The sequence below is a fragment of the Streptomyces sp. NPDC048416 genome (assembly GCF_043200435.1).
Lineage (GTDB): Bacteria > Actinomycetota > Actinomycetes > Streptomycetales > Streptomycetaceae > Streptomyces.
In genome coordinates, this window is the sequence record NZ_JBICXU010000006.1 from 169,982 (window position 1) to 226,547 (window position 56,566).

General features: G+C 71.4%; 47 protein-coding genes, 3 tRNA genes and 2 pseudogenes (2 of these 52 cut by a window edge). 32 read left to right on the forward strand and 20 right to left on the reverse strand.

All coding sequences use genetic code 11. The features are described 5' to 3' along the window. The 3 genes from ACGFW5_RS10765 to ACGFW5_RS10775 form a co-directional block, all read left to right on the forward strand. A protein-coding gene (locus tag ACGFW5_RS10765) for a DUF1906 domain-containing protein (protein ID WP_393833840.1) crosses the window boundary here: on the forward strand, nt 1-413 show its final stretch. The gene continues 634 nt to the left of window position 1, outside the view; the window shows 413 of its 1,047 coding nt (coding positions 635-1,047); its start codon lies beyond the left edge, outside the window; it ends in the stop codon at nt 411-413. Nucleotides 414-603: 190 nt separating this feature from the next. After that, nucleotides 604-1,149 (forward strand): SigE family RNA polymerase sigma factor, encoded by a 546-nt coding sequence (locus ACGFW5_RS10770; protein ID WP_393833841.1) that lies wholly within the window; start codon nt 604-606, stop codon nt 1,147-1,149. Between the two features lie 333 nt (nt 1,150-1,482). Further along, the gene (locus ACGFW5_RS10775; RefSeq protein WP_393833842.1) at nt 1,483-3,147 is read left to right on the forward strand and encodes a long-chain fatty acid--CoA ligase; all 1,665 of its coding nucleotides are present in this window, start codon (nt 1,483-1,485) and stop codon (nt 3,145-3,147) included. 61 nt (nt 3,148-3,208) lie between these two features. Here ACGFW5_RS10775 and ACGFW5_RS10780 read toward each other — a convergent pair whose 3' ends face one another. Next, nucleotides 3,209-7,699 (reverse strand): PAS domain-containing protein, encoded by a 4,491-nt coding sequence (locus ACGFW5_RS10780; RefSeq protein WP_393833843.1) that lies wholly within the window; start codon nt 7,697-7,699, stop codon nt 3,209-3,211. Between the two features lie 151 nt (nt 7,700-7,850). After that, a complete protein-coding gene (locus tag ACGFW5_RS10785; RefSeq protein WP_393833844.1) occupies nt 7,851-8,288 on the reverse strand; it encodes an SSI family serine proteinase inhibitor in 438 nt (145 codons plus the stop codon). Between the two features lie 560 nt (nt 8,289-8,848). Between ACGFW5_RS10785 and ACGFW5_RS10790 the strand changes: the two genes are divergently transcribed. The 11 genes from ACGFW5_RS10790 to ACGFW5_RS10840 all read left to right on the forward strand — a co-directional run bounded on the left by ACGFW5_RS10790 (nt 8,849) and on the right by ACGFW5_RS10840 (nt 20,974). Next, a tRNA-Ser gene (locus tag ACGFW5_RS10790) sits at nt 8,849-8,942 on the forward strand. Nucleotides 8,943-9,170: 228 nt separating this feature from the next. Continuing rightward, nucleotides 9,171-9,243 (forward strand) — tRNA-Arg (locus ACGFW5_RS10795). A gap of 203 nt (nt 9,244-9,446) precedes the next feature. Continuing rightward, a complete protein-coding gene (locus ACGFW5_RS10800) occupies nt 9,447-10,439 on the forward strand; it encodes a DUF2797 domain-containing protein (protein ID WP_393833845.1) in 993 nt (330 codons plus the stop codon). A 183-nt stretch (nt 10,440-10,622) separates the two neighbouring features. Next, entirely contained in the window at nt 10,623-10,967 is a 345-nt protein-coding gene (locus ACGFW5_RS10805) for an antibiotic biosynthesis monooxygenase family protein (RefSeq protein WP_393833846.1), read from the forward strand. Further along, nucleotides 10,954-11,934 carry an amidohydrolase family protein gene (locus ACGFW5_RS10810; RefSeq protein WP_393833847.1) on the forward strand — a complete coding sequence of 327 codons (981 nt, stop codon included), beginning with the start codon at nt 10,954-10,956 and terminating at the stop codon, nt 11,932-11,934. The genes ACGFW5_RS10805 and ACGFW5_RS10810 overlap by 14 nt, the downstream gene beginning before the upstream one ends. Before the next feature lie 91 nt (nt 11,935-12,025). Then, entirely contained in the window at nt 12,026-12,766 is a 741-nt protein-coding gene (locus ACGFW5_RS10815) for a response regulator transcription factor (RefSeq protein WP_393833848.1), read from the forward strand. A gap of 7 nt (nt 12,767-12,773) precedes the next feature. Continuing rightward, nucleotides 12,774-14,378, forward strand: a complete 1,605-nt coding sequence (locus tag ACGFW5_RS10820; protein ID WP_393833849.1) for a sensor histidine kinase — start codon at nt 12,774-12,776, stop codon at nt 14,376-14,378. A 292-nt stretch (nt 14,379-14,670) separates the two neighbouring features. After that, complete coding sequence (locus ACGFW5_RS10825; protein ID WP_393833850.1) at nt 14,671-16,032, forward strand: glycosyltransferase; 1,362 nt, start codon at nt 14,671-14,673, stop codon at nt 16,030-16,032. Next, nucleotides 16,029-18,272: an ArnT family glycosyltransferase gene (locus ACGFW5_RS10830; RefSeq protein ID WP_393833851.1), complete on the forward strand. Its 2,244-nt coding sequence runs from the start codon at nt 16,029-16,031 to the stop codon at nt 18,270-18,272. Before ACGFW5_RS10825 ends, ACGFW5_RS10830 begins: the two co-directional genes overlap by 4 nt. Before the next feature lie 245 nt (nt 18,273-18,517). Next, nucleotides 18,518-20,110 carry an MFS transporter gene (locus tag ACGFW5_RS10835; protein ID WP_393833852.1) on the forward strand — a complete coding sequence of 531 codons (1,593 nt, stop codon included), beginning with the start codon at nt 18,518-18,520 and terminating at the stop codon, nt 20,108-20,110. Between the two features lie 78 nt (nt 20,111-20,188). Further along, a complete protein-coding gene (locus ACGFW5_RS10840) occupies nt 20,189-20,974 on the forward strand; it encodes a TetR/AcrR family transcriptional regulator (protein WP_393833853.1) in 786 nt (261 codons plus the stop codon). An 803-nt stretch (nt 20,975-21,777) separates the two neighbouring features. Here the strand turns inward: ACGFW5_RS10840 and ACGFW5_RS10845 are convergent. From ACGFW5_RS10845 to ACGFW5_RS10855, 3 genes are all read right to left on the reverse strand, one after another. Then, the gene (locus tag ACGFW5_RS10845) at nt 21,778-22,596 is read right to left on the reverse strand and encodes a YceI family protein (protein WP_393833854.1); all 819 of its coding nucleotides are present in this window, start codon (nt 22,594-22,596) and stop codon (nt 21,778-21,780) included. Nucleotides 22,597-22,759: 163 nt separating this feature from the next. Next, on the reverse strand, nt 22,760-25,252 hold the full coding sequence (locus tag ACGFW5_RS10850; protein ID WP_393833855.1) for an MFS transporter: 2,493 nt from the start codon (nt 25,250-25,252) through the stop codon (nt 22,760-22,762). Between the two features lie 49 nt (nt 25,253-25,301). Next, nucleotides 25,302-25,772 (reverse strand): MarR family winged helix-turn-helix transcriptional regulator, encoded by a 471-nt coding sequence (locus ACGFW5_RS10855; RefSeq protein ID WP_393833856.1) that lies wholly within the window; start codon nt 25,770-25,772, stop codon nt 25,302-25,304. 327 nt (nt 25,773-26,099) lie between these two features. Between ACGFW5_RS10855 and ACGFW5_RS10860 the strand changes: the two genes are divergently transcribed. Continuing rightward, nucleotides 26,100-26,324, forward strand: a complete 225-nt coding sequence (locus ACGFW5_RS10860) for a hypothetical protein (protein ID WP_393833857.1) — start codon at nt 26,100-26,102, stop codon at nt 26,322-26,324. A gap of 325 nt (nt 26,325-26,649) precedes the next feature. On the opposite strand, the gene ACGFW5_RS10865 is transcribed toward ACGFW5_RS10860, so the two are convergent. Further along, entirely contained in the window at nt 26,650-27,576 is a 927-nt protein-coding gene (locus tag ACGFW5_RS10865; protein WP_393833858.1) for an NAD(P)-dependent oxidoreductase, read from the reverse strand. 77 nt (nt 27,577-27,653) lie between these two features. On the opposite strand from ACGFW5_RS10865, the gene ACGFW5_RS10870 reads away from it, so the two are divergent. Next, a complete protein-coding gene (locus ACGFW5_RS10870; RefSeq protein ID WP_393833859.1) occupies nt 27,654-28,004 on the forward strand; it encodes a winged helix-turn-helix transcriptional regulator in 351 nt (116 codons plus the stop codon). 42 nt (nt 28,005-28,046) lie between these two features. After that, nucleotides 28,047-28,292: a hypothetical protein gene (locus tag ACGFW5_RS10875; RefSeq protein WP_393833860.1), complete on the forward strand. Its 246-nt coding sequence runs from the start codon at nt 28,047-28,049 to the stop codon at nt 28,290-28,292. Between the two features lie 646 nt (nt 28,293-28,938). On the opposite strand, the gene ACGFW5_RS10880 is transcribed toward ACGFW5_RS10875, so the two are convergent. Beyond that, nucleotides 28,939-29,790 carry an RNA polymerase sigma factor SigF gene (locus ACGFW5_RS10880; protein WP_393833861.1) on the reverse strand — a complete coding sequence of 284 codons (852 nt, stop codon included), beginning with the start codon at nt 29,788-29,790 and terminating at the stop codon, nt 28,939-28,941. Between the two features lie 255 nt (nt 29,791-30,045). Continuing rightward, nucleotides 30,046-30,921, reverse strand: a complete 876-nt coding sequence (locus ACGFW5_RS10885) for an RNA polymerase sigma factor SigF (RefSeq protein ID WP_393833966.1) — start codon at nt 30,919-30,921, stop codon at nt 30,046-30,048. A gap of 435 nt (nt 30,922-31,356) precedes the next feature. On the opposite strand from ACGFW5_RS10885, the pseudogene ACGFW5_RS10890 reads away from it, so the two are divergent. After that, nucleotides 31,357-31,809, forward strand: a pseudogene (locus ACGFW5_RS10890) (VOC family protein); the annotation flags it as partial. Nucleotides 31,810-32,086: 277 nt separating this feature from the next. On the opposite strand, the gene ACGFW5_RS10895 reads toward ACGFW5_RS10890, so the two are convergent. The 3 genes from ACGFW5_RS10895 to ACGFW5_RS10905 all read right to left on the reverse strand — a co-directional run bounded on the left by ACGFW5_RS10895 (nt 32,087) and on the right by ACGFW5_RS10905 (nt 34,460). Continuing rightward, nucleotides 32,087-32,380, reverse strand: a complete 294-nt coding sequence (locus ACGFW5_RS10895) for a Dabb family protein (protein ID WP_393833862.1) — start codon at nt 32,378-32,380, stop codon at nt 32,087-32,089. Between the two features lie 185 nt (nt 32,381-32,565). Next, nucleotides 32,566-32,727, reverse strand: coding sequence for a hypothetical protein (locus tag ACGFW5_RS10900; RefSeq protein WP_167158291.1), 162 nt, complete (start codon nt 32,725-32,727; stop codon nt 32,566-32,568). A gap of 419 nt (nt 32,728-33,146) precedes the next feature. Continuing rightward, nucleotides 33,147-34,460: an MFS transporter gene (locus ACGFW5_RS10905; protein ID WP_393833863.1), complete on the reverse strand. Its 1,314-nt coding sequence runs from the start codon at nt 34,458-34,460 to the stop codon at nt 33,147-33,149. Between the two features lie 287 nt (nt 34,461-34,747). Between ACGFW5_RS10905 and ACGFW5_RS10910 the strand changes: the two genes are divergently transcribed. From ACGFW5_RS10910 to ACGFW5_RS10925, 4 genes are all read left to right on the forward strand, one after another. Next, nucleotides 34,748-35,125: an ArsR/SmtB family transcription factor gene (locus tag ACGFW5_RS10910; protein WP_393833864.1), complete on the forward strand. Its 378-nt coding sequence runs from the start codon at nt 34,748-34,750 to the stop codon at nt 35,123-35,125. Nucleotides 35,126-35,693: 568 nt separating this feature from the next. Beyond that, entirely contained in the window at nt 35,694-36,467 is a 774-nt protein-coding gene (locus ACGFW5_RS10915; RefSeq protein ID WP_393833865.1) for a response regulator transcription factor, read from the forward strand. 85 nt (nt 36,468-36,552) lie between these two features. Continuing rightward, complete coding sequence (locus tag ACGFW5_RS10920; RefSeq protein ID WP_393833866.1) at nt 36,553-37,179, forward strand: ScbR family autoregulator-binding transcription factor; 627 nt, start codon at nt 36,553-36,555, stop codon at nt 37,177-37,179. A 229-nt stretch (nt 37,180-37,408) separates the two neighbouring features. Then, the gene (locus ACGFW5_RS10925) at nt 37,409-37,894 is read left to right on the forward strand and encodes a YbaK/EbsC family protein (RefSeq protein WP_393833967.1); all 486 of its coding nucleotides are present in this window, start codon (nt 37,409-37,411) and stop codon (nt 37,892-37,894) included. Nucleotides 37,895-38,096: 202 nt separating this feature from the next. Here the strand turns inward: ACGFW5_RS10925 and ACGFW5_RS10930 are convergent. From ACGFW5_RS10930 to ACGFW5_RS10945, 4 genes are all read right to left on the reverse strand, one after another. Continuing rightward, a tRNA-Ser gene (locus ACGFW5_RS10930) sits at nt 38,097-38,181 on the reverse strand. A 58-nt stretch (nt 38,182-38,239) separates the two neighbouring features. Beyond that, nucleotides 38,240-38,668 (reverse strand): tRNA adenosine(34) deaminase TadA, encoded by a 429-nt coding sequence (gene tadA, locus ACGFW5_RS10935; protein WP_393833867.1) that lies wholly within the window; start codon nt 38,666-38,668, stop codon nt 38,240-38,242. A gap of 44 nt (nt 38,669-38,712) precedes the next feature. After that, a complete protein-coding gene (locus tag ACGFW5_RS10940; RefSeq protein ID WP_393833968.1) occupies nt 38,713-39,285 on the reverse strand; it encodes a hypothetical protein in 573 nt (190 codons plus the stop codon). 229 nt (nt 39,286-39,514) lie between these two features. Further along, nucleotides 39,515-39,712, reverse strand: a complete 198-nt coding sequence (locus ACGFW5_RS10945; RefSeq protein ID WP_393833868.1) for a hypothetical protein — start codon at nt 39,710-39,712, stop codon at nt 39,515-39,517. Between the two features lie 124 nt (nt 39,713-39,836). Here ACGFW5_RS10945 and upp point away from each other — a divergent pair, with 124 nt between their 5' ends. After that, nucleotides 39,837-40,472, forward strand: coding sequence for a uracil phosphoribosyltransferase (gene upp, locus ACGFW5_RS10950; RefSeq protein ID WP_393833869.1), 636 nt, complete (start codon nt 39,837-39,839; stop codon nt 40,470-40,472). Between the two features lie 231 nt (nt 40,473-40,703). Here upp and ACGFW5_RS10955 read toward each other — a convergent pair whose 3' ends face one another. Then, nucleotides 40,704-41,336 carry a LytR C-terminal domain-containing protein gene (locus tag ACGFW5_RS10955; protein ID WP_393833870.1) on the reverse strand — a complete coding sequence of 211 codons (633 nt, stop codon included), beginning with the start codon at nt 41,334-41,336 and terminating at the stop codon, nt 40,704-40,706. 113 nt (nt 41,337-41,449) lie between these two features. Next, entirely contained in the window at nt 41,450-41,746 is a 297-nt protein-coding gene (locus tag ACGFW5_RS10960; RefSeq protein WP_053725882.1) for a type II toxin-antitoxin system VapB family antitoxin, read from the reverse strand. A gap of 96 nt (nt 41,747-41,842) precedes the next feature. Between ACGFW5_RS10960 and ACGFW5_RS10965 the strand changes: the two genes are divergently transcribed. Then, the gene (locus ACGFW5_RS10965; RefSeq protein WP_393833871.1) at nt 41,843-43,696 is read left to right on the forward strand and encodes a helicase HerA-like domain-containing protein; all 1,854 of its coding nucleotides are present in this window, start codon (nt 41,843-41,845) and stop codon (nt 43,694-43,696) included. A gap of 611 nt (nt 43,697-44,307) precedes the next feature. On the opposite strand, the gene ACGFW5_RS10970 is transcribed toward ACGFW5_RS10965, so the two are convergent. Next, the gene (locus tag ACGFW5_RS10970; RefSeq protein ID WP_393833872.1) at nt 44,308-44,877 is read right to left on the reverse strand and encodes an HhH-GPD-type base excision DNA repair protein; all 570 of its coding nucleotides are present in this window, start codon (nt 44,875-44,877) and stop codon (nt 44,308-44,310) included. Nucleotides 44,878-45,205: 328 nt separating this feature from the next. Here ACGFW5_RS10970 and ACGFW5_RS10975 point away from each other — a divergent pair. The 3 genes and pseudogenes from ACGFW5_RS10975 to ACGFW5_RS10985 all read left to right on the forward strand — a co-directional run. After that, nucleotides 45,206-47,347: pseudogene (locus tag ACGFW5_RS10975) on the forward strand (germacradienol/geosmin synthase); the annotation flags it as partial. Between the two features lie 470 nt (nt 47,348-47,817). Next, the gene (locus tag ACGFW5_RS10980) at nt 47,818-48,741 is read left to right on the forward strand and encodes a cation diffusion facilitator family transporter (RefSeq protein ID WP_393833873.1); all 924 of its coding nucleotides are present in this window, start codon (nt 47,818-47,820) and stop codon (nt 48,739-48,741) included. An 85-nt stretch (nt 48,742-48,826) separates the two neighbouring features. Further along, nucleotides 48,827-49,624 (forward strand): SDR family oxidoreductase, encoded by a 798-nt coding sequence (locus tag ACGFW5_RS10985; protein WP_393833874.1) that lies wholly within the window; start codon nt 48,827-48,829, stop codon nt 49,622-49,624. A gap of 201 nt (nt 49,625-49,825) precedes the next feature. On the opposite strand, the gene ACGFW5_RS10990 is transcribed toward ACGFW5_RS10985, so the two are convergent. Next, nucleotides 49,826-51,010 (reverse strand): hypothetical protein, encoded by a 1,185-nt coding sequence (locus tag ACGFW5_RS10990; protein ID WP_393833875.1) that lies wholly within the window; start codon nt 51,008-51,010, stop codon nt 49,826-49,828. Between the two features lie 525 nt (nt 51,011-51,535). Between ACGFW5_RS10990 and ACGFW5_RS10995 the strand changes: the two genes are divergently transcribed. The 3 genes from ACGFW5_RS10995 (at nt 51,536) to ACGFW5_RS11005 (ending at nt 53,313) form a co-directional block, all read left to right on the forward strand. Beyond that, the gene (locus tag ACGFW5_RS10995; protein ID WP_393833876.1) at nt 51,536-52,057 is read left to right on the forward strand and encodes a two-component system response regulator; all 522 of its coding nucleotides are present in this window, start codon (nt 51,536-51,538) and stop codon (nt 52,055-52,057) included. Nucleotides 52,058-52,271: 214 nt separating this feature from the next. Then, a complete protein-coding gene (locus ACGFW5_RS11000; protein ID WP_393833877.1) occupies nt 52,272-52,694 on the forward strand; it encodes an STAS domain-containing protein in 423 nt (140 codons plus the stop codon). Nucleotides 52,695-52,854: 160 nt separating this feature from the next. Continuing rightward, nucleotides 52,855-53,313 (forward strand): MarR family transcriptional regulator, encoded by a 459-nt coding sequence (locus ACGFW5_RS11005; protein ID WP_393833878.1) that lies wholly within the window; start codon nt 52,855-52,857, stop codon nt 53,311-53,313. Nucleotides 53,314-53,389: 76 nt separating this feature from the next. On the opposite strand, the gene ACGFW5_RS11010 is transcribed toward ACGFW5_RS11005, so the two are convergent. Further along, nucleotides 53,390-53,902 (reverse strand): DUF2867 domain-containing protein, encoded by a 513-nt coding sequence (locus ACGFW5_RS11010; protein WP_393833879.1) that lies wholly within the window; start codon nt 53,900-53,902, stop codon nt 53,390-53,392. A gap of 772 nt (nt 53,903-54,674) precedes the next feature. Between ACGFW5_RS11010 and ACGFW5_RS11015 the strand changes: the two genes are divergently transcribed. Both ACGFW5_RS11015 and ACGFW5_RS11020 read left to right on the forward strand, forming a co-directional pair. Continuing rightward, on the forward strand, nt 54,675-55,463 hold the full coding sequence (locus ACGFW5_RS11015) for a LuxR family transcriptional regulator (protein WP_393833880.1): 789 nt from the start codon (nt 54,675-54,677) through the stop codon (nt 55,461-55,463). Nucleotides 55,464-56,178: 715 nt separating this feature from the next. Beyond that, nucleotides 56,179-56,566, forward strand: partial view of a recombinase family protein gene (locus ACGFW5_RS11020; protein WP_393833881.1) — the start only. It continues 473 nt past the right edge of the window; the window shows 388 of its 861 coding nt (coding positions 1-388); it begins with the start codon at nt 56,179-56,181; its stop codon lies off the right edge, out of view.

A 56,566-nucleotide genomic window follows, 5' to 3' on the forward strand; every position in this document is an offset into this window, starting at 1 on the left:
TGGGGGCGGCGCAGGCCCTCGGCATGCTGTCCGGCAGCCCGCTCTTCCTCGACATGGAGGCGTACGACGTGGGCAACGCGGCGTGCGCCCGCACGACGCTGGACTTCGTGCGGGCCTGGAACCGGGAGGTGCGTGAGCGCGGTTACCTGCCCGGGTTCTACAGCAGCGCGGATTCCGGCGTGCGGCAGATGGAGCAGGCACGGCAGGCGGGGGTGGGCGACCTTCCGGCGGTGATCTGGTTCGCCCGCTGGCACACGGGCCCTGCGGTGTACGAGGAGCAGTCGCTGCGCGAGGACGCCTGGCGCCACCAGCGCATCCACCAGTACGCGGGTGACACGGCCGAGACGCACGGCGGGCAACGGCTGGTCGTGGACCGCAACCAGGTCGACGCCCCGGTCGCGCGCATCGACTGAAACGCCGGGTGCGCACCAGGGGCGAGGCAAGCCGCACAACGGGTCCGGATGGTGCTGAACCCTGACCCCCGGGGGGTGCGTCCTCCACCTTCAGGAGGTGTGGCCAGCCCTACTCCTACAACCTGAGGCGGACACGGCTTCGGGACCTGGGGCCGATCCCGGGAGGCCTCCGCGCTCATAGCGTGGAGTCATGACAACGCCCGTCTGCACCACCGCCTCCCGAGCGGCGACGCCCTACCACGCGTACTCGTCGTTCTCGTCGTACGTCCGCGCCAGGGGCCCCGTGCTGCTGCGCACCGCGCGCTCGCTGACCGCGAACGCCAGCGATGCGGAGGATCTGTTGCAGACGGCGCTGACCAAGACGTATGTCGCCTGGGACCGGATCGAGGACCACCGGGCGCTCGACGGTTATGTGCGCCGGGCACTGCTCAACACCCGTACGTCGCAGTGGCGCAAGCGCAAGGTCGACGAGTTCGCCTGCGAGGAGCTGCCGGAGCCGGAGAGCGTGCCGGGCCCGGACCCGGCAGACCAGCAGGTGCTGCACGACGCGATGTGGCGGGCGGTCATGAAGCTGCCGGACCGGCAGCGGGCCATGGTCGTCCTGCGGTACTACGAGGACCTGAGCGAGGCGCAGACCGCCGACATCCTCGGGGTCTCCGTGGGCACGGTCAAGAGCGCGGTATCCCGCGCCCTCGGCAAGCTCCGTGAGGACCCGGAGCTTGAGCCCATACGGTGAGGCCGTATGGCGAGGTTGTACGGCGACGTCGTACGCCGAGGCCATACGCCGAGCTCAGCACGCCGAGCTCGTACGTCGAACTCATACGCCGAGCTGAGACGGTGAGCCCATAGCGCGACGGGCGGTGCCGCACGGCGATGGGCGGTGACGCACGGCGACGCGCCGTGACGGCTGGCACCCGGCAGCGCGCACCCAGGGGCCGTATCCGCAGGTAACTTCACGGATCCTCAGCCGAAACTACTCCCGGGTAGTGACATACCGAGCGGTATGTGAGCAGAATTCGGCACACCCTATCGCCGCAGAGCGCGCCGTAGCGCTCACCGGGAGGACGCCGTGCTGAGCACCATGCAGGACGTACCGCTGCTGATCTCGCGGATCCTGACCCACGGATCGACCATTCACGGCAAGTCCCAGGTCACGACCTGGACCGGCGAGGCCGAGCCGCACCGCCGCAGCTTCGCCGAGATCGGCGCCCGTGCCGCTCAGCTGGCACACGCCCTGCGCGAGCTGGGGGTCGAGGACGGCCAGGCGACGGGCACCTTGATGTGGAACAACGCGGAGCATGTCGAGGCGTACTTCGCGATCCCGTCCATGGGCGCCGTGCTGCACACCCTCAACCTGCGGCTCCCGGCCGAGCAGTTGATCTGGATCGTCAACCATGCCGCCGACCGCGTGGTGATCGTCAACGGCTCGCTGCTGCCGCTGCTGGCCCCGCTGCTCCCCCATCTGCCGACCCTCGAACACCTCGTCGTCACCGGTCCCGGCGACCGTTCGGTGCTCGAAGGCGTCGACGGCATCGACGGCGCGGGCCCGCAGGTGCACGAGTACGAGGAACTGCTGGCCGGGCGGCCCACGGCGTACGACTGGCCGCAGCTGGACGAGCGCAGCGCCGCCGCCATGTGCTACACCTCCGGCACCACCGGTGACCCCAAGGGTGTCGTCTACTCCCACCGTTCGATCTACCTGCACTCCATGCAGGTGAACATGTCGGAGTCGATGGGGCTCACCGACGCGGACACGACGCTGGTCGTGGTGCCGCAGTTCCATGTGAACGCCTGGGGCCTGCCGCACGCCACGTTCATGTCCGGAGTGAGCATGCTCATGCCGGACCGGTTCCTTCAGCCGGCTCCGCTCGCCGACATGATCGAGCGCGAGAGGCCCACGTACGCGGCCGCCGTCCCCACCATCTGGCAAGGTCTGCTCGCCGAGGTCACCGCCCGCCCGCGCGACCTCACTTCGATGCGGAACGTCACGATCGGCGGTTCGGCCTGCCCGCCGTCCCTGATGGAGGCGTACGACAAGATCGGTGTCCGGCTCTGCCACGCCTGGGGCATGACGGAGACGTCGCCGCTCGGCACCATGTCCAATCCGCCCGCCGGGCTGAGCGCCGAGGAGGAGTGGCCCTACCGGGTCACGCAGGGCCGTTTCCCCGCCGGGGTCGAGGCGCGGCTGGTCGGGCCGGGCGGCGACTTCCTGCCCTGGGACGGCGAGTCGGCGGGCGAGCTGGAAGTGCGCGGCCCCTGGATCGCGGGCGCCTACTTCGGCGGTGCGGGCGGCGAGGACTTCCGGCCGGGCGACAAGTTCAGCCCGGACGGCTGGCTGCGGACCGGGGACGTCGGCGTCATCAGCGCGGACGGCTATCTCACGCTGACCGACCGGGCCAAGGACGTCATCAAGTCCGGCGGCGAATGGATCTCCAGCCAGGAACTGGAGAACGCGCTGATGGCACACCCCGACGTCGCGGAGGCGGCGGTCGTCGCCGTGCCGGACGCCAAATGGGGCGAACGCCCGCTCGCCACGGTCGTGTTGAAGCCCGGGGCCACCGCCGACTACGCCACCCTGAAGGAATTCCTCGCCGGGAAGATCGCCAAGTGGCAGCTCCCGGAACGCTGGGCGCTGATCGAGGCGGTGCCGAAGACGAGCGTCGGCAAGTTCGACAAGAAGGTCATTCGCAGGAAGTACGCGGACGGCGAGCTGGACGTGACGGAGCTGCGCTGAGCATTCCGCGACGCCGGGCCCGAGCCGATCGCCATCTTCCGGCGGGCGGCGCGGGCCGGGGTCAGTTGGTGCCGATCTTTGCCAGCAGGTCCACGATGCGGCCCTGGACCTCGGCGCTGGTGGAGCGTTCCGCCAGGAAGAGGACCGTCTCGCCGGACGAGAGCTTCGGGAGCTCGGCCTGGTTGATGCCGACCGACGTGTAGACGACCAGCGGGGTGTGGTTCAACTGGCCGTTGGCGCGCAGCCAGTCGACGATTCCCGCACGTCGGCGGCGTACCTGCATGAGGTCCATCACGACGAGGTTGGGCCGTGTCTGCGCGGCCAGGGTGACCGCCTCGGAGTCGGTCGCGGCGCGGGCGACCTGCATGCCGCGCCGCTCCAGGGTCGCGGTGAGGGCGAGCGCGATCTCCTCGTGCTCCTCGATCAGGAGGACCCGGGACGGATGCTGCTCGCTGTCGCGCGGCGCGAGGGCCTTGAGCAGCACGGCCGGGTCGGCCCCGTACGCAGCTTCCCGCGTCGCCTGCCCGAGCCCCGCCGTGACCAGGACGGGAACCTCGGCCGCGACCGCCGCCTGACGCAGCGACTGGAGCGCGGTCCGGGTGATCGGACCGGTCAGGGGGTCGACGAACAACGCCGCCGGGAACGCGGCGATCTGCGCGTCGACCTCCTCACGCGAGTGCACGACCACGGGTCGGTAGCCGCGCTCGCTCAGCGCCTGCTGGGTGGAGACGTCGGGCGCGGGCCACACCAGCAGCCGACGCGGGTTGTCCAGCGGCTCCGGAGGCAGCTCGTCGTCGACGGGCTGCGGCTGCGGGCGGTTGGCCACCTCGACCGCGCCGCCGGGTCCATCCAGCGGCTCGGGTCCCTCGGCGCCCTCGTCCGGCGCCCCGATGGCGTACGCGCGGCCCTGCCCCTCCGAGGGGGGCGAGGGGAGTACGGGGTGCGGTCGGGCCGGCGATTCGGTGGGCCGCTCCACGCCCTCGGGGGGCGTGCCGAGCTTGCGCCGCCGCCCGGAGCCGAGCGAACCTCCGGAGGTCTGCCCCGGCTGCCCCAACTGACCCGCCTGGCCTGCCTGACCCGTCTGGGCTGACTGCGGCTGCTGGGCTGTGGGGGGCTGCTGGGCCTGTGCCTGTGCTTGTGCCGGTGTCTGCGGCTGTGTCTGCGGGTGTGTCTGGGCTTGGGCGTGGGCGAAGGGTGCGCCCTGCCCGAGTGTCCGCACGCTGAAGGCCCGGCCCTGGGTGTCTCCGGTGAAGACCGGGATGCCTCCGGGCGGGGTCTCGGCGGGGAGCGGCTGTCGAGTGGGCCCGGCAGGGGCGGCCGGTGCGGCGCGCAGCGGCCTGGGCGCGGCCTGGGCGCCCTGCGGCTGCGCCGGCTGTTGCGGATGGGCCTGGCCCGGGGCCTCCCCCTGCGGGGGTACGGCGCCGGGGGTGCCCGGTCCCGAAACCGCGCGGGCCGCCCACTCGGGCCGCTCCGCAGGGTGCGGCTGGGGCGGGGTGTGATCGGCCAGAGGGTCGCCGGGGGCGCTCGGGCCGGGGTTGGTGCGGGGCTCGTTGTCTCGGCCCGGGGAGTTCCCGCTCGGGCCGACGGCGATGGGGCCGGGTCCGGCGGGGGGAGCACCCATGGGCGCTGGCCCCGTGGACGCGGCACCGCCCGTGGGGTGGGCACCCAGGGGGCCGGGGCCCGCCGGGTTGGGACCGGACGTGGTGCCGACGGGCCCAACTCCCTTGGAATTGGCGCCCGTTGACTCACTGCCCACGGAGTCGACCGTGGAGTTGACCACGGGGTTGGCAGCTACAGGGGCGCCGCTCATGGGGGCGCTGCCCACAGAGCCGGGGCCCGCAGAGCCGGGGCCCACAGGGCCGGGGTTCACGGGTGCCGCACCCATGGGCCCGGGTCCGCCGGGGCGGGCCGGACCCATGTGCTGCCCAGCCCCCACAGGACGTACGGAACCGTGGTGGTCCGGCGCGGAGGCATCGGCCGCGTGGGGAGCCGGGGGCACGGGCGCGGGGTGCGGCGCCCGGTCGGCGTCGGCGGGCGGCAGCGCGAACGCCGTCCGTGCCGAACCACCCTCCGAACCGCTCGCCGAGCCGCCTGCGAAACCACTCCCGGCAGCACTCCCGGCAGCATTCCGGGAACCGCTCGCCGTAGCACCGGTGGCGCCACCCGGAGCACCGGTCGGCGCGGAACCCAGGGCACGCCTGGCCCGCCGCCCGGTCGGCTCGACCGCACTCTCGCCGGAGACGCCGGAGACGCCGGAGACGCCGGAGACGCCGGAGACGCCGGAGGCGCCAGAGGCACCGGCGACCGATGCAGGCACGGAAGACGGAGATACGGATGCGGATGCGGATGACGTGCCCGGTGCGTCGGCGCCGCCAGGGGCGGGCAGGGCGCGGCGGGCGCGGCGTCCGGGGGTCTCGGTGGGTACGCCCTGCGGCGGCACCGTCTCGCCCAGCGCGGCCCTGCCCATACCGGAGGACTCGCGGGCGCTCTCCGCGCCGGTGACGACGGAACCCTCGGCAGCCTGTCCCCGCTCCCCCGCCTGTCCCAGAGCCCGTTCAACCGGCTGCCCCTGGACCTGTCCGGCCGCCTGCTCGGCAGGGCTGGGCCGACCACGACGCCGCCCGGACCCGGACGCAGAGCCCGACGCCGAACCGGAACCGGAACCCGACCCAGAAACGCCCTCGCCCTCGACTCCGCCTCCGACTCCGCCTCCGACGCCGCTCCCGGCACCGGTCCCGCTCCCGCCCTGCTGGGCCGGAATCTGAGCCGGAATCCGGGCCGGAACCCGGGCTCGTTCGCCGTCGGGGCCGGCGTCGGCGTCCCCGCCGCCACCCGAACCGGAGCCAGGACCGGACTCGGCACGTGCCCTGCGGCGTCCGGTCGGGGACTTCTCCTCGGTGACCGGGCTCTCCAAGAACGCGTCCATGGACGCCCGTCGACCGCGCCTGCGGCCGCCGCCGTCCTGCTGCGCGGGCAGCAACGACTCGTCGGGCCGGGAAGCCACGGGCGCCTCGACCGTCCCTGCGCCCGCCCCGAGCGGCACTTCGAGCACATACGCCGAACCGCTCATCCCCGGCACGTCCACGGTCTGCAGAACGCCGCCGTGCGCCCGTACGATGCCGCGCACGATGGGCCCGTGGACCGGGTCGCCGCCCGCGTAGGGGCCGCGTACCTCGATGCGTACGACCTCGCCGCGCACCGCGGCCGCGACGACCACGGTGGAGTCCATGTAGCCGCCGGCGGCGACCGGCGCCTTGCCGGTGGCGTCGACCCCGGCCACGTCCGCGATGAGGTGGGCGAGGGCGGTGGCCAGGCGCGGCGCGTCGACCTCCGCCTCGATGGGCGGGGTGTGCACGGCGAACTGGGCGCGCCCGGGCCCGATCAGCTCGACGGCGCCGTCGACACCGGCGCCGACGACCGAATCGACCAGCACCTTGGTCTTCTTGAGCTCTTCGCTGCCCGCGTCAAGCCGCTGGTAGCCGAGGACGTTGTCGACGAGCGTGGTGATGCGGGAGTACCCGGCGGCGAGGTGGTGCAGGACCTGGTTGGCCTCGGGCCACAGCTGGCCCGCGTCGTCGGCGGCGAGCGCGGAGAGTTCTTGGCGCAGCTCGTCGATCGGCCCGCGCAGCGAACCCGCGAGCACCGAGAGGAGTTGCTGGTGCCGGGCGGCGAGCGCGTCGTACCGCTTGGTCTCGCGTTCCAGGACCTCGGCGTGCTTGGCGGCCTGCTCCTCGAAGGGGCGGCGGTCGGTGAACGTCATCACGGCACCGACGAGCAGATCGCCGTCGCGCACCGGAGCGGTGGTCAGGTCGACGGGCACCTTGGCGCCGGACTTGGTCCAGATGACCTGCCCGCGCACGCGGTGCTTGCGCCCGGACTTGAGGGTGTCGGCGAGCGGGCTGCCCTCGTAGGGGAACGGTTCGCCGTCCTCGCGGGAGTGCAGCACCAGGGGGTGGAGTTCCTGCCCGCCGAGGTCGCTGGCCCGGTAGCCGAGGATCTGCGCGGCCGCGGGATTGACCAGGACGACCCGGCCGTCGGTGTCGGTACCGACCACGCCTTCGGCCGCCGCGCGCAGGATCATCTCGGTCTGCCGCTGCGAACGGGCCAGCTCCGCCTCGGTGTCGACGGTGCCGGAAAGGTCCCGTACGACCAGCATGAGCAGTTCGTCACCGGAGTAGGAGCCGGGTCCGCCGCCGCTTCCGTAGGAGGCGTACGCGTCCCGCCCGTCCTCCAGGTTGGCGCTGGTCACCTCGACCGGGAACTCGGTGCCGTCGGTACGGCGCGCGACCATGCGGGTCGGCTTGGTGCGGCCTTGGTCGTCCTCGCTCTCGGGCCGGCGCATGGAGCCGGGGATGAGCCGCGAGTCGAACCCGGGCAGCAGATCGAGAACGCCCCGCCCCACGAGCCCCGTACCCGGCGCCTCCAGCATTTCCAGCGCGACGGTGTTGGCGTTGACGACCGTGCCGTTGCAGTTGACGAGCAGAAGCCCGTCCGGAAGGGCGTCAAGTATGGCTGCGAGGCGAGCAGCGCCTCGGGATGGCCTGCTGCTCACGACGACGCTTCCTCCCTGAACCACTGCACCTTGCGGCCTGTCACTGGAAGGGAGTCTAAAGGCTGGGGATGTGCGAGCGACGGCGGATGAGGGGGAGCTCTCACCAAGGTTGTGTGACTACGGCGTACGCGCACCCCTGCGACGGGGCGTCCTACCTGGCGCTCGGCAGCACCGGCGCCAACTTGTCCCACCGCGAGATCTCGCACCCATTCGCACGGTTGTACGTCGCGTCGACGGGCCGTCCGGCCCAGGTTCCGGTGATGTGGGCGGTGGCGGGACCGCCGTAGATGAACGTGCACATCTGCCCCTCGGGCACCGGCGCGAAGGTGTCCCTGCCCCAGGTCGTGACCGAGTCCAGCTTGTCGCAGGCCTGCTGGGCCCGCGGATGGGTGCCGCCCGCAGGGTGGCATTCGAGGGTGTACGTCCCTTCCGCGCCCGGGTTGTCCGTGATGGTGACGGTGAGCCGGTCCTCGGTGTGCCCGCCGCCGAGCAGCGGCAGCGGAACGGGCAGGGGGCCGGCGGACGCGGCGGGGGCGGCGGCGAGTGCGGCCAGGGAGGCGGCGGCGGTGACGACGAGGCGGCGCAGCATGAGTCTCGTACTCCAGGCGGTAGGGCGGACTTTCGGCGGACTTCGGTCTCCGGGGGTCTAACGCGCGTCAACGCCACGCGTTGCGCCACAACGCGCCGGGCGTTGCGCCATACGGCGCGTGCCGGGGCGCCGGGGGCGCCGCTTGCCCGACGCCGGGCCCGCGCGTGTCCGGGGTCCGGGCCGACGCGTGTCCGGGGTCCGGGCCGACGCGTGTCCGGGGTCCGGGCCCACGCGTCTCCGGGCGCCGGGGCCACACGTCTCCGGGCGCCGGGCCCGCACGTGTCCGTGGGGCCGGTGCCTCGTCACGTGACCCGGTGCGTCGTCATGGGGACCGGGGTCGCGCCACGGGGACCGGGGTCACGCCACGGGGATCGGGGTTGCGCCACGCGGTCCGGGGTGGCGCCATGGGGTCCGGGGTGGCGCCATGGGGCCGGGGGCCGCGGCGGGCGAACGCCTTTGCCCTGGCGCCCGTCTGCCTAGTACCGTGGGCACCGATTGGTGACGGCCCGCAAGGCTGTGTCATCATCTGCACGCACCACTCGCGCACGCGACGGTGTGCTGGAGGCGTCGCCTAGTCCGGTCTATGGCGCCGCACTGCTAATGCGGTTTGGGTCTTAAAGCCCATCGAGGGTTCAAATCCCTCCGCCTCCGCCAGCAACACCCGAAGCCCCGGCCCCACGGCCGGGGCTTCGCTCGTTCGGGGACCGTTCGAGCCCCGTTCCCACCCCGGTCCCGCACCCGCCCGTGATCACCGCCAACGCTCACGCAGAGGCATTTCCGCAGGTCAGGGGCGGTGGAGGGAATGGATTTCGCGTCACGGCGCAGGTCATGTAATGTTGTTCTCGCAACGCCGACGGGGCAGAAAAAACCCCGGAAGCACAAGCACTCGTAGCTTAACGGATAGAGCATCTGACTACGGATCAGAAGGTTGCAGGTTCGAATCCTGCCGAGTGCACACAGGTCAAAGGCCCCCTGGACATCGTCCAGGGGGCCTTTGACATGAGCGGCTGACATCAACGTCCCCGTAGACGGCTCAGGAGGCGGCGTCCGGCTCGGGGTCGCGGCCTCGACATCGGCGGCCCGGCCCGGTCCGGCCCGTCGGCGTCTCCCTCTTCCGGTGGCGCCCGGGGTGTCAGTGGGGGCGGGTAGTTTCGAGGGGTGGCTGGGTTGTGGCGGTGTTCCGGGGTTCGCTGGGGGCCGGGCGGGGTTCGGCTCGGGTGGGGGGAGGGGCGGGAGAGTGCGCTCGGGTTCGGGCGGAGGATCGCGTTCCGGGTCGTGGGGGCGCGGCGGTGTGTGGGGGCGCGGGGGAACCCCTGTCCGGTGGCGGCGCCGGTGCCGGGGCGCAGTACGCAGGCGCGGTGCGGGGAGTGTGCGCGGCTCGACCGGGCGCACTCCGTCGCCGCCGATACGTACGTGGACGATCCGCGCACCTACCGGGTCTACCTCGCTTGGTTCGGGGGCGGGATGGTCAAGGTCGGGATCACCGCTGAGGAACGCGGCTCGGCCCGGTTGCTCGAACAGGGCGCGGTCGCCTTCGCGTGGCTGGGGCGGGGGCCGTTGATGGCGGCCCGGCGCTGCGAGGAGTTGCTGCGGGCCGCGCTGGGGGTGCCGGACCGGATCGCGTACGCGGAGAAGCGCGCGGTACGCGCCCGGCTTCCCGGGGTGGCCGAGCGCGCGGCCGAGGTCGCCGAGCTCCATGCGCGGGCGGTTGCCCTGCCCGGCTGGCCCGAGTCGTTGGAACGGCTCGACTGCGAAGTCGTCGATCACGCCGAGGTGTTCGGGCTCGCCGGGCTCGCCCCAGCCTCCGGCGTCGTCGTGGAACTCGTCGACGGCGGCGTCGTCGACGGTCGGCTGGTCGCGGCCGCCGGGCCCGATCTGCATCTGGACGTGGCCGACGCCGGGATCGTCGTGCTCGACACCCGGCTCATGACGGGGTGGGGGCTCACATCGGTCGACGGGGACGGCGACGTCGATGGCGATGGCGATGGCTATGGCTATGGCTATGGCTACGGCGACGGTGACGGCGACGGTGACGGGGAGGGTGTCGGCGACGGGGAGGGCGGTGGCTCGGAGCGTGCCGCCCAGCCGGCCCTCACTGTTCCTGTGCGCCAGGTGCCCCGGCCCGGCGGGGTTCAGGACCAGCTGTTCTGAATCCCGCAGCCCGCAGCCCGCGTCCCGCCATCCCGCCATCCCGCCATCCCGCGATACCGCGGGCCGGGGCACCAGGGCCCCTCCTAACCCCCTCCGCGTCCCCGGGCCCGCCGCACACACCCCCCGTATCCCTTTCGCCAAATCGTGTGGACAGCACCGGCGCCCGAGCACGAGGGTGGGGGCATGAGCGATCACGTACAGGGGCCGATCTCGGGGCTCGAACCGCCTTACTACGCCGTCGTGTTCACCTCCCTGCGCACCGCGGGCGACCACGGTTATGGGGAGACCGCCGACGCCATGGACAAGCTGGTGCAGGACATTCCGGGGTACCTCGGGCACGAGTCCGCGCGCAATCCCGGTGGGCTCGGGATCACGGTCGGGTACTTCCGGGACGTGGCGGCCATCAGCGAGTGGCGCGGCCGCGCCGACCACCAGCAGGCCCAACGGCGCGGGCGTGAGCAGTGGTACGAGAGCTACAGCGTCCATGTCGCCAAGGTCGAGCGCAGTTACGGTTTTGAGCGCGGCTGACGGCCGGTTCCCCCCGGAGCGGGCCGAGGACGTCGGCCCTGCCGGCCCCGCTCCCGCTGCCGACCCCGCCGGCCCCGCTGCCGCCCCCGACGCCGCCCGCGTCCGCGCGTTCTGGGGGCGGCTCGGGCTGCCCGGGCTCGTCGACGTGCATACGCACTTCATGCCGGAGCGGGTGCTCACGAAGGTGTGGGAGTACTTCGACGCCGCCGGGGAGCTGGTGGGCGGGGGCGCATGGCCCATCACCTACCGCGAGGAGGAGGCGGAGCGGGTGCGGCTGCTGCGGGAGGAGTTCGGGGTGCTCGCGTTCACCTCGATGCTCTACCCGCACAAGGCCGGCATGGCCCAGTGGCTCAACCAGTGGGCCGTCGGCTTCGCCGCGAGGACACCGGACTGTCTGCACACCGCCACGTTCTTCCCCGAGCCCGGTGTCGAGAGCTATGTGCGGGACGCCCTCGACGCCGGGGCCCGGGTCTTCAAGTCCCATGTCCAGGTGGGGAGTTACGATCCCGCCGATCCCCAGCTCGACGCGGTCTGGGGGCTGCTCGCCGAGGCCGGGGTGCCCGTCGTCATTCACTGCGGGTCCGGGCCGGCGCCCGGCACGCACACCGGGCCCGGGCCGGTCGGCCGGGTGCTGGCCCGCCACCCGCGCCTCAAGTTGATCATCGCGCACCTGGGGATGCCGGAGTACGCCGACTTTCTCGACCTCGCCGATGCGTACGGCTCCGTCATGCTCGACACGACGATGGTCTTCACCGACTTCGCTGAACGGCGCGCGCCGTTCCCCGCACGCGAGCGCGGCCGGCTGCTCGACCTGGGCGAGCGGATCCTGCTCGGCACGGACTTCCCCAACATTCCGTACGCCTATGTCCACCAGCTCGACGCGCTGGAACGGCTGGGGCTCGGCGACGACTGGCTGCGGGCGGTCTGCCACGACAATGGCGCCCGGCTCTTCGGGCCGGCCGGCTGAACATCGGCCGCGCCTCGCCCCGGCGGACTTTCTCAGGAAAATCACAGGATCGGGCAAGGATGTTCTCAGGGCCCGCTCACAGGGTGGGCGCATGACCGTTACCTCCTCGCCCCAGGGGCGGACCGAAATGCTCAGGCCGGACGGGAGCCCCGTCCGCGTGCTCGTCGTGGACGACGAGGCGCCGCTCAGCGAGCTCCTTTCCATGGCCCTGCGCTACGAAGGCTGGGAAGTGCGCAGCGCCGGCGACGGGGCCGGGGCGGTGCGTGACGCCCGCGAGTTCCGGCCCGACGCCGTGATCCTCGACATCATGCTGCCCGACATGGACGGGCTCGCCGTCCTCGGCCGGCTGCGTCGCGAACTCCCTGACGTACCGGTGCTCTTCCTCACGGCGAAGGACTCCGTCGAGGACCGCATCGCCGGCCTCACGGCGGGCGGCGACGACTACGTCACCAAGCCGTTCAGCCTGGAGGAGGTCGTGGCCCGGCTGCGCGGCCTCATCCGCCGCTCGGGCACGGCGGCCCTGCGCAGCGAGTCCGTGCTGGCCGTCGGCGACCTCACCCTGGACGAGGACAGCCACGACGTGGCGCGGGGCGGGGTCAACATCCACCTCACCGCGACCGAGTTCGAACTGCTCCGCTTCCTCATGCGCAACCCGCGCCGGGTGCTCAGCAAGGCGCAGATCCTCGACCGGGTCTGGTCCTACGACTTCGGCGGCCAGGCCAACGTCGTCGAGCTCTACATCTCCTACCTGCGCCGCAAGATCGACGCCGGGCGCTCCCCGATGATCCACACCCGGCGCGGCGCGGGCTATCTGATCAAGCCCGGCGAGTAGGGCCGAGGTGGGCAGGCTCCGGCGGCCCTGGTCGCTCCGCACCCGGCTCGTGGTGTCGGCGGTCGCGCTGCTCGCGGTGGTCGGCGCCGTCATCGGTACGGTGACCGTCCTCGCCATGGGCGCCAACCTCCAGGGCCAGTTGGACGCCCAGCTGCGCGGCGCCCTCGTGCCCGGGCGGATGGGCGGCGGCCACGAGTCACCCGGCCTCGGCCCCCCGAACGGCACCGGCACCGGCACCGGCACCGGCACCGGCACCGGCACCGGCTCCGGGCGCATCGACTTCGTCGTCTCCCGGCCCGGCCAGCCGCTGCACGCCGTGGCGGCCGGCATGGACGCCGAGGGCCGGATCACCGGCGCGCAGGCCGTCCGCCCGGAGCGCCAGGGCGAGGCCCGCAGCGCCACACTGTCCGCCGCGCAGACGCGGGCGCTGTCCGGCGTGCCCAAGGACGGCCGGGTGCACTCCGTTGCCGTGCCCGGGCTCGGCGACTACCGCGCGGTGTGGGACCCGGACGGCGGCTTCGTCCTCGGCTTTCCCACCGCTTCCGTCGACTCCACCGTCAGCACCCTGATCATCGTCGTGATCTGTGTGACCGCCGCCGGGCTCGTGGCCGCCGGGATCGCGGGTGCGGCCATCGTCGGTGTGGCCCTGCGTCCGCTGCGCCGGGTCGCCGCGACCGCGACCCGGGTCTCCGAACTCCCCCTGCACAGCGGGGAGGTGACCCTGTACGAACGTGTGACGGGCGCCGAGGCGGACGCCCGGACCGAGGTCGGCCAGGTGGGCGCCGCCCTCAACCGCATGCTCGACCACGTGCACGAGGCGCTGAGCGCGCGGCAGGAGAGCGAGACGCGGGTGCGGCAGTTCGTCGCCGACGCCAGCCACGAACTCAGGACCCCGCTCGCCTCCATCCGGGGTTACGCCGAACTGACCCGGCGCGGACGCGAGGACATCGGGCCCGACACCCGGCATTCCCTGGGGCGCATCGAGTCGGAGGCGTCCCGCATGACGGGTCTCGTCGAGGATCTGCTGCTGCTCGCACGCCTCGATGCCGGACGCCCGCTCTCGTATGAGAGCACCGATCTCTCCTCGCTGGTCGTGGACGTGGTCGGCGACGCTCACGCCGCAGGTCAGGGCCACACCTGGCGGCTCGAACTGCCCGCGGAACCCGTGGCCGTACGGGGCGACCGGGAGCGGCTTCAGCAGGTACTCGTCAACCTGCTCGCCAACGCCCGTACGCACACCCCGCCCGGCACGACCGTCACGGCCCGGGTCGAGCCGCGCGGGTCCTGGGTCGCCGTCGAGATCGAGGACACCGGCCCCGGAGTCCCGCCGGAGCTGCTTCCGTACGTCTTCGAACGGTTCGCGCGCGGTGATGCGTCCCGCTCCCGCAACGCGGGGTCCACCGGCCTCGGGCTCGCCATCGTGCAGGCCGTCGTCGCCGCGCACGGCGGCCGGGTGGGCGTACGCAGCGTCCCCGGGCGGACGGTGTTCGACGTACGCCTGCCGGGAGCGGGAGCGGGCAAAACCCCGGGTGCGGGCGTCGGCAGCGGGGTCGCGGTCGCGGACCGCCTCCCCGCCCGGGACGGACGGGCGACAGCCGGCCCCAGCTCATAAGGCTCCCCCGCCTCCCCCGCCCAGAGCCCCCTCTCGCGGAACCCCCTCTCGCAGAGCCCCCTCTCGCAGGGCCCCATCTCACAGGCCGGGCACAGGCTGACCACACAGGCGTGACAGCGGCCCTCGCGAGGGTCGTCGTATGCGAACCGAACCTTCTGCCACGAGCGCCACCCGTGCCGTGCGCGCCGGGGACACGGCGCACACCGCGTGCGTTACGGACCCCGCAGGCGTTTCATGCGCTACGGACCCCGCAGGGTCCACGCGCGCCACGGACCCCGCGGGCACCGCGACCGTGCCGTACGCCGTCGGCGCGGCGCATCCGACGACTCTGCCGGCCCGTCGGCACCTGCCCGTTCAGCCGGCCGGCACCCCCGTGCTCGATGTGACGATCCCCGTCTACAACGAGGAGCGGGATCTGGAACGGTGTGTGCGGCGGCTGCACGAGCACCTGGCGCGCACCTTCCCGTACGGCTTCCGGATCACGGTCGCCGACAACGCCAGCACCGACTCAACCCCCCTGATATCGGCGAGACTTGAGCACGAGATTGCCGAGGTCCGGGCGTTCCGGCTTGAGGAGAAGGGGCGTGGGCGGGCCCTGCGCGCGGTGTGGTCGGCGTCCGACGCGCCGGTGCTCGCGTACATGGACGTGGACCTGTCCACCGACCTGAACGCCCTGCTGCCCCTGGTCGCGCCGCTCATCTCCGGGCATTCGGACCTCGCCATCGGCTCCCGGCTGGCCCGCTCGTCGCGGGTGGTGCGGGGCGCCAAGCGGGAGTTCATCTCGCGTACGTACAACCTGATCCTGCGCGGCTCGCTCGCGGCGCGGTTCTCCGACGCCCAATGCGGGTTCAAGGCGATCCGGCGCGATGTGGCCCGGCGGCTGCTGCCGATGGTCGAGGACACCGGGTGGTTCTTCGACACCGAGATGCTGGTGCTCGCCGAGCGGGCGGGGCTGCGGATCCACGAGGTGCCGGTGGACTGGGTCGACGACCCGGCCAGCACCGTGCACATCGTCAGCACGGCGAAGGACGACCTCAAAGGTGTGTGGCGCATCGGGCGGGCGCTCGCGGTGGGGGCGCTGCCGCTCGACCGGCTCTCGCGGCCGTTCGGCGACGATCCCCGGGACCGGCAGCTTCCGGGGGTGCCGGGAGGGCTTGCCCGCCAGCTCGTCGGGTTCTGTGTGGTCGGCGGGCTCTCCACGCTCCTCTATCTCATCCTGTACGCGCTCGCGCGCACCGTAGCCGGTCCCCAACTTGCCAACGCCGCTGCCCTGTTGGTGTCGACGGTGGCCAACACCGCGGCCAACCGACGGCTCACGTTCGGGGTGCGCGGCCGTGACCGTGCCGTACGCCACCAGGCGCAGGGCCTCGCGGTGTTCGCCATCGGGCTCGCCCTGACCAGCGGCTCGCTCGCGGCGCTCGACGCGGCGCACGCGGACGCCGCGCACTCCACCGAGGTGGCCGTCCTGGTCGCGGCGAACCTCGCGGCGACCGTCCTGCGCTTCCTGCTGTTCCGCGCCTGGGTCTTCCCCGACCGGGCGCCGCATCCTGCCCACACGCCGACCCCCGTCACCCCGCCGGCCCCCGATCCGTACGACCCCGATCCGTATGACCCCGACCCGCACGACCCCGACCCGAAGGGCGACGCACGATGACCACGACCTCCCACCAGCCGGATCAGGCGGGCCCGCGTCAGGGGGCCGTGGCCGCCGGGTACCGGAACGTCCGGGTCCGGCTGTGGCGCGGCCGCCCCGACGACCCGGCGTGGGCGCGGCCCGCGCTCCTCGCGCTGCTCGCCGTCACCTGTGCCGCGTACCTGTGGAACCTCAGCGCCTCCGGGTACGCCAACTCCTTCTACTCGGCGGCCGTCCAGGCGGGCAGCCAGAGCTGGAAGGCGTTCTTCTTCGGCTCGCTCGACGCCGCCAACGCGATCACCGTGGACAAGCCCCCGGCCGCGCTGTGGCCGATGGCCCTGTCCGTACGCCTCTTCGGCCTCGGCTCCTGGCAGATCCTGCTGCCCGAGGTGCTGATGGGCGTGGGCACGGTCGCCGTCCTGTACGCCGCCGTGCGGCGCCGCTTCAGCCCGGCCGCGGGGCTGATCGCGGGTCTTGTGTTCGCCCTGACCCCGGTCGCGGCGCTGATGTTCCGCTTCAACAACCCGGACGCGCTGCTCGCACTCCTCATGACGGTCACCGTCCACTGCGTGCTGCGCGCCCTGGAGGACGCCCGGACCAAGTGGCTGGTGTGGGCCGGTGTCGCGATCGGCTTCGCGTTCTTGACGAAGACCCTCCAGGCCTTCCTGATCCTGCCGCCGCTCGCCCTGCTCTACGCGATCTGCGCGCCCACGTCCGTACGCCGACGCCTCGGCCAACTGGCCCTCGCCACCGGGGTGTTGCTGGTGTCGGGCGGCTGGTGGGTGGCCGCCGTCGAGCTGTGGCCCGCATCGTCGCGTCCGTACATCGGCGGCTCCCAGCACAACTCGTTCCTTGAGCTCACCTTCGGCTACAACGGGCTCGGCCGCCTCAGCGGTGACGAGACGGGCAGCGTCGGCGGCGGGGGCGCCCGGCCCGGCGGCATGGGACTGCCCGCGGGTCTGGAGCTCCCCGCGGGCGCGCGCCAGGGCGGCGGAGGCGGAGGAGGGGGCGGTGGCGGCTGGGGCGAGACCGGCATCGACCGGATGTTCAACTCGGAGATCGGCGGCCAGATCTCCTGGCTCCTGCCCGCCACCCTGCTGCTTCTGGTCGCGGGCCTCGTCGTCACCTGGAGGGCCAGGCGGACCGACACCGCGCGCGCCGCGTTCCTCGCGTGGGGCGGAGCGCTGGTGACGACCGCCGCGATCTTCAGCTTCATGGCGGGGATCTTCCACCAGTACTACACGGTGGCCCTCGCTCCCTACATCGCGGCGCTCGTCGGCATGGGCGTGACCGTGCTGTGGGAGGAGCGCTCGCGCATCCGGGCGGCGCTCGGGCTCGGGGCGACGGTCGCGGTCACGGCTCTCTGGTCGTACGCACTGCTCGGACGCACCCCGGAGCATCTGCCCTGGCTGCGCTGGGCGGTGCTGGTCGGCGGGCTCGCGGCTGCGGTGGGCCTTGCGTTCGTGGGCCGGCTGAACCGAGGGGTGGCGCTCGGCGTCGCGGGGGCCGGTCTTGTGGCCTGCCTCGCGGGCCCCGCCGCGTACACGGTGAGCACCCTGGACACCGGGCACACCGGCTCGATCGTCACTGCGGGTCCTGCGGGGGCCGGCATGGGCGGCGGGCCCGGGGGAGGTGGCCGGGGCGGCGGGATGCGGTTCGGTGGCGGTCCGGGCGGTTCCGGCGGCAGCGGCGGCCCCGGGGGCCCCGGTGGCAGCGGGCAGACCGGAGGCCGCATGGGCGTCGGCTCCGGCCGCGCGCCGGGCCAGGGGTCGGGCCAGGGCCAGGGGCAGGGGCAGGGGCAGGGCATGCCCGGCGCCGGCGAGCGTGCCGGTGCGGGTGGCGCTGCGGGGGGCGTTGCGGGGGGTCGCATGGGCGCCGGTGGCGGCATGGGCGGACTGCTCGACGGAGCCAAGGTCGGCACCGAGGCCCAGGCACTTCTGGAGAAGAACGCGGCGCACTACACCTGGGCCGCGGCCGCCATCGGTTCGCAGAACGCCGCGAGCTACCAACTCGCCACCCAGAAGCCGGTGATGGCGATCGGCGGCTTCAACGGAAGCGACCCGTCCCCGACCCTGGCCCAGTTCAAGAAGTACGTGGCCGAGGGGAAAATCCACTACTTCATCGCCAGTGGCGGCGGCATGATGGGCGGCGGCGGGGGCCAGGCCAGTGGCGGCTCCATCAGCAGCTGGGTCGCGTCGTCGTTCACGAAGGTGACCGTCGGCACCGCCACCTTCTACGACCTCACCTCACCGGCGAGCTGACCGCCCGCGCCTGCGCAGCAGCAGATCGGTGGCGACGGGGCGGTGGTCCGAGGCGCGTGTCTCGGCCGCCGCCCCGTCGTGCACCGCCCCAACGCGCCCCTGCGGACCGCGACCGTTCGGCGTGGCGAGCCCCGCCGTGTCATCTCCGCATCGCGATCACCGAAATTGACTTTACGGCGTAGAAGACTCCCTCTACGGTGTACAGCGTCCATCATGTGCGCCGTATAAGGAGTCGGAGAGCCGCCATGACGGCAACGACAGCCGAGAACGCCGAAAACCCTGAGAGCGCTGAGAACGCCGAAAACCCTGAGAAGGCTGAGAACCCTGAGAGCGCTGAGAACGCTGCGGCCTCGACGCTCTCCACCGGGCACCCGCAACGATGGCTGATCCTCGGCGTCATCTGCGTGGCCCAGCTCACCGTCCTGCTCGACAACACCGTCCTCAACGTCGCCATCCCCTCGCTCACCACGTCGCTCGGCGCGTCCACCGCCGACATCCAGTGGATGATCAACGCGTACTCACTGGTCCAGTCGGGCCTGCTGCTCACCGCGGGCAGCGCGTCCGACCGCTACGGACGCAAGAAGATGCTCGCAGCGGGGCTCGCTCTCTTCGGGATCGGCTCGCTGGCCGCCGGCCTCGCGCAGAACGCGGGGCAGCTCATCGCGGCCCGCGCGGGCATGGGCATCGGCGGGGCGCTGCTCATGACGACCACGCTCGCCGTCGTCGTGCAGATCTTCGACAACGAGTCCCGGGTCAAGGCCATCGGCATCTGGGCCACCGTCAACTCGCTCGGCTTCGCCGCGGGACCGCTCATCGGCGGGCTCATGCTCGACCACTTCTGGTGGGGCGCGATCTTCCTGGTCAACATTCCCGTGGCGGTACTGGGCCTGGTCGCCGTGCTCGCCCTCGTACCGGAGTCCAAAAACCCCCAGGGCGACCGGCCTGACCTGCTCGGGGCGCTGCTGTCCACGGTCGGCATGACCGGCGTCGTCTACGCGATCATCTCCGGGCCCGGCCATGGGTGGCTGTCCGGCCAGGTGCTCGTTTCGGCGGCCGTCGGCCTTGCCTTCCTCGCGGCGTTCGTCCGCTGGGAGCTGTCCATCGAGCATCCGATGCTGGACATGCACTTCTTCCGGAACCAGAAGTTCATCGGCGCGGTCGCCGGGTCGATCCTGGTCGCCTTCGGCATGGGCGGCTCGCTCTTCCTGCTGACGCAGCATCTGCAATTCGTGCTCGGTTACGGCCCGTTGGAGGCCGGGTTGCGGACCGCGCCGCTCGCGCTCAGCGTCGTCGTGCTCAACATGTCGGGCGTCGGCGCGAAACTGGTCACCACGGTCGGCACCCCGCGCGCCATAGCGATCGGCATGACCGCCAACGCAGCCGGGCTCGCCTCGATCGCGCTGCTCGGCGGCCACAGCTACGGCGGCACGCTGCTCGGCCTGGTCGTGATGGGCGCGGGCATCGCGCTGTCCATGCCGGCCATGGCCAACGCCATCATGAGCGCGATCCCGCCGGAGAAGGCGGGCGTGGGCGCGGGCGTGAACGGCACGCTCGGCGAGTTCGGCAACGGGCTCGGCGTGGCCGTGCTCGGCGCGGTGCTCGGCTCGCGGTTCGCGGCGCTGGTGCCGGTGGCGGCGGCCTCGCTGCCCGCGGCCCTCGCCGCCGCCCATGGCGACGCCGAGCGGGCTCGGATCGCCGACGCGTTCGCCTCGGGCCTTGAGACCAGCCAGTTGGTCGGCGCGGTCGCGGTGCTCGCGGGCGGGCTGCTCGCGGCGGTCCTGCTGCACCGCGCGGAACGAAACGGCTCCGCTCCCGCCGCGTCCGACACCTGCGCATAGCATCGTCCAGGGATGCGTACCCGGATTCCGGATACGACCCGAGGGGGTCGGAACAACCAAGGCCCGAGGAGGACGGCGATGGTGTCGGCGGCGGACCGCGCGCAGGATGCGGCGCGTACCAGCGTGTGGCTCGGGAGCAAGGCGGGCAACCGGGTGCGCCGGGCCGAGGCGCCCGAGGGCGGCCCGGCGCTCGACCGGGACCGGATCATTCTGGAAGCGGTACGGCTCCTCGACGCCGAGGGGTCGGCCAAGTTCTCCATGCGGCGCCTCGCGGGGGAGCTCGGGGTCACCGCGATGTCCCTGTACTGGTACGTCGACACCAAGGACGACCTCCTCGAACTCGCCCTGGACGCGGTGTTCGCGGAGATCGAACTCCCCGGCATGGACGACGAGTCGGCCGACTGGCGCGACCAGCTCCGCGCCATTGTCGTCGGCTACCGGGCGATCTTCGTCCGCCACTCCTGGGCGTCCGCGCTGATCGGCCGCTACCTCAACATCGGGCCGCACTCCATGGCCTTCTCGCGCACCGCCCAGCGCATCCTGGCCCGCACGGGGCTGCCGCCGCACGGGCAGATGGGCGGGCTCGCTGCGGTCTTCCAGTTCGTGTACGGGTTCGGCACGATCGAGGGGACGTTCGTGCAGCGCTGCGCGGATGCGGGGCTCACCCAGGACGAGTATTTCGCCTCGGCGATGGGGGCGTTGGCCTCTCAGCCGGAGTACCGGGAGCAGTTTGCCGATGCGGCGTCGCTCATGGCTGCGCGGGGTGGGGAGACGGTGGGGGACATGCGGCAGCGGGACTTTGATTTTGCGGTGTCCTTGCTGGTTGCGGGTATTGAGGCCTTGAGCGTGCGTGGCTCCGCTTGAGGGTGTTTTCCCACCCACCCGCCCGTGCAGCGGGGTTGAACCGGCTGACCCCTGGGGCTGCGCCCCAGACCCCATGCGGGGGCTCCGCCCCCTGCACCCCCGGTTCGCGCCTAAAGGGCGCTCGTCCTCAATCGCCGGACAGGCTGAAGATGCCCGAGCAGGCCGGCACGTCCCCTGCACCAGCGCCGCCAGGGGCGCGAGGAACTGCGCGAACACCGTCCACGACCCGCGGGCGACCATGGGTACAGGGGCGCGAGGAACTGCGCGAGCACCGTCCACGACCCGCGGGCGACCATGGGTACAGGGGCGCGGGGAACTGCGCGAGCACCGTCCACGACCCGCGGGCGACCATGGGTACAGCGGCGCGAGGAACTGCGCGAGAAGCGACCACGGTCCGCACCCGAAGGCCGGTCTCTTAAGGGGCGCGGGGAACTGCGCGACCAGCCACGCACGACCCGCGGACGAAAGGTCTCAGGGGGCGCGAGGAACGGCGCGAGAGGCGACCACGGCCCGCACCCGAAGGCCGGTCTCTTAAGGGGCGCGGGGAACTGCGCGACCAGCCACGCACGACCCGCGGACGAAAGGTCTCAGGGGGCGCGAGGAACGGCGCGAGAGGCGACCACGGCCCGCACCCGAAGGCCGGTCTCTTAAGGGGCGCGGGGAACGGCGCGAGAGGCGACCACGGCCCGCACCCGGAGACCGGCCTCTTAAGGGGCGCGGGGAACTGCGCAAGGAGCGACCACGGCCCGCACCCGGAGGCCGGTCTCCCCACGGGCGGGGCCGTGGTCGCAGGGGGTGGGGGGTCAGGCCGTGGGGAGGGTGTCGCCCTGGACGGTCTGGATGTCCAGCTCGACCCGCAGCGTCGTGCCGATCGCCGAGATCCCCGCCTGCACCACCTGGTTGTAGTGCATCGCGAAGTCCTCACGGCGAAGCTCCGCCGTCGCCCGGTACGCGGCCCGCACCCCGCCCCACGGGTCAGGACCCGTACCGAGGTACGACAGGTCGAGGTCCACCTCGCGGACCACGCCGTGCAGGGCGAGTTCGCCCCGTACCGTCCAGCGGTCGGGCCCGGCCGGGGCCAGGTCCGTGCTGCGGTAGGTGATCTGCGGGAAGCGCTCGACGTCGAGGAAGTCGGGGGACTTCAGGTGACCGTCGCGCATGGCGTTCCCCGTGTCGATGGACGCCGCCCCGATGACCGCCTCCACCCGCGACTTCTCCAGGTCCTCCGCGATCTCGATGCGCCCGCCGAACTCCCCGAACCGCCCGTGCACACTGGAGATCCCCAGGTGCTGGGCGACCGCGCCGACCGACGAATGCGCCGGGTCGATCGTCCAGGGGCCCGGCGGAGGCAGCTCGACGCCGCCCTGCCGGGCCAGTACCACCGTGCCGACCGCGGCCCGCCCGCTCGCCGTCACCAGCGCCGTGGACGCGGCCGGCGCGTACCCCACGGCCGTCACGATCACCGTGTACGGGCCGGGCGCGAGCGCCACGTCCGCCGACACCGAGCCGTCCTCCGCCGCCGAGGCGCGCAGCACCTGCGTGCCCGTCATGTCGGTCATCGTCACCACGGCGTGCGAGATCGCCCAGCCGTCGCGCGTGCGTACCTGTGCGCGCAGTCCCATCCCGTTTTCTCTCCTCTGACAAGTGCAAAAAGGCCAAAAGTGAAAGGCCGGGCCCCGGGGGCGGGGCGGCCGGCCGTCCCCTGCCCGCCGCCCCTTCCCCGGGGCCCCTTTCCACGCCGGGTGCGACCGCCTCCGCTCGAAACGGACCGCACCCGGGGGTCAACTACTCGCCCGGGTGGGCGAGTTCGATGTCGTGACCGTCGACTCCGCGGCCGGCCACGGTCAGCGAGCCGGCCACCGGCGGGTAGCCGGTCGCGATCAGCGTGTACTCGCCGGAGTTCAGGTCGGCGAAGGCGTATGCGCCGTCGTCGCCCGTCGTCGCGCCGGCGACCACGTTGCCCGCCGCGTCCAGCAGGGTGACCCGGGCGTCGCTCAGCGGACGCCGGTCGGCGCCGCCGCGTACCGTGCCCTGGACCAGCGCGCCGGACTGGAGCGCCGCCTCGATGCGGGTCACGCCGTGTCCGGAGATCTCCACCGGCAGGGCCAGGGGGCGGAAGCCGTCGGCGTTGACCGCCACGGTGACCGCTCCCGGAACGAGCTCGCCGAAGGTGAACTCGCCCGCCGCGCCCGACTTCCCGGTGGCCAGCAGGTCACCGCGCACATCGGTCACGATCACCATCGCGCCCTCGACGGGCGCCCCGGTCTCGGCCGCCTTCACCGCGCCGGCCAGGCCGCTGGTGCCGGACAGGAGGATGTCGTACGCGAGCGCGTCGGTGCCCACCACGATGGTCGAGGCCTGCGGCTGGAAGCCGTCGGCGGCCGCGATCAGGACGTAGCTGCCGGCGCCGGGCGCGGCGAGCAGGTACCCGCCGTCGGGCCCGGCGACCGCGCGGCCCAGCTGGCTGCCGCCCAGCGAGATCAGCGTGACGGCGGCGGAGGCGACGGGCGCCCCCTCGGCGCCGCGGACCGCGCCGCGGACCGCGCCGCGCACCGGGATGCCGTCGAGGACGGGAGTGGCCACGGTATCGGCCGCCGGGGCCTCAACTGCCGCCGCCTGGGCGGGAACCTGGGTGGGGACCTGGGCGGGAGCCGGCGCGGCGGCCGGCGCCTCGTCGGACTCGGCGGCGCCTACCGCACGGGTACGCAGCGGGATCTCCTTGATGAAGAGGGTGATCAGGAAGGCGAGCAGCGCGCACGGCGCCGCGTACAGGAACACATCGCCGACACCGTGTCCGTACGCGCTCTCGATGACGGTACGGATCGGCGCGGGCAGCGTGGCCAGGTCCGGGATGGCCCCGGAGCCGCCGCTGCCGCTCTTGGCCGCCGCGGCGCCCTGCGGGCCGAGCGCGGTGAGGCCGTCGGTGACGTAGTGGGTGACCCGGTTGGCCATGACCGCGCCGAGCGCCGAGACGCCGACCGCACCACCGAGGGAGCGGAAGAAGACGACGACGGAGGAGGCCGAGCCGAGGTCGGCGGGGGAGACCTGGTTCTGCGTGCACAGGACCAGGTTCTGCATCATCATGCCGATGCCGAGGCCCATCAGCGCCATGTAGATGGCGAGGTGCCAGTACGGGGTGTCGTAGCGCATCGTGCCGAGCAGACCGAGGCCCGCCGTCACCAGCACACCACCGCTGACCAGCCAGGCCTTCCACTTGCCCGTCTTGGTGATGACCTGCCCGGAGACGGTGGACGCGATGAACAGTCCGCCGATCATCGGGATCGTCATGACGCCGGACATCGTGGGCGTCCTGCCCCGCGCCAGCTGGAAGTACTGGGAGAAGAAGACCGTGCCGGCGAACATCGCGACACCCACGAAGAGCGAGGCGAGCGAGGCGAGGGTGATGGTGCGGTTGCGGAACAGGCGCAGCGGGATGATCGGCTCGCTCGCCCTCGACTCGGCGAGCACGAAGAGCCCGCCCAGTGCGATCGAGCCGCCGACCATCGCGTAGGTCTGCCACGAGATCCAGTCGTACTTGTTGCCCGCGAAGGTCACCCAGACCAGGAGCAGCGAGACCGCCGCGCTGATCAGGAAGGCGCCGGTCCAGTCGACCTTGACGTCCCGCTTCACGACGGGGAGCTTCAGGGTCTTCTGGAGCACGATGAGCGCGATGATCGCGAACGGTACGCCGACGTAGAAGCACCAGCGCCAGCCGAGCCAGTCGGTGTCGGTGATCATGCCGCCGAGCAGCGGGCCGCCGACCGTCGCGACCGCGAACGTGGCGCCCAGGTAGCCGCTGTACCGGCCCCGCTCACGCGGGGAGATCATGGCGGCCATGATGATCTGGGCGAGCGCGGAGAGACCGCCGACGCCGACGCCCTGGACGATCCGGCAGGCGATGAGCATGCCCGAGCTCTGGGACAGACCGGCCACGATCGAGCCGGACACGTAGATGACCAGGGCTATCTGGACCAGCAGCTTCTTGCTGAAGAGGTCCGAGAGCTTGCCCCACAGCGGGGTGGTCGCGGTCATCGCGAGCAGCGAGGCCGTCACGACCCAGGTGTACGCGGACTGGCCGCCGCCCAGGTCGTTGATGATGTGCGGCAGGGCGTTGGAGACGATCGTCGAGGACAGGATGGCGACGAACATGCCGAGCAGCAGCCCGGACAGCGCCTCCATGATCTGCCGGTGAGTCATCGGCGCGCCACTGTCGGAAGGCGCGTGCCCTCCGTGCTTGGCGTGGCCGGCCCGCACACCGGCTGGTGTGGTCGAAGCCATGAAATTCCTTGTCTGGTAAGCGTGGTGGGCAGGTGTACGGGTGTGATCGCTATACGGGTGTACGGGGTTCGGGGGCCCGGACGTGGGGCGCCCGGCAGTCTCCGAAGGAGTCGCGTAGGCGGGCCAGCATCGTGTTGAGCTGGCCGACCTCGTCGTCGCTCCAGTCCTTCAGCGTGTGCGCGAACATCTCCGTGGTGCGCAGGCCGAGATCGTCGATCATGGTCTGGCCCGCAGGGGTGAGGCGCAGGATCCGCGAGCGCCTGTCGGCGGGGTCGGCGGACCGCTCGATCCAGCCCCGCTGGGCGACATGCGCGACATGACGGCTCGTCACCGACATGTCCACCGCGAGGAGTTCGGCGAGCTTGCTGATCCGCATCTCGCCGTGCCGCTCCAGGAGGGTCAGCACGGCGGCCGAGCCGCCCGGGCACTCGGGCGGCAGGATCCGCGCGAGCCCTCGCTTGACGGCGCCGATGGCGCTGAGCTGCCGGGCCAGCTCCTCGTAGAGGCTCTGCGCGGCCATGGACACCTCCCGAACATCTTGTTGCTTAGGGCAACCATAAGATTGTTGGTTGCCGAAGGCAAACTAAATGTCGGGCACGGCGGCAAAGGAAACGCAAAGTCTTCGCATATGAAAACCCAAGGTGCAGGTCGGGGGCTTGCGGAGTGCTGCGCGGGCCCTCCCGGTTCCTTTCCGCGAGGCGGTCGGAGCCGCCCTTGCGCGGGTGGCCGCGCGGGTGGTTGCGCGTGCGGCTGCGACTCGCGTGGGTGGCCGCGCGGGTGGCTGCGCGTGCGGCTGCGCGGGGGCGGGGGTTGGGCGGGACCTCCAACTTCGCTAGGGTCCTGCCCCATGGCACACAACCCCCACGCACCCCAGGGTCCCGAGGGCAACCACGACCCGGCGGGCTCCACCCAGATGTTCCGCGCCTTCGTCGACGAGGGTGCGCCCCAGGGCGGCCGGCCGGCCGCCGCCCCGGCGCCCGCAGCCTCGGCCGGGCCGCGCGTCGGCCTGATCGTCGGCGTGGTCGCCGTGATCGTGATCCTCGCGGCGGTGGCCTGGCTGGCGCTGGGCTGACGTCACACGACCTAAACGTCACACGACCTGCCGTCACACGACCTGACGTCACACGACCCGTGACTGCGCGGGCGCCCGCCTGACTGCGCGGGCGCCCACCCGCGCGTTTCCCCGCACCCCTGACATCCCCGGCCCGCAGGACGTGCGGGGGTGCTTGCGCTGTTCCCCGCACCCCCGATCCGCCCGGTCCACGGGACATGCGGGGGTGCTTGCGCTGCTCCTCCGCGCTCCAACTCGCCTGGCGGGGCGCGCCGTTCTGCGCCTCGGCATGACGTAAGGGCTCCGGTCGGGAGCCGTCACGCGACGCTGCGTAACGCGTGCGCCGTCATTCGTTGCCGAGCAGGCCGACGGTGCCCGCCAGGCCCTCGTCGCCGTGGCCCTGGGCCACCCTGTGGCGCATCAGCTCCATATAGGGGGTGAGAAGCCGAGGATCGACGGACTGGTCCTGCGCCGTGGCCAGGAGGGTGTCGTTGGCCGCCGTCATCATGGCGAGGTTGGAAGTGACACCCTCGGTGTAGTGGCCGCTTTCCAGCTGAGCGGCCATGCCGTCGGCGGCTCCGGCCATGGCGCCGAGCCACTGCGCGAGCAGCGTGGCGAAACGAGCCCGGTCGAGGTCCTTCTCGGGGCCCACCAAGGCAAAAGCGTGCGTGATACCGGCGAACATGCCGGTCATCGCGCTGAGCAGGGCGATGTCGTGCAGCGCCGCGTGGCCGGGGTCCTCGCCGACGAACTTCGCGTCGGCGGGAGCGGCCAGCGCGTCGCGGTGGCGTTCGAACAGCGTGGGGTCGCCGCTGTAGAAGATGTAGCCGCCGCTCTCCGGCCGGCCGATCATCGGGGGGACGGCCATGATCCCGCCGTCCAGGAAACGGGCCCCGCGCTCCTCGGCCCAGCGGGCGCGCTGCTGGGCCTGGGCGGGGGTGCTTGTGGTCAAGTTGACCAGGTCCTTGCCGAGGAGGTCGGTGCCGTCCAACACCTCGCCTACGGAGGCGTCGTCCACCAGGCAAAGGACGATGGGACCGGTAGCCGAAGCTACCGCCTCGGCCGGGGTGTCGACCACCCGGGCACCCTCTCCAGCCAGCGGTTCGGCCCTTTTCGGGGAGCGGTTCCAGACGGTCAGAGGGTGCCCCGCAGTCAGCCAGGCGCGGGCAAGCGCGGTGCCCATGTCGCCGAGGCCAAGGAGCGTGAGGGGAGCCTTGGACGTCGTGCGGGGGGTCTTGGACGTGCTGTGGGTGGAAGTGCTGTGGGTGTCCATGCCGATCAGGCTCGTGCACGCCCGAACCCATGATCAAGTACCCACTCTTTTGTGGGTGGTTACCTTAAAGTGGGGGGATGACCAGGCGGGACGCTTACGTGTGCGGCATCGACGCGGCGATCGACGTGGTCGGTGGCAAGTGGAAGGTGCTCATCCTGTGGGCGCTGGCGGGAGGGCCCAGCCGGTTCGGTGAGCTGAGGCGTGGCATCCCCGGCGTCACCGAGAAGGTGCTCACCTCGCATCTGCGGGAGTTGGAGGGCGATCGCATCGTCGTCCGGGAAGAGGCGTTCGAGGGGGCGGTACGCCGTGTCACCTACGCCCTGACCCCGCTCGGTGTCTCCTTGAATGAGGCATTGAGCCCCCTGGGCGCCTGGGGCAGGGAGCACCTCCTCGGTGAGCAGGGCGCGCACCACGAAGCGTCGCTGTGACCGCGCGCGGGAGCCCGGGCGCTGGGCTACTGCCAGTTCGCCGTGGCCGACCGCGTCTCCACCCGCATTCCCAGCGGCACCCGCCAAGCCTCCACGCACACCTCGTACGTACGCGAGACAACCGCCCCGGCGGCGATCGGGAGCGGCAACGGCCGGCTGGACTTGATGGTTGCCCAGTCCACCCCGAGCAACCCGATGACGTGCGTCGCGAACACCACGCTGCCCGACCTCACCGCCGTACCCCCCGTGTTGCGGAACTGCACGGTGACGTTCTCGCACCACCGGTGATCCCCCGCCGCACGGCTCGGCGCTCCAACGCTGAGCACGGCGGGTCCCGCAGGCGGCGCGGGAGGTGTGGGTGGCGCGGGCGGAGTGGGCCTGGTGGGTGCGGAGGGTGTGCCGGACGAGTCTCCGGGCGGCGCCGAAGGTGGCGTGGGCGCGTTTGGTGAGGGGCCGACCGACGATGAACGGCCGTTCCCTGGCGCTGACTTGGCGCCCCCGGAGGACCCCGGTCCGGCGAGGTCCCCTGGGCCGGAAGGCGGCGCGGACGTACCCGTCGTACCCGTCGTACCGGACGATGCCGACGCGGCCGAGCCGCCCGACCCACCTGGGTCACCGGAGCCGCCGGGCCCGCCCGGGCTAGCCGAGCCGTCCAATGGGACGAGTTCCACGCTGCCGTTCGGCGGCACCGCGTGACCCGGTGCGGAAGGGCCGGTGCCCGCGGCGCCCACCGCGACGTAACCGGTCCGGCCCCCGCCGTCGGCGCACGCGGCCAGAGTGCCGCCGAGGCCGAGCACCACCGTCGCCGAGACTCCGATCAGCGCAGCACGTCGTCGTCGCATCGCGTCAGTGTGTCTGACGGTACGTCAATTAACCAGGGTGCGGCCCTCGTTGAGGGCGCGCGGTCCCGGCGCGTGGTGCTGTGAGCCCGCTCTCAGTCGGAGATCAGGCCCTCGCGGAGCTGGGCGAGCGTGCGGGTCAGCAGGCGCGAGACGTGCATCTGCGAGATGCCGACCTCCTCGCCGATCTGCGACTGCGTCATGTTCGCGAAGAAGCGGAGCATGATGATCTGCCGTTCCCTGGGCGGGAGTTTGGCGAGCAGCGGCTTGAGGGATTCGCGGTACTCGACGCCTTCGAGCGCCGTGTCCTCGTAGCCGAGCCGGTCCGCGAGCGAGCCCTCGCCGCCGTCGTCCTCGGTGGCGGGCGAGTCGAGCGAGGACGCGGTGTAGGCGTTGCCGACGGCGAGCCCGTCGACCACGTCCTCCTCGGACACGCCGAGTACGGCAGCCAGTTCGGGCACGGTCGGCGAGCGGTCCAGCTTCTGGGCGAGCTCGTCGCTGGCCTTGGTGAGGGCGAGCCGCAGCTCCTGGAGACGGCGCGGCACCCGCACCGACCAGGAGGTGTCACGGAAGAACCGCTTGATCTCGCCGACCACCGTGGGCATCGCGAACGTGGGGAATTCCACGCCCCGTTCGCAGTCGAAGCGGTCGATCGCCTTGATCAGCCCGATGGTGCCGACCTGGACGATGTCCTCCATCGGCTCGTTGCGGCTGCGGAACCTGGCAGCCGCGTACCGCACGAGCGGCAGGTTGAGCTCGATGAGCGTGTCGCGTACGTAGGTCCGCTCCGGACTGTCGGTGTTCAGCGTGGCCAGGCGCAGGAACAGGGAGCGGGACAGTGTGCGGGTGTCGATGGGTGCGGTGTTTGCGGCGTGTCGGTGCACGATGGGTGCTGGTGCGCTCTTGGTGAGCGTGAGCACCTTCGAGCTGCCCTCTTCTGCGGACATGCCAACCCCCTGGAAGTTGCGGCGGTCGCGGACGGTCGCGTTGGGCCACGACCATCGGAGGAAGCAGCCTCCACCTGAATACCGGACGCGAGGCTGCGGCAAACGCGGTTTCAGCAGAATGTCACATGTCGGCAACACGCTGTAGTGACATGTCGACAAGGCGGTCCGGAGTACGTGCAGGAAGCAGGGGGTGTGGAACTTTCCGGGCGAAAATTTTGCCTGGAGGGTGTCAGGGGGCCCGATCACTCGATCCGGTCATGCCTCGATTCGATTTGCGGATCGAAGTCGGGCGAAGCTCCTGGCCAGAAGCCTTGACACATGCATTTGCGAGACTCCCAGTTCCTGACTGATCTGGGACTGCGTGAGGTTGCTGTAGTAGCGGAGCATGAGGATCCGCTGTTCGCGTTCGGGCAGCTGCACGAGGAGGTGGCGGACGAGGTCGCGGTGTTCGACCCCGGCGAGCGCGGGGTCCTCGTAGCCGAGCCGGTCCAGCAGGCCGGGCAGCCCGTCGCCCTCCTGGGCGGCCTCCAGGGAGGTCGCGTGGTACGAGCGGCCCGCCTCGATGCAGGCCAGCACCTCGTCCTCGCCGATCCTCAGGCGCTCGGCGATCTCGCCCGTGGTGGGCGAGCGCCCGTGCAGGGTCGTCAGGTCCTCGGTGGCGCCGTTCACCTGCACCCAGAGTTCGTGCAGTCGGCGCGGGACGTGCACGGTGCGTACGTTGTCGCGGAAGTACCGCTTGATCTCGCCCACGACGGTGGGCATCGCGAAGGTGGGGAACTGCACGCCACGGTCCGGGTCGAAGCGGTCGATCGCGTTGATCAGCCCGATGGTGCCGACCTGGACGACGTCCTCCATCGGCTCGTTGCGGGAGCGGAACCGGGCGGCCGCGTACCGCACGAGCGGCAGGTTCGCCTCGATCAGCGCCCCGCGCACGCGGTCGTGCTCGGGCGTGCCCGGTTCGAGGGTCTTGAGCTGGCCGAACAGCACCTGGGTGAGCGCGCGGGTGTCCGCGCCCCGGGTGGAGGCGGTTCTGACGATGCTCCTGGGGCCTTCCGAGTCCTGGGCGGGCACGTCGGGGGCGTCCTGGGGCTCGTTCTGGGGCGGCACTTGAGGCGTAGTACTGGCCGGCACGGTCACGCCACCCCTTAGTCCTTGGTCTTGGTCCTCGGTCAACTCATCCGTCAAAAGCGGTCATAGCATCACAAGACATGTCCACTGTGTGCAAGCACCGTATAACCACGTGTTGTGGGCAAGTTGGGGCAGATGGCCCCGCACGGAGGGTGACGGTCTTGGTCTCGCAGTGCCGCGCCGGGTGCTGACGTGCGAGGTGGCTTCGGCGGAAACCCGGGTGCGGGCGGGGCGGGGCGGTCCTAGGCTGCGCTCGCGGGTCCGAGGGGCCGCGGGTCCGAGGGGCCGCGGGTCCGAGGGTCCGGGCGTCCGAGGGGCGTCCGTGCTCGCGGGTCCGAAAGGCCCAGGGGTCCGCGCGTTCGCCCGGGCGAGTTGCGGGTAGGGGCGGGCGCCGTGCGGGCGTCGTGCGGGCGTCGGCGGACCGGAGAGGGGCGGGGTATGACCAGTCGGCTGTCCGCGATCTGCTTCAACGCGACCCGGCCGCCGGAGCTGGCGCGGTTCTGGTCCGCGACGCTGGGCCGGGAGTTGGCCGAGGGCCGGGACGGCGAGGCCATGATCCTGCCGCCCGACGCCGCCGGGTTCCGCATCCGGTCCCGGCCGGGCCAGGAGCCGAAGACCGGTCGGAACCGGGCACATTTCGACCTGACCAGCACCTCCCCGGAAGACCAGCGTCAAACGGTGGCCAGGGCGTTGGAGCTCGGCGCGCACCCCGTCGACGTGGGTCAACTCCCGGAAGACGGCCACGTGGTGCTGGCCGACCCGGACGGCAACGAGTTCTGCGTCATCGAGCCGGGCAACGCGTTCCTCGCGGACACCGGTTTCATCGGAGCGCTGGCCTGCGACGGCACGCGGGAAGTCGGCCTCTTCTGGAGCCGGGCACTGCGTTGGCCTCGGGGCGACACACGCCGATGCGGCCGGGGACGGCCGGGCTCTGCTGCTGGACCCGGACGGGAACGAGTTCTCCGTACGGAGGCCGCTCCGGTAGCGATGGTGGCCGCCCTCACCGCTCGGCCATGGCGGTACTCGAACGGGCCCGGCGGCCCCGCGCAGGCCGGCCTGCACCCCGGACGTCCCGGCACCCGGGCATGCGAAAGGCCCCGTACCTCAGGTGCGGGGCCACAGCGCATGCGGCATACGGACCACGGACCGCAGACCGCGGACTACGGAATCAGAACGGGTAGTCGGCGATCACCCAGGTGGCGAACTCGCGCCACTGGCCGGCCGCCGCCTGGTGCGCCGGGTGCTCCAGGTAGCGCTTCAGGGCGTCCGCGTCCGCCACGGCGGAGTTGATGGCGAAGTCGTACGCGATCGGCCGCTCGGTGATGTTCCAGGCGCACTCCCAGAACTCGATCTCGGGAACGAGCCCGTCGAGCTCCTGGAAGGCCTTCACGCCGGCGACGACCCGCTCGTCATCGCGCTCCACGCCCTCATTGAGCTTGAAAAGGACCAGGTGGCGGATCATGGGGTCTCCTACGAGTACGGCTGCGAACTACGAGTACGACTGCGAGCTGTGACTGAGGCCCAGTGGCCTATGCGTACGGCTACAGCTATGGCTATGTATGGCTACGGCTGACTGCGAGTACAGCCGACTGCGGCCGACTGCGGGCGGCGGCGCCGGGGCCGAAGGGGGCGGGCGGCCCGGCGGGCTCAGCGGATCAGGTTCGTCATGAACTCTCCGACGCCCTTGGCCGCGCTCGAAATGCCCTCGAACCCGGTCTGGACCATCCCGGCGGCCTGCACCGGCGACGTGATGATCGTGTAGAGCACGAAGACCACGGCTATGTAGAGCAGGACCTTCTTGATGTCCACCGTGTTTAGCCCCTCCCCGGCGCCGCCCCTGTGCGGTCGGGTGAGTCTAACCGCCGCCCCGCCCGCACTCACTAGGCCTTCAAGGACCAAGGGCCCGCTGATCGAGGTCCTTCGCCCGCCGGTACGGGTGTGACGGGAGAGCAGGATGGTTCTTGCGTCCACCCCATCTGGCAGGAATGCGGCGGGCGCGGAACGGGACCTCACTGCGGGGTCCGCGCCGCAGGCTTCCCCCTGAACGCGGCGCGGGCTTGCAGGTCCTGTTCTCATCGGGGGGAACGGCTTGTCCCCCCGATGCCGTTCCCCCCGTCCCCACGTGGAAGCCCCGGTCACTTCCCCGACCGGGGCTTCTTCGTGTCCACACTCCGGGGCGCGGCGTGTACCCACCCCCGTCCGTCCGCCGGGCACGGCCTCGCATTGCCTCAGGCGGCCACCCGGTCGCGATGGGCGAGGACCACCAGCCCGCCGATGACGGCCAGCGTCATCAGAGCGGCGGCGAAGAGGGTGGCCCCTCGGGTGAGGCCCACCGCGTCGCTGAGGTATCCCGCCGACACGGGCAGCACGCCGGCCAGTACGTACCCTCCGACATTGAGCGCCGCGTTGGCCTCGGCCAGGCGCTGGGGCGGGACGGCGGAGTTGAGCAGCGACAGGCCGCCCAGCTGGCCCAGGCCCTGGCCCGCGCCCGCGAGAAGCGCGGAGGCGATGAGCAGCGGGGCGGACGAGGTGTGCACCGCCGTGGCGAGGGCGGCCATGCTGAGCGCGGTGTTCACGGCTCCGGCGGTCAAAACCGTGCGGCGGGGCAGTGCCTGGACCGCGAACTGCACCCCGGTCGCCGTGAGGAACATCGCGAAGGCCATGCCTCCGGCCACCGTACGGCTGGTGGTGCCGAGCAGGGCCGCGAGCAGCGAGGGCCCGAGGGACAGGACGAAGGACGTCGCCGTGATGCCGGGGGCGAACACGGCGATCCCCAGGGCGAGTTGAACGCCGTTGCCGCGCGGGACCGCGGGTACGCGCACCCAGCTGCCCCGCGTGGGACCGGCGGGACGGCGTACGGGCATGCGTACGACCGTGACGAGGGCGGTGAGCAGGAGCGCCGCCTCGACGACGAAGACCGTGACGGTGGGCGCGGGCAGCGCCTCGGACAGGACGCCCGCCAGGAACGGGCCGAGGCCTGCGCCGAAGACCATCGCGCACGAGGCGAGCAGGGCGGCACGGCGTTTGCGTGCCGGTCCGGCCACGTCGGTGACGGCGGCCATGCCGGCCGAGACGGCGGCGCCGACCGCGATGCCCGTGAACAGGCGGGCCGCCATCAGGGCGGCCACCGACGACGCGGTCGCGAAGATCGCGCAGGCGGCGAGGGCGAGGGTGAGCGCGGGCAGCAGCACGGGTTTGCGGCCCAGCCGGTCGGAGAGCACGCCCGAGACCAGCAGCGAGCCGATCAGGCCGACGATGTAGCAGGCGAAGATCAGGGTGAGGGTGCCCTTGGAGAAGCCGATGTCGCGCTGCCACAGGGCGTACAGCGGGGTGGCCGCGTTGGACAGGACGAACACCGCCGTCACCGGCCACGCGGCCAGCCAGATCCACCGGCCGGGCGCCTCGCGCGCCGGGGCCCGCCGCGCGACGGCCGACCCCCGGGCCGCCTCGCTCGGGCGGCTCTCGGCGGGACGGCCCCCGGTGCGGCAGGCCTCCATGCGCCGGCTCTCCGTGCGGCGGGCCTCGGCGGGGCAGCTCTCCATGGGGCGGCCTTCCGTGCGGCACACCTCCATGCGCCGACTACGCCGACTACGCCGACTACGCCGACTCTCCGCGGTGCGGGCCTCGGCGGCCGCGGTCGCGGCCCCGGTTCGGCAGACCTCGGCGGCCTGTGTCGCGGCCTTGGTTCGACTCCCAGGCATGACTGTCCCCTCCGAAAGCTCCAGTACGAGTTGAGTCGAACTTAGCAGCTAGTACGATTCAACTCGTACAAGGAATGCGGTTGAAGGTGTCGGCAACGGCGCCCTCATCGACGACGAGGAGTGGGTCCATGCCTTCGACAGAGCGGCGAGCGGTCGCGACCAAGTCCCCCGCAGAGCCGGACGGGCTGCCTCGGCCGCTTCCCGAGCCGTCCGTCGACGACCTGCGACTGGAAACCGTGCTCGGAGCGCTCAGTGACCCCCTGCGTCTGGGCATCGTGCGCAAACTGCTCCTGGAGTCACAGGACTTCGACCACTCGTGCGGCTGGTTCGGACTCGACCGCCCCAAGTCCTCCCTCACTCACCACTTCAAGGCGCTGCGCGAGGCGGGCGTGACCAGGCAGCGCCAGTACGGCCTGGAACGCCGCAGCCATGTACGCGTCGACGACCTCAACCAGCGCTTTCCCGGCCTGCTCGACCTGGTCGCCGCCTGGACGCCCGCCGCCTAGCCGGGGGCCGGGGCGGGGTCGGGGGCGATCCCTGCCGGATCGCTCGCGCCGAACCCTCCCCGGGCAACGTCCTGATGTCTGCTGCCCCTGCTGTCTGCGACAGCGACGCTCAACGCTGTCTGCGACAACGACGCTCAACAAACGCTGTCGGCGACAACGACGCTCAACAAACGCTGTCGGCGACAACGACGCTCGACAAAATACCGACAGGTCTGTCGGGTAAGGCAAAGAAAACGTCAAACGAGGCGGGTGCAGGGGCGGGTTGATCATGCCCGGCCCGCCTGAACGACGCCCATGCCACTCTGGGATGACCGGCGTGAATCGCCATCAGCCCAGGTCATGGGGCCGAGAGGCCACCTCTGGAACGCGCTCTGCCTGCTCGTGTCCGGGCTTCGGATCACCGTTGACAAACAGACAAGTCTGTTTGGTATCTTCGCGGCGCACCTGAACTTCGATACGAGCATTTGGTAGTTCGCGACGGCAGCGACACAGCGACGGCGCGACGACAGCGACGGCAGCGACACGGCGACAGCAGCGACGGCAGCGACGCAGCGCTCCAGGGGAACAGATGAACCAACACACAGCACCAGCACCGGAATCCGATGGCGCTGCGCGCCGTCACCCCGTGGGCGAGGACGCCCGCCCGGCCGTGCCAGGCCCGGAGATCCGGGCGGAGTATCCGGCCCTGCGCATCCTGGTCGTGGAGGCGGAGGAAACCTCCGCGAACGCGCTGGTCCAGGACCTGATCCGGCGGGGGTACCGCGCCGACGGCGTGACCACGGGGAGCCAGGCGCTCCAGGCTCACCGGCGGGCGGATCTGATGCTGCTCGACCTCGACCTGCCCGACCTCGACGGCCTGGAGGTCTGCCGGGGCATCCGCGCGGTGAGTGACATCCCGATCATCGCGGTCACGGCACGCGGCAGCGAACTCGACCGGGTGCTCGGATTGCAGGCCGGCTCGGACGACTACATCGTCAAGCCCTACGGATTCCACGAACTGCTGGCCCGTATCGGCGCCGTGATGCGCCGCGTCCGGCCCTCGCCGACCGCCAGGACCGTCGACCACGGCCCCCTGCGCATCGACGCGGACACCCGCAGGGTCACGATCCACGGGCGGCCCGTGGATCTCACGCGCAAGGAGTTCGACCTGCTGTACATGCTCGCGGTCCAGCCGCGCGCGGTCATCTCGCGGCGGCAGTTGATGGCGCAGGTGTGGGACGACTCCGGGTCGCACAAGGGCCGCACCATCGACACGCACGTCAGCAGCGTGCGCGGCAAACTCGGTTCGAACCACTGGATCGTGACGGTCCGCGGCGTCGGGTTCCGTCTGGGCACCCCGTAGGGCCGTGAGCGCAGAGCGGCACCGTCCGGGCCCGTATTATGCAGACTGGTCGGTATCGTAAGTCGCGAGTGGCGAGGATCCAGGCATGGCGAAACAGGAACGCGGCACGCGATCGCGCCGGGCGATTCTGGAGGCCGCCGCCGAGGTCTTCGACCTCCGGGGGTTCGACGCGGCGAGCACCAACGAGATCCTGGCGCGCAGTGGGCTGACCCGGGGTGCGCTCTATCACCACTTCCCCTCCAAGGAGTCGATCGCGGTCGCCCTGCTCGACGCGCACACCGGCGCCCTCGTCGCCCCCGAGCGGCCCATCAAGATGCAGTCGGTCATCGACCTGACCTTCGCGTATGCCCGCCGGCTCCAGCGTGACCCGGTACTGCGCGCCACCGTGCGTCTCGCCGTGGAGAGGACGTCCTTCCCGCGCCCGGTCAACACGCCGTACGACGAGTCGAGCGCGGCCATCCGCGGCCTCCTGGAGCAGGCCGGCAAGCAGGGCGAGATCCTGCCGGGCCTTGACCTGGGCGAGGCCACCGCCGTCATCGTCGGGGCGTTCGCCGGCATGCAGGTGATGTCGCAGGTCTACACCGACCGGGAGGACCTGCCCGAGCGGGTCGGCGCGATGTGGCGGCTCCTGCTGCCGGGCATGGTCGCGCCCGGCATGATCGGCAACCTCGTCGTCACCCCGCCGCCCGCACCCGCCGACGACGTCCCGTAAAGCCCCGGACTTGCGGACTTGCGGATGCGGTCCTCCGTCGGCTCGTAATGGCGCGCGATTCCCCCGTTGAGCCCGTCCCCGCGACGGTTGCCGCGACGGTTGCGTGCTGTGGTCGAGGGTCTGGTGATGGCGAGATTCTGTACGCGCGTCAGCAGGCACCTCATTCAGGTGTGCTGTAGTGGCGCCACCCACCCTGCAAGAACTGCCCAGGTGCGAGGAGAAGCCCCAGATGGCCGAGAGCGCGTACACCCGTCTGATCCAACTGCTGGAGGACCAGGGAGCCTCGTACCGGCTGATCGAGCATGAGCCGGAGGGCGCGACGGACGCGGTGAGCGCGCTGCGCGGACACGAGTTGGGCCAGGCCGCCAAGTGCCTGGTCGTCATGGTCAAGATCGGCAAGAAGGTGAAGCGCTACGCCCTCGTGGTGGTCGCCGGTGACAAGCGGGTCGACCTGCAAGCGGTCAAGAAGCTGTACGACGGCACCTATGTGGGCTTCGCCGACCAGGAGATCGCCGAGGAGCTGTCGGGTTCCGTCACGGGGACGATCCTGCCGTTCTCCTTCGACGAGCGTCTGGAGCTGATCGTGGATCACGGACTCCTCGAAGAACCGGAGTTCTTCTTCAACGCGGGCCGTCTCGACCGTTCGGTCGCCCTGTCCGGCAAGGACTACCGGCGGATCACCCAGGCGCGCGCGGAGAGTGTCGCCACCGCGTGAAGTGAAACCGAGACGGAAGCCGGGCCGTCGGGAAGCTGTCCTGCCGCCAGGGCCCCCAGCTGCGGAGGCCGCCGTCGTGCGCGTTGCGCGCGGGGTGGCGGCGCTTCCCACGTCTACCGGCACCGCACGGCCGTGCGGCGAACATGGCGCACGCAAAACACCCTCCTGAACCACGTTTCCGCAGTTCAGGAGGGTGTGAGAGCGGTAGCGGAGGGATTTGAACCCTCGGTGAGTTTCCCCACACTCGCTTTCGAGGCGAGCTCCTTCGGCCGCTCGGACACGCTACCGAGAGAGAGCTTAGCCCAAGGTGGGCCGTGGTTTGAAATCGGTTCGGCGAGAGCTCGGTCACCGCTGCCGGAAGAACGCCGTCAGCTGCGCCGAACACTCCTCTTCCAGCACGCCGGGGACGACTTCGGGGCGGTGGTTGAGCCGTTGGTCGCGTACCAGGTCCCACAGGGAGCCGGCCGCGCCCGCCTTCTCGTCGCGGGCGCCGTACACGACGCGGTCGAGCCGGGACTGCACGATGGCGCCCGCGCACATGACGCACGGCTCCAGGGTGACGACGAGCGTGCAGCCGGTCAGCCGCCACTCGCCCGTCACCCCGGCCGCGCGCCGGATCGCGAGGACTTCGGCGTGCGCGGTCGGATCACCCGTCGCCTCGCGTTCGTTGTGCCCGGACGCGAGGAACGAACCGTCCGCGGCGAGCACGACCGCGCCGACCGGCACATCGCCGGCCGACTCGGCCCGTGCTGCCCCGGCCAGGGCGGAGCGCATGGGCTCCACCCATCGTTCGCGTACGGGGTCGTGCGGGTGGGGCACTAGCGGACGGCCTCCAGGACCTCGGCCGCGCCCAGCGCGTCCGCGATCGTCACGAGGGCGTCGCCGTCGAGCGCGAGGAGGCTGCGCTCGCTCACCCCGAGGTCGGCGAGGATCGCGCTCTCGCCGAGCGGGCCGGCCGGAGCCGCGCCGCCGTCCGACGGATCGTCACCGTCGTCCGGCTCGTCCACGGGCCCACCCGCTTCGGCCCCTTCCGCCCCTTCGTCGTCGTAACCGTCCTCCGTGCCGTCGAGGTCAAGGGTGTCCAGCACATCCTCCTCGTCGTCCTGGTCGTGGCCGAGCAGTTCCTCGGTGAGCATGGCCCCGTACGAGGAGCGGGCGGCGACGGCGGCGTTGGAGACGAAGACACGGGGGTCCTCCTCGCCGTCGACGCGGACGACGCCGAACCAGGCGTCCTCCTGCTCGATGAAGACGAGCACCGTGTCGTCGGCCCCGTCGGCTGCTGCTTCCCGGGCCAGATCGGCCAGGTCCGACAGCGTCTCCACGTCGTCGAGCTCTGTGTCGCTCGCTTCCCACCCGTCTTCGGTGCGCGCGAGCAGTGCGGCGAAGTACACCGTGACTCTCCCACTGGTCATAGGCGTGCCGGTTGGAGGTCCCCCCGGCTGTGGCTTCCTTCGGAATCGTGGCAGAAAACACCGCGGTTGCGAGAGTTCTTCCGCGGTTGGGTTTTCCCGGTCGCCGCGATCACGGGTTCCGACGCCTCGCGATCACGGTCCCCGGAGCGCCCCGGTCAGGGCTTCCCGATGGCCACGACCGCGGGCTTCGGCGTGCCGGTTGCGCGGGTCACCAGCGGAAGGTTCGCATGCGCATGGCCTGGCGCATACGGGCCGCGCGGGCGCGCCGGGGCTGTACCCGGTCGCGCAGCGCCTTCGCCTCGTGCAGTTCGCGCAGGAACTGGGCGCGTCGCCGCCTGCGGTCCGCGTCGCTCTCCGGCTGTGGGGGAAGGTCACGTCGTTGTTGCGTGTCGTGCTCGTCCGGCATTGGCTCACACCGCCCGGGTTCGGTTCGTGCCTTCCCACCTTCCCCCCGTTCGGCTGATTGACGCCAGCTCGCACCACGAGCGGGTGGGACGCGGGGCCCGTGTGCCCCGGTTACTGTGGTCGTCATGCGGATCCATGTCGTCGACCACCCTCTCGTGGCGCACAAGCTCACCACGCTGCGCGACAAGCGCACCGACTCCCCGACCTTCCGGCGGCTCGCCGACGAGCTGGTCACCCTGCTCGCCTACGAGGCCACCCGGGACGTGCGCACCGAGCAGGTGGACATCGAGACCCCGGTGACGCCGACGACGGGCGTGAAGCTCTCGTACCCGCGTCCGCTGGTGGTGCCGATCCTGCGGGCCGGTCTCGGCATGCTCGACGGCATGGTGCGCCTGCTGCCGACCGCCGAGGTGGGCTTCCTGGGCATGATCCGCAACGAGGAGACCCTGGAGGTCTCCACGTACGCGTCCCGGATGCCCGAGGACCTTTCCGGCCGTCAGGTGTACGTACTCGACCCGATGCTGGCGACCGGCGGCACGCTCGTCGCCGCGATCCGCGAGCTGATCAAGCGCGGTGCCGACGACGTCACGGCCGTGGTGCTGCTCGCCGCGCCCGAGGGCGTGGAGGTCATGGAGCGCGATCTGGCGGGCACTCCGGTGACCGTGGTGACCGCCTCGGTCGACGAGCGCCTGAACGAGCACGGCTACATCGTGCCGGGCCTGGGCGACGCGGGCGACCGGATGTACGGGACCGCCGACTAGCGGACGGACGGAGACGGACCTGGTCGGCGGTCCCGTACGTTCTCGGCACCCGCGCTCAGAGTGTCCAGGGTGTGCAGCGTGTCCAGCGTGTGCAGGGCGTTCAAGCGCCTTCAAGCGCGATCAGGGTGTTTCGGGCGCGCGGGTGTCGCGGGTGCGCGGGTGTGCACGCCCGCGCTCGGGCCGCACGGTAGCGCCCGGGGGCACGGGGGCGCCCGGGGGCGTTCAGAAGGTTCAGCACTTTCCGGAGGGCGCGGGTGCGGGCTTGGCCAGGGCGGCCAGGGCCGTGTCCGCGTCCTTCGGCGTGTTCAGGTTGGCGAACGTGGTGCCGATGATCAGGTCGACGTCCTGCGTCTCGCGCGTGTCGGTCTTCTGCGTCGCGCCCTTGAGCTGCGTACCGAGCACGGAGAAGGACCCGCTGGTCGCCGTGGGCGCGCCGAGGAGCACCCCGTTGCCGGGGACCTTCTTGTCGTACTCCTCGGGCGCGTTGCCGACCTTGCCGATCGTGAAGCCGCGCTTCTTCAGCTCGTCGGCGACCGATTTGGCGAGGCCGCCGCGCGCGGTCGCGTTGTAGACGTTGACGGTGATCTGCGCGGGCTTCGGCAGGGCGAGGGGGGCCGGACGGCCCGACGCTGCGGGCGCGGGGCAGTTCTTCTTGTGGGCGGCGGCGGCCTTGGCCTTTCCGCCGCCGCCTCCGAACACGTCGATGAGCTGGACCGTCCCCCAGCCGATCAGGCCGAGGGCCACGATCGCACCGACGAGGGCGATGACCAGCCGGCCGCGCTTTCGGGGACGCCGCATCCGCGGGTACGCGCTACCCGTGATGCGGTACTTTCCGCCCATGCCGGGGGGAGTGAGCATGCTCATAGGCGCAGGGTAGTGCCGACCCGTGACGATGCCTACTAAACGATCAACGGTTGGCGCGCGTATGCGCCCGTATGCGCGTCAAAGGGTCCGAAAGGCTCACCCGGCTGTCGGGCTCAGTCCATTTCGAGTACGCGGGCGTGCAGAACCTGGCGCTGCTGGAGCGCCGCCCGTACCGCCCGGTGCAGCCCGTCCTCCAGGTACAGGTCGCCCTGCCACTTCACGACGTGCGCGAAGAGGTCGCCGTAGAACGTGGAGTCCTCGGCGAGAAGGGTTTCCAGATCGAGCTGGCCCTTGGTGGTCACGAGCTGATCGAGCCGGACCGGGCGCGGCGCGACGTCCGCCCACTGCCGGGTGCTTTCCCGGCCGTGGTCGGGGTACGGCCGCCCGCTTCCGATGCGCTTGAAGATCACACGGAAAGCCTACCGGGCGAGCGGCTCCGGGCGCAGCCATGGAGTCCGAGTGCAATCCTGGGCGAAACGCATGAAATCCGACGCAGGGGGCCCGTCATGACCGAGAGCGACCGGACGCCGCCCGCACCCGCGCCCCTCAGCGCCGCGGACCCGGACGAAACCGGAGTGCGGGATCCCGCCCCAGCGCCCGGCGGGACACCCGCGCCCCCCACCGACCCGAACGCGCCTGCCCCGGCCGTCCCGGACACGGCGCCCGTAGGCTCGGGCGGCCCTGGCACAGTCGGAGCCCCCGCCCCTGGCGCGCCCGCCCCTGGCGCGCCCGTCGCCGGTCCGGGTGCCGTCGACGCCCCGCTGCCCCCGGAGGCCGCCGAGATCGCCGCCGGGTACGCCTTCACCGGACCCGCGACGGAGCTGGGCGCCCTCCTCTGGGACGGGCAGTGCCTGCCGGGCGCGCCCGTACGCATCCCGCTGTCCATGCTCAACCGGCACGGCCTGGTCGCGGGGGCCACCGGCACCGGCAAGACCAAGACCCTTCAGCTCATCGCCGAGCAGCTGTCCACCAACGGCGTGCCGGTGTTCCTCGCGGACGTGAAGGGCGACATCTCGGGCATCTCGGCTCCCGGCGAGCCGGGCGACAAGGTGGCCGGGCGCTCCGCGCAGGTCGGCCAGGACTGGCGGGCGGCGGGTTTCCCCTGCGCGTTCTACGGGCTCGGCGGCATCGGCCCCGGCATCCCGCTGCGCGCCACGGTCACCAGCTTCGGCCCCGTACTCCTGTCGAAGGTGCTTCAGCTCAACCATACGCAGGAGCAGTCGCTCGGCCTGATCTTCCACTACGCCGACTCCAAGGGCCTTGAGCTGTACGACCTGAAGGACCTGAGGGCGGTCGTGGGGTTCCTGGTGTCGGACGTCGGCAAGGCGGAGCTCAAGGGGATCGGCGGGCTGTCCACGGCGACCGCCGGGGTGATCCTGCGGGCGCTGACCGCGTTCGAGCAGGAGGGCGCCGCGTCGTTCTTCGGGGAGCCGGAGTTCGACACGAGCGAGCTGCTGCGGCTCGCGCCGGACGGCAGTGGCAAGGGCCTCGTGTCGGTGCTGGAACTCCCGGCCGTCCAGGACAAGCCCCAGCTCTTCTCGACCTTCCTGATGTGGCTCCTTGCCGACCTCTTCCAGAAGCTCCCCGAGATCGGGGACGTGGACCGGCCCAAGCTCGTCTTCTTCTTCGACGAGGCGCACCTGCTGTTCACCGGGGCCTCGAAGGCGTTCCTGGAGTCGATCACGCAGACCGTTCGGCTGATCCGCTCCAAGGGCGTGGGCATCTTCTTCGTGACCCAGACCCCGCAGGACGTACCCGGCGACGTACTCGCCCAGCTCGGCAACCGCGTCCAGCACGCGCTCAGGGCCTTCACGCCGGACGACGCGAAGGCGCTGAAGGCGACGGTGCGGACCTTCCCCAAGTCGCCCTACGACCTTGAGGAGTTGCTGACCGGACTCGGCACGGGGGAGGCCGTGATCACCGTGCTGAGCGAGAACGGCGCGCCGACCCCGGTCGCGGCGACGCGGTTGCGGGCGCCGCAGTCCCTGATGGGGCCCATCGAGGCGGCGGCGCTCGACCGGGCGGTCAAGTCGTCAACGCTGTACGGGCGTTACGCCGAGGCGGTGGACCGCGAGTCGGCGTTCGAGAAGCTGTCGGCGGCGGAGCGGGCGAGGGAGACGGAGGCGGTGTCGGCCGCGCTGGATGCCCCGGCGGGCGCGTCGGGGCCGGGTGCGCGCGGGCAGGCGCCGGGTGCGCGTGGGCCGGGGCCGGGGCCGGCCGACCGTGCTGCGAAGAAGCCGGATGTGTCGCTCGCGGAGCAGGTCGTGGGGAGCGGGGTCTTTCGGTCGCTGGCGCGGTCTGTGGGGACGCAGTTGGGGCGGGAGATCTCGCGGTCGATCTTCGGGACGCGGCGCAGGTAGTCCGTAGTTCGTAGTTCGTAGTTCCGCGTGGCGCGGCTGTTGTGGTGTGGCGGGTTGTGGTCGGCTGCGCCGGGGGTCTGCCCCTCCCCACCCCTTCCCGAAACCCCTGCCGGGGGCGGGGACGCCGCGACCGGCGGCATGCGTCTCGCGCCGTTCCCCGCGCCTTTTGAGGGACCGGTTTTCGGGTGCGGGCCGTGTGTGGGTGCTCGCGCAGTTCCTCGCGCCCCTTAAGAGACCGGCTTTCGGGTGCGGACCGTGCGTGGTTGCTCGCGCAGTTCCCCGCGCCCCCAAAGCCCGTTCTGCCCTGGGGGCGGTAGCCGCTTTTCGCGCCGTTCCCCGCGCCCCTTGAGGGGCCGGCTTTCGGGTGCGGCCCGTGTGTGGTTGCTCGCGCAGTTCCTCGCGCCCCTTGGGGGACCGGTTTTCGGGTGCGGCCCGTGCGTGGTTGCTCGCGCCCCTGGCTGCTTGATGCCGGCCGGCATGGGCATCTTCAGCCTGTCCGGCGATTGAGGACGAGCGCCGTTCAGGCGCGGGCGGGGTCTGGGGCGGAGCCCCAGGGGGCTGGACCTTTCGGCATCCGTCACGGGCGGGTGGGTGGGAAAGCCCCCCGGGGCTCACTTGGCCGCCTTCGCCGCCTGCTTGTACGCCCGTACCTTCGTCAAGGACTCCGGCCCCGTGATGTCGGCGACCGACCGATAGCACCCCGCCTCGCCATACGCCCCCGCAGCCTCGCGCCACCCCGCAGGACGCACGCCCAGCTGTTTGCCCAGCAGGGCGAGGAAGATCTTCGCCTTCTGTTCCCCGAACCCGGGCAGCGCGCGAAGACGGGCCAGGAGCTCCGTGCCGGATCCGGCGCCCTCCCAGACCCCGGCCGCGTCACCCCCGTACTCCTCGACGAGGAACGCGCACAGCTGCTGGATCCGCTTCGCCATGGACCCCGGGTAGCGGTGTACGGCCGGCTTCTCCTTGAGGAGCTCGGCGAACGCCTCCGGGTCGTACGCGGCGATCGCCCCGGCATCGAGATCGTCCACCCGCATGCGCTGCGCGATCGTGTACGGGCCGGAGAACGCCCACTCCATGGGCACCTGCTGGTCGAGCAGCATGCCGACCAGCGCGGCCAGCGGGCTGCGGCCGAGCAGTTCGTCGGCCTCGGGCTGCTGGGCGAGCCGAAGGGTTGTGTTCATGCCTCGATGATCGGCGGCCCCCGCCCCCACCGCACGCCGGCCACGCCCCGCACCCCGGCCACGCCCCGCACCCCTCTTCCCGCACCCCTCTTCCCGCGCAGCCCGCCGCACGCCGGCCGAGCCGCTGGTGACCGGAAGCTCTGGTCGTCGTTTCCAGGACATGACCATGCGCAGGGCACCTGCCTTGCTCAGCCCGGGGCTCGACGTGACCCTTTTCGAAGGGACTCACGCTTTCGCATGACAGGTGCAAGGCGTCCGAATGGGCCCGTTTCGGTGGGGTAGTTCGGGTCGGACCGTCATCATGTGCGTACCAAGAGGGGCGACCGCAGTGAGCCAGCCTTTTGTCCTGCCGGATTTCTATCTGCCGTATCCGGCCCGGCTCAACCCCCATCTGGAGTCCGCCAGGACGCACTCGCGCGCCTGGGCCCGGCAGATGGGCATGCTGGAGGGCTCCGGCATCTGGGAGCTGAAGGACCTCGACGCGCACGATTACGCGCTGCTCTGCTCGTACACCCACCCGGACTGCGACGCGGAGCAGCTGGCCCTGGTGACCGACTGGTACGTCTGGGTGTTCTTCTTCGACGACCACTTCCTTGAGATGTTCAAGCGGACCCTGGACCGCAAGGGCGGCAAGGCCTACCTCGACCGGCTGCCCGCGTTCATGCCGATGGACCTCGCCGACGGGTTCCCCGAGGCGACCAACCCGGTCGAGGCGGGCCTCGCCGACCTGTGGGCGCGGACCGTGCCGTCGATGACGGCCGAGTGGCGCGAGCGCTTCGCCGTCAGCACCCGCAATCTGCTCAACGAGTCGCTGTGGGAGCTCGCCAACATCAATGCGGGGCGCATCGCCAACCCCGTCGAGTACATCGAGATGCGGCGCAAGGTCGGCGGGGCGCCGTGGTCCGCGGGGCTCATCGAGTACGCCGCCCACGCCGAACTCCCCGCCTCCGTGGCCGGATCACGCCCCCTGCGGGTCCTGACCGACGCCTTCTCCGACGCGGTCCATCTGCGCAACGACCTCTTCTCCTACCAGCGCGAGGTGGAGGAGGAGGGCGAACTCAGCAACGGCGTCCTGGTACTTGAGACCTTCCTCGGCTGCACGACCCAGGAAGCGGCCGAGGCCGTCAACGACCTGCTCACCTCGCGGCTCCAGCAGTTCGAGAACACCGCGCTCACCGAAGTCCCGGGCCTGTGCCTGGAGAAGGGGCTCACCCCGGACCAGAGCGCGGCGGTCGGGGCGTACGTCAAGGGGCTCCAGGACTGGCAGTCCGGCGGCCACGAGTGGCACATGCGCTCCAGCCGCTACATGAACGAGGCCGCCTCGCTCGGGCCTTCCCTCGTCGGCGGGGTGCTGGGCACTTCGGCGTTCGACATCACCACCCTGTTCGGGCGCCCGGCCGCGGCCCGGCAGCGCAGCTTCACCCACGTACCCATGCAGAAGGTCGGCCCCTCCCTGCTGCCCGACTTCGACGTGCCCTACCCGCTCACGCTGAACCCCCATGTGGCCGGCGCACGGGACGCGTCGATCGCGTGGGCGGAGCGTATGGGGCTGCTCGACGACATCTGGGACGCCGAGAAGATGGCGGGGTACGACCTCGCGCTCTGCTCGGCCGGGCTCGACCCCGACGCGACGCCGGACGAGCTGGAGCTCAGCGCCCAGTGGCTGACCTGGGGAACGTACGGCGACGACTACTACCCGATGCTGTACGGGCGCCGGCGCGACCTGGCGGGAGCCCGCGCCGCCAACGAACGGCTCTGCGCCTGCATGCCGGTCGACCGGCCGGAGGCCGGGGTGCTGTCGGCCGAGACGCCCATGGAGCGCGGCCTTGCCGACCTGTGGGCCCGCACCGCCGGCCCGATGTCCCCGCAGGCGCGCGCCGCGTTCCGCCGCGCGGTCGACGACATGCTGGACAGCTGGCTCTGGGAGCTCCACAACCAGGCGCAGCACCGCATCCCCGACCCCGTCGACTACATCGAGATGCGCCGCTTCACGTTCGGCTCGGACCTCACGATGAGCCTGGCGCGGATGCGGCACGCGGACCTGCTGCCGCCCGGGATCCACGAGAGCGGGCCCATCCGCAACCTGGAGAACGCCGCCGCCGACTACTGCTGCCTCCTCAACGACGTCTTCTCGTACCAGAAGGAGATCGAGTACGAGGGTGAGCTGCACAACGGTGTCCTCGTCGTGCAGAACTTCTTCACCTGCGACTACCCGACGGGCCTGCGCATCGTCGACGATCTGATGCGGTCGCGGCTGCGCCAGTTCCAGCACGTCATCGACAACGAACTCCCCGTCCTGTACGAGGACTTCGAGCTTGAGGAGGAGGGGCGGGCGGCGCTGGACACCTATGTGGCGGAGCTCAAGGACTGGATCGCGGGCATCCTGAACTGGCATGCCTCGGTACGCCGCTACAAGGACGCGGACCTGCCGGAATCCCTGCCGCACGGGAGCTCCCCGCACGGGAGCTCCCCGCACGGGAGCTCCCCGCACGGGAGCTCCCCGCACGGGAGCTCCCCGCATGAAGACTCCCCCCATGCGGCTGCCCTTCATGAGGAGTCCCGCAGCGGGAGCTCCCTCCAGGAGGATGCCCTCCACAGGAGCCCCATCCACAGGAGCCCCATCCACAGGAGTCCCCTCCACGAGGATCTGCCTCCTGGCGGTTTGTCCGATGGCGGCTCGCTCCATGCAGAGGCGCCGGCGGGGACGGCCCCGGAGTGGATGCGGCCCACCGGAGCGGGTACCTCCGCCGACCGGGTGCGGCTGCCCGAGGTGGCGGTGGCCGTGGCGGAGGCGGCACAGGCAGCGGCATCGGGGGCAACAGGGGCATCGCGCGGCGCGCCAAAGGGCCCGCCCGTCCTGCCCGCGCCCAGGGTGGCGGGGGGCCACACCTCGTGATCCTCTGAGGTGGGCGGGGGCCTGCCCGGCACGAGGAGGCGCGTATGGGGCACGACCACGGCGCGCCGTCCGCCGCATCCGGCACGCTCAGCGGCACCTACCGCAAGCGGCTCCTGTGGACCATCGGCATCAGCGCGTCGATCACCCTCATCCAGGTGGTCGGCGCGCTGCTCTCCGGGAGCCTCGCGCTGCTCGCCGACGCCGCGCACAGCCTCACCGACGCGATCGGCGTGTCCCTCGCACTCGGCGCGATCACGCTCGCGCAGCGGGCCCCGACCCCGCGGCGCACCTTCGGGTTCTACCGCGTGGAGATCTTCTCGGCGGTCCTGAACGCACTGCTCCTCGCCGCGATCTTCGTCTGGGTCCTGTGGTCCGCGATCGGCCGCTTCAGCGAGCCCGTCGAGGTCAGGGGCGGGCTGATGTTCGCGGTCGCGGTGGGCGGGCTCGTCGCGAACCTGGTGGGGCTGTGGCTGCTCAAGGACGCCAAGGACAAGAGCCTCAATCTGCGCGGCGCCTACCTGGAGGTCCTGGGTGACGCCCTGGGTTCGGTCGCGGTGATCGTGGGCGGCCTTGTCATCCTGTTCACCGGTTGGCAGGCCGCCGACCCGATCGCGTCCATCGTCATCGGGCTGCTGATCGTGCCGAGGACGTACGGACTGCTGCGCGACGCCCTGCATGTGCTGATGGAGGCGACCCCGCAGGACATGGACCTCGCCGAGGTACGCCGTCACCTGCTCGCCGAGCCGGGTGTGGCCGGCGTACACGATCTGCACGGGTGGACGGTGACGTCCGGGATGCCGGTGCTCACGGCCCATGTGGTGGTGAAGGAGGCAGCCCTGGACGGCGGGTACGGGGCGCTGCTCACCCGGCTCCAGAGCTGTGTCGGGGACCATTTCGACGTCGCCCACTCCACGATCCAGCTGGAACCCGAGGGCCACAGCGAGGCCGGGCAGTCCCTCCACCGCTGACGGTCCCGTACGTGTCCGGTACGGCCCGGCGCAGTCCGCATGTGCCCGGGTGTCACAGATGGCGGGCCTGTCCCGTCCCTTGACCATGAACGCAAAAAACACGGGTGCCCGCACGGGCACGCTGGACATCGCCGTCGCGGGCGGCACCGGGACGCTCGGCCGTCATGTCGTCGAGGAACTGCGGGCGCGCGGCCACCGGGTCCGGGTGCTGAGCCGCAGGTCGGCCCAGTACCCGGTCGACCTGTCCACGGGCGAGGGCCTGGTGGCCGCGCTCGCGGGCTGCGACGTGGTGGTCGACGCGGCCAACTCCACCTCCCCGCGCTCCATGCGCGCGACCATGGTGGACGGCACGCGGCGGCTCCTCGACGCGGAGCGCGCGGCCGGGGTGGGCCATCACGTATGCGTGTCCATCGTGGGCTGTGACCGGGTGCCGATGCCCTACTACAAGGTCAAGACGGAGCAGGAGGCGCTGGTGACGGCGGGCGGGGTGCCCTGGACGATCGTGCGGGCCACCCAGTTCCACGAGCTCGCCGCGAGCGCGTTCGCCGCGACCGTCCGCGCCCGCTTCCTGCTCGCATCGAAGGGCGTGACGCTCCAGCCCATCGCCGCGGTGGAAGCCGCCCGCGCCGTCGCGGACGCGGCCGGCTCCGCCCCCTGCCTCGGCCGTATCGAGGTGGTCGGGCCGGAGCGGACGGACCTGCGTGCTCTGGCCACGGCCTGGCGCGCCGCGACGGCACGCAGTGCCGTTCTCCTCCCCGTCCCGCTCCCTGGCCGCCTGGGCCGGGCGTTGCGCGCCGGCCACCTCGCGTCGGACCACCCCCACGCCCGGGGAACCATCGGTTTCGCGCAGTGGCTGGCGGCGGAGCCGGCACCGCAGAAGTGACACGCTCCCCGGCGGGTGGTGCGGGTGTGGGCTCACACCGTACGAAGGGGCGGGGGCGGGCTGTCCGGAGGAGCCGGGGGGTGCTGTCCGGAGTGGCTTGCACGCGCCGGCTGGAGTGGCGGCCGCGCCGTCCGGAGTGGCGTCCCGTCCGGTGGGGGCTCGCGCTGCCCAGTCGGGGGCAAGCGCACAGGGAGGCCCGCTCTATGGTCTCCGTCCCCGGCGGGGTGGCCGGAGCTGGGCCTCCGTGGGGTGCCGGAGTGCGCCCAACACCCGGGCGACGCAGTGCGGTTCCGTGACGATGTACACCGGCGTCGTCCCGTCCCGGCACTCCACCACCTGCGCTCCGGGGGCGGGCCGCGGGCCCGGGTCGGTCCAGTAGGGCGGTCTGACGCGTACGACGGCGAGGGTGCGCGGCACCGGGCGGCGGGCGATTCGGCCGGCCGGATCGAGGGTGGCGGCCAGCAGGCCCGGGCCCGCCACCAGATAGGCGAAGTCGGCGCGGCTGTAAGGGACTTCACCGAGCACCGTGCCCGGGAAGCACTCGTCGGCGAGCGGAACCAGGGGGGCCACCTTGATCGTGTCGGTGCCGCGCCGATGATGACGGTGCGTCAGCCACGCGGCACCCGCGAGGACCGGCAGCGCGCCGACCGCCGTCAGCAGCAGCGCGGTCGGTACGCCGCCGCCGACCCAGGGGGTACCGAAGGCGAAGCAGGAGATCAGCAGCACCGACGCCAGCGGCACGGCGAGCCGCCAGGGTTCGTGCCCGGGCGGCTCGGCGGTGCACCGCGACCAGCAGTAGGCGCTGCGCAGGCACGTCCCGCCGACGGAGAGCAGGACGAGTGCCCCGGCGAGCGGCAGCCGGTAGCCGCCCCGCGGGTCCGCGGCGGTGTACTGGCGCAGCCCCTGGAAGTCGGCGTACCTGATCTCCCCGCGCCAGTACGTGAGATGGAGCACCGCGCCCGGCCGCACCGCGGCGTACACCGGTGTGCGGCCGTCCATCTTGACGCGGGCCGGCGCCTCGGCCCCGCCCCCGGCGGGCCGGCCGGTGTTCGGCGGCGCGGGCCCCGGGCCCCCCGGCCGCGCCGCCCCGGAGGCGTCCCGGACGGGGCCCAGGTTCAGCCAGTAGTACGTCGAGCGGTGTCGGTGGTCGGCAGCCACGGAGGTCACCGCGGCCCGGACCGTATACCGGCACTCCGTCGAGACCCGGCCGGCCGGACAGCTCGCCGCCGAGGCGAACGCCCGCTCCTCGCCGAGCGCGCGAGGTACGACGGCGAACAGCAGCCAGCCGGTGACGAGCACCAGCACGACGCCGGTCACCGCGGCCCCGAGCACCCTGGGGGTGCGGGCGGCGGACGGTTCGCGGGGGCCGGCGGGGGGCGTCTTCATCGCTCGCCGCTCCGGGCCGCGTACCGGACGGGAGGGGATGACGGGATCATCATCCGGTCATTCTGGAGGCCGGAACGGATCAAGCTCCGCGCACCGAACGGTGGTTCAGACCACTGTGATCCCGGCGGTCACGACCGGCGGAGCCCGGCACGGCGGCTGCCGTGCGCAGGTTGAGGGCGTTCCGGGCCGCGGGTGGGGTACGCCCGTAGCCGCAGGCGGGGTTCACCCATAGGTGTCATCCGGATGCCGTCGGGCCGGACATGAGCCAGTGGCACGTGCGGGTCGGCACGGGGTGCCACGGCGCTGCGGACAACCGACCCCGTCGGCACCCTGATGTTCGGGGGCGCCCGGTGCGAGAATTCGGTCCACCACGCCAGCCGATGACTACGTCCGGACCATCCCGGCACATGCATGCCACATGTGCATTCCCCACATGCACACCACAGTGGTGCTCCCCGACTGCGTACGAGTGGCCGCGAACGGGCATATGCCTATCCGGCGCTCCCGACCGAAGGTGATGGGGCCATGTCCACGGACATGAAGGTGCTACTGGTCGACGACCACGAGGACAACCTGTTCGCCCTGGAGAGCATCCTCGCGCCGTTGGGCTACCCGCTCGAACTCGCCACCAGCGGGGATGCCGCTCTCAAGGCCGCGCTGCACGGGGGCATAGCGGTAGCGGTCCTCGATGTGGTGATGCCCGGGGTCAGCGGGCTCGATGTGGCCGGCTATCTCGGACGCCTGGCCCAGACCCAGCTGATCCCCGTCATCCTGGTGACCGGAATGGGCCACGACGCCGCGACGGCCGACCAGGCACTGCGTCTGGGCGTCGCCGACTACCTGATCAAGCCGCTCGACCCGTGGGCCCTGCGCATCAAGGTGCAGTACCTGTACCGCACGAGCGCCCTGCTGGCCGGCGCCCCGCCGCGTCAGCGCGGCCCGCGCAACCATCCGCCCGAGCAGCCTCAACTCCCGTCCCGGCGCCGCCCGTCACGCCCCACGGACGTGGTCCGCGTCCCGCGCAGGACCGAGGAGCCGCCGCGCTGAGACGCCCGGACCGGGGGCTGTCGTCCGCTGATCGGATCCGATCGACTCTGCTCGGCGCCGGGGCCCCTCGGGCGGCGAGCGGGCATGATGGTGCGTGCACCCCGAGCAGTGCCGCCTCGAACCCTGGGGGCGCTGCTGTGCTCCGGCGCTGGGAAGCAGTCGACCGGTCCGCGTGCTGTTGTGCCTCTTCTGAAAGGATCGTGGGGGTTTCCTCATGCGTGCCAACGCATCCGGGTTCGGCCTGTGGGACCGAGTGGTGGCAGCGTCCACCGTGCTCGAATTGTTCGGAGAGATCGACATCGAGGCCGGCCTGGCCCTCGGACCCGCCGTGGAGCAATTGATCGACCGAGACGCGCCGGATGTGGTGGTCGATCTGCGGCCGGTCACCTTCCTGGACCCGGGCGGCCTGCGGCTGCTGATCGCGGTTCAGGACGGCGTGACCGCGCGGGGCGGCACCCTGCGCGTGGTCCGTGGGGCGCCCGGCGTCATGCGGTTGTTCCGGTTCGCCGGCCTCGAATCCGCCTTCGTCCTGCTGGACCGGATCCCTTCGGCCCTGGCGGACGGCGACCACGCGCCCGGCCCGGCGCCTCCGGCCGGCCCGCTGCCGCACCCCACCCTGACCGGCCCCGAGACCTGACCGCCCGCGACGGCCCATGACGACTCATGACCGCCCACGACGACCCATCACGATCCATGACGGCCCATCACAAGACGTGACGGTCCATCACAATCCATGATGATCCAGGGCGGCCCAGGGTCGGTGGACGGAAATTCCGTACACGGAATAAGATGGGTGCATGGCTGGATCCGAACTGCGCCGCATGTCCCTGGAAGAGGCCCTGCCCCATCAGCTCCGCCGTGCCGGCCAGGCCTGGTCGGCGCTCTGGCACCAGCGCGTCCCGGAGCTGACGAGCCCGCAGTTCGCCGTGCTCGTAGTCCTTTTCCACCACGCGGAGCTGGACCAGTCGGCACTCGGCTCACTGGCTTCGGTGGACCGGTCCACGCTCACCGTCCTGGTGGACCGCCTGGAGGCGGACGGGCTGCTGACCAAGACGGCGGACCCGGCCAACCGGCGGCGAAGACTCATCGCGCTCACCTCCCGGGGACGCGACCGTCTTGAAAGAGCCGCCGAGGAAGCCCTGCTGCTCCACGGGGAGTTGGGCGACCTGTTCGGCGAACCCGACCTCCAGCGGCTGATCGCCCTCCTGCGCAGACTCGGAGACGTGTTGCCCGCCGTCGCACGGACGCCGGACTGACGTCGGGGTCGACGGGCCGGCGCACCCCAGGGCCCGCAGGGCCGTAGGGACCGCAAGGGCCGTAGGGACCGCAGGATCAGGTGCGGTACGCGCCGCCGACGAGGCGCGGGATGATCAGGTTGTGGAACGGCTGGATGGCCATGAAGTACATACGTCCGGCTCGGCGGTGGAACCGTACGACGGTGGTGCACACCCCTTCCGTGCCTGTGCCGGTCGCGCTCTTCCGCACCGCGAACGACGTCCGGAAGTCCAGGTGCTTGTCGTTGTCACCGGCCAGGACCTCCGTGTCGCTCACTTCCAGCAGACGGAAGGGGCCCAGTTTCGCTCCGGCCTCGACGCGAATTGATTCCGCCGTGACCCGCTCCTGTGCGTGGAGACCGAAAGGCTGCATCACTTTGTCACGCAGGGTGAGAAGGGAATGGACCCATTCCGGCGTGGCCTGTAGCACGGAGCGCGTGAAGTCGATCGCATTCGTGCCCGCAGGCAGGTCCACGGCCACCGCGTCCACGTGATCACATCTGCCTATGCTGGCGAGAGCCGCCGGAATGACCGGCTTCGCATGCGTCCGTACGTTTGCCATGGCTGCCATGCCGTTTCCTCTTCCCCGTAGGGTTCCATCGGTTCCATCGGTTCCAGCGGTTCCATTGGTTCCAGCGGTTCCATTGGGCACAGGCCTGTATCTCTCCAGGAATACATTACCTTCTCGACTTGCCTGTGACCTTGTTGTGGCGCACGACACAGAGGATCGCGGTTGTGACAGGTCGTCTAATAAATGCTGGGCTGTCCATGTCGATCTGTCGCCGTGCTGTCGACCGGGTAAAGATCACGTCAAGCTCCCCTTATTTGAGGGGAGTAGGTAAGGGAATGACTTTTCCGAAACGCGCAGATTGTCCCCGGCCTGCCGCAGTGGCGTGCTTCTTCCGTGCCCCGTACTCGATCGGGCCGCGCGGGGCGCGCCGGCCGGGCGCCGCAGGGCGTCGTAGGCGATCGTCCTGGTGGGTGTCGGGCCGGAGCGGCGCGGCGATGCGTGAGTGAGGCGCGCTTAATTGTTGCCTGTGGCTCCTATTGTTTCCTCAAGTCGAAGCAATGCATCCCGGGTGGTAGTTAAGTGTTCACCAATGAGGTCCGTTGACGTTTCCGGTGAGGAGTGGATAGTCTCCAAGGCTGGGTGAAGTGGTCTCTGTCCGGGCCGGTTCGCTCGGCAGCTGGGCCGTGCGCAGTCCTTCTCGTTGTCCGGGAGGTGCGCGCGGAGTTGTTCGGATGTGAACGGGGGAAACATATGTTCCGGCCGAAAGTGATAGGTGTATCGTCTTCCGGTGGCGTCATCCGCATGAATCATGCGTGAATTTACTGCGCAGGGGATGCGCACCGAGGAAGTCATTCTCGCGCAGGGCAAGGATGAAATGGAGCGCTCTCTTCTGGAAGTGCGCTCCCTGATAGATTCCATCGTCTCCAGCAACCGGTTCGCCTCGTTCGCCGACCGGTCCCTTCTGGTCCAGACGACCGACGGCGAACTGGCCTCCAACACCCTGAGACGCCTGCTTGAGCAGGCCAAGGAATCCGTACGCGTGATATTGCCCTCCCATCACGCGTCGGTGCAGGCGTTGAGCGGCATCGTCCAGGAATGGGTGATCGCGAGATCGGACCACGTCCGGGTGGAGACCTTGTGCTCTCCCGAGGTGGCCGAGCGTCATCGGCTGGCCGATTACGCGGGCCGACGGGGAGTCGAGATCCGTCTGTCGCGGGCCGGGGTGAACGCGGCGGCCATCGTCGACGGACGCGTCGCACTGATACAGGCGGCGCCGGACCAGGGGTTCGCGCAGTCCACCCTCATCCGCGCCCCTGCCGTGGTCAGAGCGCTCAACGAGCTCTTCACGAGTGCGTGGCAACGCGCCTATTCGCTGGCGGGCTACCAGCAGATCAGCGCGCTCATACGGCAAGGGCTCGTCCAGGAGATCCTGCGCTGCCTCTACGAGGGCCACACCGATGAGGCGGCCGCCCGTGAACTGTCCGTCTCCGTGCGTACGTACCGGCGCCATGTGGCCGAGATCATCCGGTCGTTGGGGGCGTCGTCCCGTTTTCAGGCGGGGGCTCAGGCCGTGGAGTCGGGCCTGTTGAACTTCCACGGAGACGTCGCCGCGCGGGGCTGAGCGGGCGGCTATTCCCGCGTATGCGCGGGGCGGTCCGCACGTGCTGCGGCGCTCCGCCGTTCCGCCTGCGCGTGCTGGGTGAAAGCACGGCCCGGTATTCAGTTGAAAAGCGAACCTGACTGACGGTCGGCTCCGTACGCCCCTGCACGTGTTCTGTTCGGACGTGCCGTATTGATCACGCTCCATGAGCGCGGTTGCGGTGTCGGCCGTCAACAATGTGCCAGTGCGGGCCACCGTGCGGGGTCCGCGGTGGCGGAGCATTGGCAACATGTGGTCACCGCGTTGAAGCCACCCGTGTGCCGCACGTAGTTTGAAAGCGGTTCGGGGGAGCCGGCGCTCATGGTGGAGCCGACGTGTTCTTCCGGCATTGATACCGCTGCACGCCATAGGGGCTCGGGGCATCGCCACGGAGCGCGCCACGAAGCGCGACTCAACCCATTTCCTTGAATCGCTGTCGGACATGACCAGGTCTCGCTCCAGCGAAAAAGGACTCGCGATCCCCAGGGCCCTGGACGTTTCGGCGCATGTTCTCGCGTGCCCCGGCTTCAGGGGCGGCAGCGAAGAGAAACAAGCTCCACGGGGGAGAACGATGTACGGGTTGTCGGTAGGCGCAGGACACACATGGACAGCACGGAACACAGCGCACGAGGTGAAGTCGGCGTGGGAGTCGGGGAACACCTCCTGCCGGACGGTGCCCAAGGGGCGGACGTCCCCGGTGCGACGGGTATCGGCGCCCCGCTTAAGGGGCCGCGCACCCTATGGGTACCGGATCGCCTCGGCGGCGGAAGGGGACAGGCGGCTGCTCGTTCCTGACGAGCGGACCGCGCCGGTCGTCCTGCGGATCTTCACCGAGTACCTGTCCCGCAAGGGCCTTCAGAACATCGCGGAGGGCCTGACCGCGGACGGCATACCCAGGCCGGGCGGGCAGGGGAGCGACGGCGAACGGCAGCCCGACCCGTGGTCCAAGGGCACGGTGCGGTCGATCCTGATCAACCCCCGCTACGCCGGCCGTTCGACGGCCGGCGGGGGCGCCCCGGCCCCTTGCGAGCCGATCCTGCCGGCGGCGACCTTCGAGCAGGTGCACCGGATGTTCGCCGCCCGCC

Excerpts from the sequence above, each read along its gene's own strand:
- ACGFW5_RS10980 (WP_393833873.1), top strand. The coding sequence starts at position 47,818 with ATGGGGCACGACCACGGCGCGCCGTCCGCCGCATCCGGCACGCTCAGC.
- ACGFW5_RS10925 (WP_393833967.1), top strand. The coding sequence starts at position 37,409 with ATGGCCGAGAGCGCGTACACCCGTCTGATCCAACTGCTGGAGGACCAG.
- ACGFW5_RS10915 (WP_393833865.1), top strand. The coding sequence starts at position 35,694 with ATGAACCAACACACAGCACCAGCACCGGAATCCGATGGCGCTGCGCGC.
- ACGFW5_RS10865 (WP_393833858.1), bottom strand. The coding sequence starts at position 27,576 with ATGGACACCCACAGCACTTCCACCCACAGCACGTCCAAGACCCCCCGC.
- ACGFW5_RS10855 (WP_393833856.1), bottom strand. The coding sequence starts at position 25,772 with ATGGCCGCGCAGAGCCTCTACGAGGAGCTGGCCCGGCAGCTCAGCGCC.
- ACGFW5_RS10970 (WP_393833872.1), bottom strand. The coding sequence starts at position 44,877 with ATGAACACAACCCTTCGGCTCGCCCAGCAGCCCGAGGCCGACGAACTG.
- ACGFW5_RS10770 (WP_393833841.1), top strand. The coding sequence starts at position 604 with ATGACAACGCCCGTCTGCACCACCGCCTCCCGAGCGGCGACGCCCTAC.
- ACGFW5_RS10850 (WP_393833855.1), bottom strand. The coding sequence starts at position 25,252 with ATGGCTTCGACCACACCAGCCGGTGTGCGGGCCGGCCACGCCAAGCAC.
- ACGFW5_RS10910 (WP_393833864.1), top strand. The coding sequence starts at position 34,748 with ATGCCTTCGACAGAGCGGCGAGCGGTCGCGACCAAGTCCCCCGCAGAG.
- ACGFW5_RS10995 (WP_393833876.1), top strand. The coding sequence starts at position 51,536 with ATGTCCACGGACATGAAGGTGCTACTGGTCGACGACCACGAGGACAAC.
- ACGFW5_RS10880 (WP_393833861.1), bottom strand. The coding sequence starts at position 29,790 with ATGTCCGCAGAAGAGGGCAGCTCGAAGGTGCTCACGCTCACCAAGAGC.
- ACGFW5_RS11010 (WP_393833879.1), bottom strand. The coding sequence starts at position 53,902 with ATGGCAGCCATGGCAAACGTACGGACGCATGCGAAGCCGGTCATTCCG.
- ACGFW5_RS10870 (WP_393833859.1), top strand. The coding sequence starts at position 27,654 with ATGACCAGGCGGGACGCTTACGTGTGCGGCATCGACGCGGCGATCGAC.
- ACGFW5_RS10905 (WP_393833863.1), bottom strand. The coding sequence starts at position 34,460 with ATGGAGAGCTGCCCCGCCGAGGCCCGCCGCACGGAGAGCCGGCGCATG.
- ACGFW5_RS10860 (WP_393833857.1), top strand. The coding sequence starts at position 26,100 with ATGGCACACAACCCCCACGCACCCCAGGGTCCCGAGGGCAACCACGAC.
- ACGFW5_RS10835 (WP_393833852.1), top strand. The coding sequence starts at position 18,518 with ATGACGGCAACGACAGCCGAGAACGCCGAAAACCCTGAGAGCGCTGAG.
- upp (WP_393833869.1), top strand. The coding sequence starts at position 39,837 with ATGCGGATCCATGTCGTCGACCACCCTCTCGTGGCGCACAAGCTCACC.
- ACGFW5_RS10945 (WP_393833868.1), bottom strand. The coding sequence starts at position 39,712 with ATGCCGGACGAGCACGACACGCAACAACGACGTGACCTTCCCCCACAG.
- ACGFW5_RS10990 (WP_393833875.1), bottom strand. The coding sequence starts at position 51,010 with ATGAAGACGCCCCCCGCCGGCCCCCGCGAACCGTCCGCCGCCCGCACC.
- tadA (WP_393833867.1), bottom strand. The coding sequence starts at position 38,668 with ATGCGCTCCGCCCTGGCCGGGGCAGCACGGGCCGAGTCGGCCGGCGAT.
- ACGFW5_RS10830 (WP_393833851.1), top strand. The coding sequence starts at position 16,029 with ATGACCACGACCTCCCACCAGCCGGATCAGGCGGGCCCGCGTCAGGGG.
- ACGFW5_RS10840 (WP_393833853.1), top strand. The coding sequence starts at position 20,189 with ATGGTGTCGGCGGCGGACCGCGCGCAGGATGCGGCGCGTACCAGCGTG.
- ACGFW5_RS10895 (WP_393833862.1), bottom strand. The coding sequence starts at position 32,380 with ATGATCCGCCACCTGGTCCTTTTCAAGCTCAATGAGGGCGTGGAGCGC.
- ACGFW5_RS10955 (WP_393833870.1), bottom strand. The coding sequence starts at position 41,336 with ATGAGCATGCTCACTCCCCCCGGCATGGGCGGAAAGTACCGCATCACG.
- ACGFW5_RS10920 (WP_393833866.1), top strand. The coding sequence starts at position 36,553 with ATGGCGAAACAGGAACGCGGCACGCGATCGCGCCGGGCGATTCTGGAG.
- ACGFW5_RS11015 (WP_393833880.1), top strand. The coding sequence starts at position 54,675 with ATGCGCACCGAGGAAGTCATTCTCGCGCAGGGCAAGGATGAAATGGAG.
- ACGFW5_RS10815 (WP_393833848.1), top strand. The coding sequence starts at position 12,026 with ATGACCGTTACCTCCTCGCCCCAGGGGCGGACCGAAATGCTCAGGCCG.
- ACGFW5_RS10845 (WP_393833854.1), bottom strand. The coding sequence starts at position 22,596 with ATGGGACTGCGCGCACAGGTACGCACGCGCGACGGCTGGGCGATCTCG.
- ACGFW5_RS10985 (WP_393833874.1), top strand. The coding sequence starts at position 48,827 with ATGAACGCAAAAAACACGGGTGCCCGCACGGGCACGCTGGACATCGCC.
- ACGFW5_RS11005 (WP_393833878.1), top strand. The coding sequence starts at position 52,855 with ATGGCTGGATCCGAACTGCGCCGCATGTCCCTGGAAGAGGCCCTGCCC.
- ACGFW5_RS10785 (WP_393833844.1), bottom strand. The coding sequence starts at position 8,288 with ATGCTGCGCCGCCTCGTCGTCACCGCCGCCGCCTCCCTGGCCGCACTC.
- ACGFW5_RS10965 (WP_393833871.1), top strand. The coding sequence starts at position 41,843 with ATGACCGAGAGCGACCGGACGCCGCCCGCACCCGCGCCCCTCAGCGCC.
- ACGFW5_RS10805 (WP_393833846.1), top strand. The coding sequence starts at position 10,623 with ATGAGCGATCACGTACAGGGGCCGATCTCGGGGCTCGAACCGCCTTAC.
- ACGFW5_RS11000 (WP_393833877.1), top strand. The coding sequence starts at position 52,272 with ATGCGTGCCAACGCATCCGGGTTCGGCCTGTGGGACCGAGTGGTGGCA.